The sequence below is a fragment of the Roseateles sp. 22389 genome, from assembly GCF_052044995.1.
Taxonomy (GTDB): domain Bacteria; phylum Pseudomonadota; class Gammaproteobacteria; order Burkholderiales; family Burkholderiaceae_C; genus Roseateles.
The window spans coordinates 1-55243 of record NZ_JBQEOF010000010.1; the positions used below are offsets into that span (position 1 = coordinate 1).

50 protein-coding genes and 1 tRNA gene (1 of these 51 cut by a window edge) are annotated in these 55243 nt (G+C 69.7%); 20 read left to right on the top strand and 31 right to left on the bottom strand.

Going from position 1 to position 55243, the window contains the following annotated elements; genetic code table 11:
* A partial coding sequence (locus tag ACTJKJ_RS14805; protein WP_440820939.1) for a hypothetical protein occupies positions 1-847 on the bottom strand: 847 nt, incomplete at its 3' end.
* Between the two features lie 285 nt (positions 848-1132).
* Entirely contained in the window at positions 1133-3292 is a 2160-nt protein-coding gene (locus ACTJKJ_RS14810) for a S46 family peptidase (protein ID WP_440820940.1), read from the bottom strand.
* Positions 3293-3572: 280 nt separating this feature from the next.
* Between ACTJKJ_RS14810 and ACTJKJ_RS14815 the strand changes: the two genes are divergently transcribed.
* Genes ACTJKJ_RS14815 through ACTJKJ_RS14825 form a run of 3 tightly spaced genes read left to right on the top strand, consistent with a single transcriptional unit; the run spans position 3573 to position 5405 of the window.
* Positions 3573-3836 carry a hypothetical protein gene (locus ACTJKJ_RS14815; protein WP_091732438.1) on the top strand — a complete coding sequence of 88 codons (264 nt, stop codon included), beginning with the start codon at positions 3573-3575 and terminating at the stop codon, positions 3834-3836.
* 49 nt (positions 3837-3885) lie between these two features.
* Complete coding sequence (locus tag ACTJKJ_RS14820) at positions 3886-4578, top strand: DNA adenine methylase (protein WP_440820941.1); 693 nt, start codon at positions 3886-3888, stop codon at positions 4576-4578.
* A complete protein-coding gene (locus tag ACTJKJ_RS14825; RefSeq protein ID WP_440820942.1) occupies positions 4575-5405 on the top strand; it encodes an 8-oxoguanine DNA glycosylase in 831 nt (276 codons plus the stop codon). The genes ACTJKJ_RS14820 and ACTJKJ_RS14825 overlap by 4 nt, the downstream gene beginning before the upstream one ends.
* Before the next feature lie 87 nt (positions 5406-5492).
* Here the strand turns inward: ACTJKJ_RS14825 and ACTJKJ_RS14830 are convergent, their stop codons facing one another.
* The gene (locus tag ACTJKJ_RS14830) at positions 5493-8144 is read right to left on the bottom strand and encodes a DNA internalization-related competence protein ComEC/Rec2 (protein ID WP_440820943.1); all 2652 of its coding nucleotides are present in this window, start codon (positions 8142-8144) and stop codon (positions 5493-5495) included.
* 66 nt (positions 8145-8210) lie between these two features.
* Here ACTJKJ_RS14830 and ACTJKJ_RS14835 point away from each other — a divergent pair, with 66 nt between their 5' ends.
* From ACTJKJ_RS14835 to ACTJKJ_RS14845, 3 genes are read left to right on the top strand one after another with little or no spacing between them, the layout of a single operon-like run.
* Positions 8211-8678 carry a RidA family protein gene (locus ACTJKJ_RS14835; protein WP_091732422.1) on the top strand — a complete coding sequence of 156 codons (468 nt, stop codon included), beginning with the start codon at positions 8211-8213 and terminating at the stop codon, positions 8676-8678.
* The gene (locus ACTJKJ_RS14840; RefSeq protein ID WP_440820944.1) at positions 8678-9175 is read left to right on the top strand and encodes a disulfide bond formation protein B; all 498 of its coding nucleotides are present in this window, start codon (positions 8678-8680) and stop codon (positions 9173-9175) included. Before ACTJKJ_RS14835 ends, ACTJKJ_RS14840 begins: the two co-directional genes overlap by 1 nt.
* Positions 9176-9224: 49 nt before the next feature.
* Positions 9225-9611 (top strand): VOC family protein, encoded by a 387-nt coding sequence (locus ACTJKJ_RS14845; protein ID WP_440820945.1) that lies wholly within the window; start codon positions 9225-9227, stop codon positions 9609-9611.
* Positions 9612-9637: 26 nt separating this feature from the next.
* Here the strand turns inward: ACTJKJ_RS14845 and ACTJKJ_RS14850 are convergent, their stop codons facing one another.
* The gene (locus ACTJKJ_RS14850; RefSeq protein ID WP_091732413.1) at positions 9638-9967 is read right to left on the bottom strand and encodes a helix-turn-helix domain-containing protein; all 330 of its coding nucleotides are present in this window, start codon (positions 9965-9967) and stop codon (positions 9638-9640) included.
* A 282-nt stretch (positions 9968-10249) separates the two neighbouring features.
* Between ACTJKJ_RS14850 and ACTJKJ_RS14855 the strand changes: the two genes are divergently transcribed.
* The gene (locus ACTJKJ_RS14855; RefSeq protein WP_440820946.1) at positions 10250-11851 is read left to right on the top strand and encodes an alkaline phosphatase D family protein; all 1602 of its coding nucleotides are present in this window, start codon (positions 10250-10252) and stop codon (positions 11849-11851) included.
* Here ACTJKJ_RS14855 and ACTJKJ_RS14860 read toward each other — a convergent pair whose 3' ends face one another.
* The 5 genes from ACTJKJ_RS14860 to ACTJKJ_RS14880 all read right to left on the bottom strand — a co-directional run bounded on the left by ACTJKJ_RS14860 (position 11852) and on the right by ACTJKJ_RS14880 (position 19441).
* On the bottom strand, positions 11852-12475 hold the full coding sequence (locus tag ACTJKJ_RS14860) for a helix-turn-helix transcriptional regulator (protein WP_297385711.1): 624 nt from the start codon (positions 12473-12475) through the stop codon (positions 11852-11854).
* A gap of 283 nt (positions 12476-12758) precedes the next feature.
* A complete protein-coding gene (locus ACTJKJ_RS14865; RefSeq protein ID WP_297385709.1) occupies positions 12759-14147 on the bottom strand; it encodes a DUF1501 domain-containing protein in 1389 nt (462 codons plus the stop codon).
* A 41-nt stretch (positions 14148-14188) separates the two neighbouring features.
* Positions 14189-15985, bottom strand: coding sequence for a DUF1800 domain-containing protein (locus ACTJKJ_RS14870; RefSeq protein ID WP_440820947.1), 1797 nt, complete (start codon positions 15983-15985; stop codon positions 14189-14191).
* 340 nt (positions 15986-16325) lie between these two features.
* On the bottom strand, positions 16326-17714 hold the full coding sequence (locus ACTJKJ_RS14875) for a DUF1501 domain-containing protein (protein WP_440820948.1): 1389 nt from the start codon (positions 17712-17714) through the stop codon (positions 16326-16328).
* Positions 17715-17728: 14 nt separating this feature from the next.
* On the bottom strand, positions 17729-19441 hold the full coding sequence (locus ACTJKJ_RS14880; RefSeq protein ID WP_440820949.1) for a DUF1800 domain-containing protein: 1713 nt from the start codon (positions 19439-19441) through the stop codon (positions 17729-17731).
* Positions 19442-19693: 252 nt separating this feature from the next.
* On the opposite strand from ACTJKJ_RS14880, the gene ACTJKJ_RS14885 reads away from it, so the two are divergent.
* Positions 19694-22999: a hypothetical protein gene (locus ACTJKJ_RS14885; RefSeq protein WP_440820950.1), complete on the top strand. Its 3306-nt coding sequence runs from the start codon at positions 19694-19696 to the stop codon at positions 22997-22999.
* Positions 23000-23256: 257 nt separating this feature from the next.
* On the opposite strand, the gene ACTJKJ_RS14890 is transcribed toward ACTJKJ_RS14885, so the two are convergent.
* Entirely contained in the window at positions 23257-23895 is a 639-nt protein-coding gene (locus ACTJKJ_RS14890; RefSeq protein ID WP_147240842.1) for a 3-oxoacid CoA-transferase subunit B, read from the bottom strand.
* A gap of 10 nt (positions 23896-23905) precedes the next feature.
* Positions 23906-24607 carry a CoA transferase subunit A gene (locus ACTJKJ_RS14895; protein ID WP_297385697.1) on the bottom strand — a complete coding sequence of 234 codons (702 nt, stop codon included), beginning with the start codon at positions 24605-24607 and terminating at the stop codon, positions 23906-23908.
* Positions 24608-24740: 133 nt separating this feature from the next.
* On the opposite strand from ACTJKJ_RS14895, the gene ACTJKJ_RS14900 reads away from it, so the two are divergent.
* The 4 genes from ACTJKJ_RS14900 to ACTJKJ_RS14915 all read left to right on the top strand — a co-directional run bounded on the left by ACTJKJ_RS14900 (position 24741) and on the right by ACTJKJ_RS14915 (position 28279).
* The gene (locus ACTJKJ_RS14900; RefSeq protein WP_255488690.1) at positions 24741-25148 is read left to right on the top strand and encodes a PaaI family thioesterase; all 408 of its coding nucleotides are present in this window, start codon (positions 24741-24743) and stop codon (positions 25146-25148) included.
* A gap of 20 nt (positions 25149-25168) precedes the next feature.
* On the top strand, positions 25169-25723 hold the full coding sequence (locus ACTJKJ_RS14905) for a LuxR C-terminal-related transcriptional regulator (RefSeq protein ID WP_091732371.1): 555 nt from the start codon (positions 25169-25171) through the stop codon (positions 25721-25723).
* 194 nt (positions 25724-25917) lie between these two features.
* Positions 25918-26259 (top strand): HU family DNA-binding protein, encoded by a 342-nt coding sequence (locus ACTJKJ_RS14910; protein WP_091732368.1) that lies wholly within the window; start codon positions 25918-25920, stop codon positions 26257-26259.
* A gap of 97 nt (positions 26260-26356) precedes the next feature.
* Positions 26357-28279, top strand: coding sequence for a B12-binding domain-containing radical SAM protein (locus ACTJKJ_RS14915; protein WP_297385693.1), 1923 nt, complete (start codon positions 26357-26359; stop codon positions 28277-28279).
* A gap of 30 nt (positions 28280-28309) precedes the next feature.
* Here ACTJKJ_RS14915 and ACTJKJ_RS14920 read toward each other — a convergent pair whose 3' ends face one another.
* The 5 genes from ACTJKJ_RS14920 to ACTJKJ_RS14940 all read right to left on the bottom strand — a co-directional run bounded on the left by ACTJKJ_RS14920 (position 28310) and on the right by ACTJKJ_RS14940 (position 33142).
* On the bottom strand, positions 28310-29617 hold the full coding sequence (locus ACTJKJ_RS14920; RefSeq protein WP_440820951.1) for a cyanophycinase: 1308 nt from the start codon (positions 29615-29617) through the stop codon (positions 28310-28312).
* A 125-nt stretch (positions 29618-29742) separates the two neighbouring features.
* Complete coding sequence (locus ACTJKJ_RS14925; protein WP_091732360.1) at positions 29743-29982, bottom strand: hypothetical protein; 240 nt, start codon at positions 29980-29982, stop codon at positions 29743-29745.
* Between the two features lie 13 nt (positions 29983-29995).
* Positions 29996-31027, bottom strand: a complete 1032-nt coding sequence (locus tag ACTJKJ_RS14930) for a hypothetical protein (protein ID WP_440820952.1) — start codon at positions 31025-31027, stop codon at positions 29996-29998.
* 151 nt (positions 31028-31178) lie between these two features.
* Complete coding sequence (locus ACTJKJ_RS14935) at positions 31179-31541, bottom strand: response regulator (protein WP_440820953.1); 363 nt, start codon at positions 31539-31541, stop codon at positions 31179-31181.
* Positions 31505-33142: an ATP-binding protein gene (locus tag ACTJKJ_RS14940; RefSeq protein ID WP_440820954.1), complete on the bottom strand. Its 1638-nt coding sequence runs from the start codon at positions 33140-33142 to the stop codon at positions 31505-31507. Before ACTJKJ_RS14940 ends, ACTJKJ_RS14935 begins: the two co-directional genes overlap by 37 nt.
* Positions 33143-33392: 250 nt before the next feature.
* Between ACTJKJ_RS14940 and ACTJKJ_RS14945 the strand changes: the two genes are divergently transcribed.
* A complete protein-coding gene (locus ACTJKJ_RS14945; protein WP_440820955.1) occupies positions 33393-34400 on the top strand; it encodes a hypothetical protein in 1008 nt (335 codons plus the stop codon).
* A 36-nt stretch (positions 34401-34436) separates the two neighbouring features.
* Here ACTJKJ_RS14945 and ACTJKJ_RS14950 read toward each other — a convergent pair whose 3' ends face one another.
* From ACTJKJ_RS14950 to ACTJKJ_RS14960, 3 genes are all read right to left on the bottom strand, one after another.
* Positions 34437-35087 (bottom strand): YceH family protein, encoded by a 651-nt coding sequence (locus tag ACTJKJ_RS14950; protein ID WP_440820956.1) that lies wholly within the window; start codon positions 35085-35087, stop codon positions 34437-34439.
* Positions 35088-35129: 42 nt separating this feature from the next.
* Positions 35130-35912 (bottom strand): SDR family oxidoreductase, encoded by a 783-nt coding sequence (locus ACTJKJ_RS14955; protein ID WP_091732344.1) that lies wholly within the window; start codon positions 35910-35912, stop codon positions 35130-35132.
* Between the two features lie 80 nt (positions 35913-35992).
* Positions 35993-36394 (bottom strand): OsmC family protein, encoded by a 402-nt coding sequence (locus tag ACTJKJ_RS14960; protein WP_091732340.1) that lies wholly within the window; start codon positions 36392-36394, stop codon positions 35993-35995.
* 253 nt (positions 36395-36647) lie between these two features.
* On the opposite strand from ACTJKJ_RS14960, the gene ACTJKJ_RS14965 reads away from it, so the two are divergent.
* Positions 36648-38330: an electron transfer flavoprotein-ubiquinone oxidoreductase gene (locus tag ACTJKJ_RS14965; RefSeq protein WP_440820957.1), complete on the top strand. Its 1683-nt coding sequence runs from the start codon at positions 36648-36650 to the stop codon at positions 38328-38330.
* Between the two features lie 89 nt (positions 38331-38419).
* Here ACTJKJ_RS14965 and ACTJKJ_RS14970 read toward each other — a convergent pair whose 3' ends face one another.
* The 7 genes from ACTJKJ_RS14970 to cysS form a co-directional block, all read right to left on the bottom strand.
* Positions 38420-39061, bottom strand: coding sequence for an FMN-binding negative transcriptional regulator (locus tag ACTJKJ_RS14970; RefSeq protein WP_297385678.1), 642 nt, complete (start codon positions 39059-39061; stop codon positions 38420-38422).
* 90 nt (positions 39062-39151) lie between these two features.
* Positions 39152-39244, bottom strand: a tRNA-Ser gene (locus tag ACTJKJ_RS14975).
* Between the two features lie 79 nt (positions 39245-39323).
* Positions 39324-40595, bottom strand: a complete 1272-nt coding sequence (locus tag ACTJKJ_RS14980) for an aspartate kinase (protein WP_183480728.1) — start codon at positions 40593-40595, stop codon at positions 39324-39326.
* 87 nt (positions 40596-40682) lie between these two features.
* Positions 40683-42101: a tRNA lysidine(34) synthetase TilS gene (gene tilS, locus ACTJKJ_RS14985; RefSeq protein ID WP_297385676.1), complete on the bottom strand. Its 1419-nt coding sequence runs from the start codon at positions 42099-42101 to the stop codon at positions 40683-40685.
* Positions 42102-42144: 43 nt separating this feature from the next.
* Positions 42145-43116: an acetyl-CoA carboxylase carboxyltransferase subunit alpha gene (locus ACTJKJ_RS14990; protein WP_091732330.1), complete on the bottom strand. Its 972-nt coding sequence runs from the start codon at positions 43114-43116 to the stop codon at positions 42145-42147.
* Positions 43117-43118: 2 nt separating this feature from the next.
* Positions 43119-43772: a DNA-3-methyladenine glycosylase family protein gene (locus ACTJKJ_RS14995; protein WP_091732327.1), complete on the bottom strand. Its 654-nt coding sequence runs from the start codon at positions 43770-43772 to the stop codon at positions 43119-43121.
* A complete protein-coding gene (gene cysS, locus ACTJKJ_RS15000; RefSeq protein ID WP_440820958.1) occupies positions 43772-45169 on the bottom strand; it encodes a cysteine--tRNA ligase in 1398 nt (465 codons plus the stop codon). Before cysS ends, ACTJKJ_RS14995 begins: the two co-directional genes overlap by 1 nt.
* 193 nt (positions 45170-45362) lie before the next feature.
* Between cysS and ACTJKJ_RS15005 the strand changes: the two genes are divergently transcribed.
* The 5 genes from ACTJKJ_RS15005 to ACTJKJ_RS15025 all read left to right on the top strand — a co-directional run bounded on the left by ACTJKJ_RS15005 (position 45363) and on the right by ACTJKJ_RS15025 (position 48675).
* Complete coding sequence (locus ACTJKJ_RS15005) at positions 45363-45848, top strand: tetratricopeptide repeat protein (protein ID WP_175538452.1); 486 nt, start codon at positions 45363-45365, stop codon at positions 45846-45848.
* A 102-nt stretch (positions 45849-45950) separates the two neighbouring features.
* Positions 45951-46523 carry a peptidylprolyl isomerase gene (locus tag ACTJKJ_RS15010; RefSeq protein WP_440820959.1) on the top strand — a complete coding sequence of 191 codons (573 nt, stop codon included), beginning with the start codon at positions 45951-45953 and terminating at the stop codon, positions 46521-46523.
* Positions 46524-46535: 12 nt separating this feature from the next.
* Positions 46536-47039, top strand: coding sequence for a peptidylprolyl isomerase (locus tag ACTJKJ_RS15015; protein ID WP_091732316.1), 504 nt, complete (start codon positions 46536-46538; stop codon positions 47037-47039).
* A 23-nt stretch (positions 47040-47062) separates the two neighbouring features.
* The gene (locus ACTJKJ_RS15020; RefSeq protein ID WP_440820960.1) at positions 47063-47887 is read left to right on the top strand and encodes a UDP-2,3-diacylglucosamine diphosphatase; all 825 of its coding nucleotides are present in this window, start codon (positions 47063-47065) and stop codon (positions 47885-47887) included.
* Positions 47884-48675 carry a zinc-dependent peptidase gene (locus ACTJKJ_RS15025; protein WP_440820961.1) on the top strand — a complete coding sequence of 264 codons (792 nt, stop codon included), beginning with the start codon at positions 47884-47886 and terminating at the stop codon, positions 48673-48675. The genes ACTJKJ_RS15020 and ACTJKJ_RS15025 overlap by 4 nt, the downstream gene beginning before the upstream one ends.
* Before the next feature lie 175 nt (positions 48676-48850).
* Here the strand turns inward: ACTJKJ_RS15025 and clpA are convergent, their stop codons facing one another.
* A complete protein-coding gene (gene clpA, locus ACTJKJ_RS15030; RefSeq protein WP_297385663.1) occupies positions 48851-51175 on the bottom strand; it encodes an ATP-dependent Clp protease ATP-binding subunit ClpA in 2325 nt (774 codons plus the stop codon).
* Positions 51172-51540: an ATP-dependent Clp protease adapter ClpS gene (gene clpS / locus ACTJKJ_RS15035; protein WP_091732307.1), complete on the bottom strand. Its 369-nt coding sequence runs from the start codon at positions 51538-51540 to the stop codon at positions 51172-51174. Before clpS ends, clpA begins: the two co-directional genes overlap by 4 nt.
* A 178-nt stretch (positions 51541-51718) precedes the next feature.
* Between clpS and ACTJKJ_RS15040 the strand changes: the two genes are divergently transcribed.
* Complete coding sequence (locus ACTJKJ_RS15040; protein ID WP_091732303.1) at positions 51719-52003, top strand: cold-shock protein; 285 nt, start codon at positions 51719-51721, stop codon at positions 52001-52003.
* A gap of 172 nt (positions 52004-52175) precedes the next feature.
* Here the strand turns inward: ACTJKJ_RS15040 and icd are convergent, their stop codons facing one another.
* The 3 genes from icd to hemN all read right to left on the bottom strand — a co-directional run.
* Entirely contained in the window at positions 52176-53429 is a 1254-nt protein-coding gene (gene icd / locus ACTJKJ_RS15045; RefSeq protein WP_091732300.1) for an NADP-dependent isocitrate dehydrogenase, read from the bottom strand.
* Positions 53430-53535: 106 nt separating this feature from the next.
* Positions 53536-54255, bottom strand: a complete 720-nt coding sequence (locus ACTJKJ_RS15050; RefSeq protein WP_297388336.1) for a sulfite exporter TauE/SafE family protein — start codon at positions 54253-54255, stop codon at positions 53536-53538.
* A gap of 19 nt (positions 54256-54274) precedes the next feature.
* On the bottom strand, positions 54275-55243 hold the 3' portion of the coding sequence (gene hemN / locus ACTJKJ_RS15055) for an oxygen-independent coproporphyrinogen III oxidase (protein ID WP_297388339.1). Its footprint extends 495 nt past the window's final position; only the last 969 of its 1464 coding nucleotides appear in the window; the start codon falls outside the window, past its right edge; it ends in the stop codon at positions 54275-54277.

The window sequence follows — 55243 nt, forward strand, 5'->3', positions numbered from 1 at the left end:
CGTCGACGGAGAACTCCCACTTGCCGTTGTTCTCGATGCCCCCGACGCTGATCGAGCCGGTGTCGTTGATCGCACCCGTGCCAGTGCTGGTCCCTAGCACCGGCTTCTCGATGATCGAGTCCTTGATCACGACGACAACCACCGCATCGCTGCGATTCCCGTCCTTGTCGGTCTGCACGATCGTGATCGTGTTGGGGCCCTCGACCAGATCGCTCGCGGACACGCCGTTGCCGTCGCCCTTGTGCCAGGTATCGCCATCGTCCAGGCTGAATTCCCATTCAGCGCCGTCCACCACGCCCGAAACCGTCACCACCCCCTGGCCATTGATCGGCTTTGTGCCCACGCCGGGCACCTGCACCGGCGGCGGCTTGCTATCGCTCCCCGATGGCTGCGACGGCACCTGAGGCTTGCCATCTTCCTCCGACGGCTGCGAGGGCGACTGCGGCGCGCCCTTCGAATCACCGCCGCCGCCCGCCACCGCAGCGGCCAGGCCAACAAGCGCCAGGGCGCCAAGTCCAAGTTTCGACAGGTTCGAGTTCGTCGGCGACGCGGCCGCCGTTTCCACGGCCAGCGCCGACGACTCTTGTGTGGACGGCGCTTCGCCCGTCGCGGAGGCCGCGTCCACCGGTGCCGTCGCCTCGTCGTCCCTCTGCGCTTCAGCGGTCAGCGCCGCGTCGACCGGCACGGTGGCCTCCTGATCGTGCGACGTGAACTCCTCATCGGGCAGGCGCTTGCCAGTACGCGACGTGACAGGCGAGACCGTGCTCTTGACTGCATCGGGAGGAGAGACAGCCCGCTCGGTGGACGAGGGGCCTTGCGGCGCGCTGGACAGTTTGGACTGGCTCATGGATTTGCTCTCAGGAAAGGAGGGGCGCAGTTTCCAGATCCAACTCGATGCGCTCCATGGCTTCCAGAAGGCTCATCCACCCCGCCCTTCACCACATCCAAGCCACTCCCCCACCCATCGATGCCAAAGCGAGCTGGGACGCGCCCAGTTCACGGCCCCGTTCATGCGCAGTTCGAGCCAGGCCGCACCGGGGCCAGAAAACAAAACGCCCCGCATCAAGCGGGGCGTTCTCGCGTCTGCACGCGCGCGGCGGCGTCGTCAGGACGCCTCAACCAGGTCGCGCGATCACAGCGCGTTCATTTCCTTCAGCAGGCGATCCGCCTTGTCGACGACCTTCATCTGCCACAGCATGTAGCGCGCATCCAGGCAGATGCTGCGGTTCATGTGGTCGTTGTAGTCCCAGTCCGAGATCACCGCATCCAGCGTGCCGTCGAACAGCAGGCCCACCAGCTCGCCATGGCCGTTGAGCACCGGCGAACCCGAGTTGCCGCCCGTCGTGTCCAGCGTGGCCAGGAAGTTCACCGGCACCGAGTCCAGCGCCTTCACGCCGTACTTGTCGAAGCGCTTGGCCTTGATCGCGGCCAGTTGCTCGGCCGGCGCGTTGAACTCGCCATTGCCGGTGTGCTTGGCGACGATGCCGCGCAGCGTCGTGAACGCCGTCCAGGTCGTGCCGTCCACGCCCGGCGCGCGGCCCTTCACCTGGCCGAAAGCCACCCGCAGCGTGCTGTTGGCATCCGGATAGACCGGCTGGCCGCGACTGGCCTTGAAGTCGATCTCCGCCTGCATCGTCGCGGCATAGGCCTGCTGCAGCTTGCCGGCGAGTTCCTTGTCGCGGTTCTCGCGCGCCAGCTCTTCGGCATGCAGTGCCACCGCAGCCTTGACCAGGGTGTCGTCACTCGCCTCGAAGGCCGACGCGTCGCGCGACAGCCAGGCGCCGCGCTCGGCCTTGTCGGTGAGCTTCGTGCCGGCATACAGCGCGTCCACCCGCGCGGTCACCGCCGCGGCGTCCATGCCGGCGCGCACGCCCAGCGCGTTCAGCAGCGCGCTGTTGAGCTGGTCCGCCGGCAGCGCCAGGTACTGCGTCAGGAAGTGGCTGACGACCTTCTTCTCGGTGATCTCGTCGAAGCGGCGGTCCACCGTCTCCAGCGCCTGCCGGCGACGCAGCTGGTCGCGGTCCTGGTAACCGGCCTTGCGCTCGGCATCCGGCTTGCGGCGCTGCAGCGCCTGCTCGTACAGGTCGCCCGCGCTCTTGACCAGCGTCGGCGTCGCATAGCCCAGCAGGAACTCGCGACGGGTGATCTCCTGGCGCTCGGCGATCAGGCGTTCCACCTCGACCAGCGACGCGCCGTAGGTCGCGCGACGCTTGGCGTCGGCATTCACCCAGGCCTTCATCTCGTCGAAGGCGGCCTGCTTGCGCGCGAGGATGTCGCTGCCCGCGTAGCTGGCCATCTGGCCCTGGTAGTTCTTGTAGTAGTTGTTGACCCCGGCCACGGTGTTGGCCAGCTTGATCTCGGCGTCACGGCGGCCGGCGGTCGCCTCCTTGATCAGGTCGAGCTGCTCGCCCATCGCCTTGACGCGATGCGGGAAGTCCCAGGCGAAGGCGAAGTCCACCTCCTTGGGCAGGCGGTGGCGGTTGGTGCGGCCCGGATAACCGGCCACGGCGACGAAGTCGCCCTCGTTCAGCGGCGCGCTCGCCAGCTTCAGGAACTGCGACGGCTGGAAGGGCTTGTTGTCCTTGCTGAAGTCGGCCGGCTTGCCGTCCGGACCGACGTAGGCGCGATAGAAGCTGTAATCGCCGGTGTGGCGCGGCCACATCCAGTTGTCGGTGTCGCCGCCGAAGACGCCCACGCCCTCGGCCGGCGCGTGGACCAGGCGCACATCGCGGATCTCGAGCTGCTTGGTCAGCTGATACATCAGGCCGCCGTAGAACGCGCCCACCGAGCAGCGATGGCCGGCGTCCTTCTCGCAGGCGGCGACCAGCGCCTTCTCGTTGGCCTCGATCGCATCGATGCGGGCCTTGCCCTGCAGCGCGGCGGTCGCCTTGTCGATCACCTTGTCGGTGACGTCGGTCAGCGCGACCGTCACCAGGATGCGGCTGCCCGGCGCGGCCGGCAGTTCCTCGCCCAGCGAGGCGGCCAGGAAGCCGTTCTTCAGCAGGTCCTTCTGCGGCGTGGAGTTGTACTGGATGCTGCCGAAGGCGCAGTGGTGGTTGGTCACCACCAGGCCCTGCGGCGACACGAAGGACGCGGTGCAGCCGCCCAGGCTGACGACCGCCCCCATCGGATAACCCAGCGGCTGCGACAGGCGCGCCGGATCGAATTTCAGGCCCAGGGCCTTCATGTCCTTGGCCACCAGCGGCAGCTGCTGCGGCATCCACATGCCTTCATGCGCCTGGGCGCTGGCCGCGGCGCCCAACGCCAGCGCGGCCCACATCAGTCGTTTCATTCGCGGGACTCCTGTCCACCTTCTTGAGAAGGGGCGAACCATACACGAGCCCGCCGCGCGCCCACCGTGCCGGTTGGCACCCGTGCCCATGCCGCATCGCGGAATCCCCCGCGGCGCCACTCGGGCTCCTTGTTCTTGGGATGGGGGAATCCCTGACTCCAAACTTACAATTTAGCCCGTCCCCGCCCATTGCCTGCCCATTCCCGCCCATTCGATCGCCGCCGTCCGATGGCCCTCCGGACGCCGCCGCGCCCTCTCTCCGGCCGTCCAGGAGCCCGCCATGACCCTCAAGCAGCTCAGCCAGGTGAAGCGCTGGATGGTGATGCACAGCGCGCGTCACCCGGTCGAACTGGCGGTGTGGAACGTCGTGCTGACGATCTGGATGCTGGGCTTCATGGGCGTTCCGGGCGCGTTATTGATCCAGGCATGGATCGCACTGCCGTTGTGCCTGGTGGCCTGGATGCTGCCGATGGCCTACACCGGCGGCCGGCGCCGGCTGCACCGCTCGGGCCGCCTGCGCTGCGACTGGCTGACGGCGCTCTGAGCCCGCCGGCGCCTTGACATCATCGTCACTTCTGACGATGATTCGCCGCATGAAGTATCCAGGCGGCAAGGGCAAGACGTACCAGCACGTCATCAACCTGATGCCTCCGCACCGGGTGTACATCGAGACGCATGTCGGCGGCGGCGCGGTCCTGCGCCACAAGCTGCCGGCGGCGCGCTCGATCGCCATCGACGCCGACGACCGGGTCATCGCGCACTGGCGCGCCATGGCCCTGCCCGGCGTCGAACTCGTCCACGGCCGCGCGGAGGACTTCCTCGGGCGGCACGTGTTCGAGGGCGATGAGCTCGTCTACGTGGACCCGCCCTATCACCCCGAGACGCGGCGCCAGTCACGCATCTACCGGCACGAATACGGCGCCGCCGACCACGAGGCGCTGCTGGCGCTGCTGGCGACGCTGCCGTGCCGGGTGATCGTGTCGGGCTACGCCCATCCGGTGTACGACGCCCTCCTGCGGGGGTGGCGCACGACCGAATTCCGGGCGAAGACCCACACCGACGTGCGCACCGAAACGCTGTGGTTCAACTTCGAGCCGCCCGAGATCCTTCACGACAGCCGGCACCGCGGGACGAACTTCCGCGAGCGCCAGACCAACAAGCGGCGTCTCGAACGCCTCCAAGAGCGTGTCCATGCCATGGATCCGGTCGAGCGCGCCGCGTTCCGCCAATGGCTGGACACCACCTATCCAGCCGCCCAGAGAGGCGGCGTCCTTGCAGTCCCATGACCCAGATCGTCGCCATCGTTTCCCGCCACGGCTCCCTTCACCGAGAACTTCCCGATCCCGATCACCTCCTCCTCACCGGCGTGCGCTGGGGCGCCGTCGAGGAGTTCCCGACCCCCGCCTACTGGACGCAGCAGGCGCTGCGGCATCGCCTCGACAGCCCGGCGCCCCGGGCCTCGGGCCGCTCGCTGGCCGAGGAGGTCGGCGCCGCCTTGCTGGGCGGCCCCGGCATCCCGGCGGCCGTGGGCCAGGCGGCCTTCGCGCGGGTGCGCGAGCGCGGCGCCTTCGTGCAGCCCGGCGTCTGCGAGGCGACCTTGACCGCCTGGCTCAGCGAGCCCCTGGACGTGCAGGGCCGCGCGCTCGGCTTCCGCTTCGCGGCCCAGAAGGCCAGGCACCTGGCGGCGGTAATGCCGGCGCTACTCTCGGCGCCCGACTTCGAGGCGGGCCAGGAGGTGCGCAACTGGCTGATGGCCCTGCCCGGCGTCGGGCCGAAGACGGCGTCGGCCATCGTGCGCGGCTGGTCGGCGTCGGAGGAGGTCGCGCTGCTGGAAGCCCACCTGCTGCGCGTGGGCCAGGTGATCGGCCTGTTCCCGCGCAAGCTCGGCATCGAGCGGCATTACCTCGAGCTCGAGGCGCGCCTGCTCAAGCTGTGCGCGGCGATGGACGTGAGGCCGTCCGAGCTGGAGGCGGTGGTGGCGGCGGAGATGAGCCGCTCGCCGGAAACGGCGCGCTTCCTCGTCGACCACCTGAAGGCGACCGAACCGGCGCCGGCCCGCAAAGCCAGCGCGGCCCGCATCCCGGAGCAGATCGCGCTGGTCTTCACGGCCTGAGCACCGCAGGCGCCCGCGCCAGCCGCCAGCGCGGCGTCACGACGTCGCGCACGCACCCTCGTGCGCGATGAACGACGGCGGCTGAAGTCAAGGCGAGCTTGCTTCGATGGCCGGCTCGGAACCCTCCCCTTCGCCGACTTCCGCGGACGCTGATGACGCGGATGACGCGGCCATCGCGGCGGCGGGTGCGGCAGATGCGGCAGGTGCCGCGAGCACCGCTGGCGCCGTCAACCAGTAGCGGCGGCGCCGGGTCCGCTCGCAATCGGCCAACGGCAGCGTCCAACGGTCGCTGCGCCATTGCCAGGCGCCGCAGTCGACGGTGTTCAGCACCGTCGCGCCGATGGTCAGGTAGCGCGCCACCACCTCGGGCCGAGGATGACCGAAGCGGTTCAGATGGCCGGACTGCAGGGCCGCCACGCGCGGCGCCGTCGCCTGCACGAAGGCGGTCGACGACGAGGTCCGGCTGCCATGGTGCGGCACGACGAGCACCTCCACGCGCAAGTCGTTCGCCTTCGCCTTCGTCTCCGTCTCCGTCTCCGGCTCCGTCTCGGTCCCAGTCTCCGTCACTGCCCTGGCCTCGCCGGCCAAGCGCAGCAGCTGCGCCTCCTGCGGCGATTCGATGTCGCCGGTCAGCAGCAGGCGACGCCCCGCCGCGTCGACGCGCAGCACGCACGAAGTCCCGTTGCGCTTCGCGCCCGCCGCGTTCTCCCGCGGCGCCGGCGCCTCGAGCGGCCACAACACCTCGAAGCGCACGCCGTCCCACGCCCAGCGCTGTCCCCGGCGGCACCCCGCGGCTCCCGGCACCGCCCCGAGCCGCCGCTCCACCGGCAGGCCCCGCAGCAGGCTGCCGGTGCCACCGGCGTGGTCCTGGTCCGCGTGACTGACCATCAGCAAGTCCAGATGCCGCTCGCCCAGGCCGCGCAGCAGCGGCAGCAGCACGCGTTGCGCCGCGTCGCTGTCGGGGCCCCAGCGCGGTCCGGAGTCGAAGACCATCGTGTGGCCGTGGGTGCGCAGGATCGCGGCGCCGCCCTGCCCGACGTCGGGCAACCACAGTTCGACCGCTCCTGGCGGCGGTCGGTCGACGACCGGCCACAGCAGCGGCACGCACAGCGCGAGCCCGCCCAGCCGCAGCCGCCACGACCAGGGCATCGCCAGCAGGACGCCGCCGACCAGCCCCAGCGCCTGCGCCCATGCCGGCGCCCAGGGCAGGTGCCAGACGGCGAGCGGCCAGGCGCGCAGGGCCTCGAGCAGCAGGTTCAACGCGGCGACCAGCCAGGTGCCGAGCGTCCACAGCGGCGGACAGGCCGCGCCGAGCAGCGCCAGCGGCGTGATGACGTAGGACACCAGCGGGATCGCGACCGCGTTCGCGACCAGGCCGACGAGCGACAGCTGCTGGAACAGCAGCAGCGTCAACGGTGCGAGGCCGAGCGTCACCACCCATTGCGTCCGCCAGGCCGCACGCAGCGCGCCGCGCCAGCCGGGCGCCGCGCGCGAGTCGGCCGCCATCAGCAGCGCGACCGCGCAGAACGACAGCCAGAAGCCGGGCTGCGTCAGCGCCCAGGGATCCGCGACGCAGACGACCGCAGCGGCGGCGCCCAGGCTCATCGGCCAGGGCCAGCGCACGCCGACTTGCCGCAGCAGCGCGAGGATCGCCAGCAGGCCGAAGGTGCGCTGGGCCGGCACGCCCCAGCCGGCGAACAGCGCGTAGCCGCCCGCCGCGGCGACGCCCAGCCACATCGCCGCGCGCGGCGCGGGCAGCCACAGACACAGGCGAGCGCTGCGCCGCCACGCCCAGCCGCCCGCGGCGCCGGCGAGCCACGCGAACAGGGTCACGTGCAGGCCGCTGACGCTGAGCAGGTGCGCGACGCCGGTATCGCGATAAAGCGCCCAGTCGGCCGCGTTGACGGCGCCCTGGTCACCCAGGCTCAGGGCTGCCAGCACGCCGGCGCCGCGCCGGTCGCGCGCCTGGCCGAGCTCGCGGTCGATCGCGTCGCGCAGCGCCTGCCGCAGCGCATCCACGCCCGGCGCCGCGGAAGACAGGCGATGCTGCCCCTGGCCACGACAGCTCGCGGCGGCGGGCAGGTCCTGTTCGAGCATCCACAGCGCCTGGTCGAAACCCTGCGGATTCAGCAGCCCGTGCGGGCGGCGCAGCTTGAGCGCCAGTTGCCAGCGCTCGCCGGCGCGCGGCGTTTCGGGCATCTGGTAGCAGGACAGCAGCAGCCGCGGCGGCGCCCCGGTGGCGATCGAGGCGGCATCGGCGGCGAGCACGAATCGCCAGCCCTCGGTGCCGCCCAGGCCGGTGGTGCGCTGCGGCAGGCTGGCGATGCGGCCGGTGATCGTCATGACCTGGCCCTCGCGCGCCACCGGCAGCACCTCGGCCAGGCGCAACGCGGCGCGGTGGGCGGTCAGGCCCGCACCCGCCAGCGCCGCGAGCACCGCCCACGCGAGCCAATGGCTCGACCATCGCGACCATTGCGGTCGTGGTCGTGGTCGTGGTCGTGACGCCCCTCCTTGCCATGCAGGCCCCCGCATCCATGGCGCCCATCGTGCCCATCGCGGCCAGGGCCGGTCCACGTCGCCATCGGCCGCCGCCGATCGCCCCCGCACCAGGGCGACCGGCAGCACCATCGTCAACACCAGCGCGACGACGCACGCGAGCCAGGCGCCCCACGCCTGCGGTCCGGGCAGGACCGGCAGGCGATGGACCAGCCCCATGCCGACCAGGGCTGCTGCGGGCACCAGCGTCCAGCGCCATGCCGGGGTGTAGGATTCGCGGCGCTTTTTTTCACTTCCGCGCACATCCTCATGAGCACTTCCGTCTATGACCGCCTGACCCAACTCGGCATCGAGCTGCCGCCGGTGGCGGTGCCCGCCGCGGCCTACGTGCCCTTCGTCCGGACCGGCAACCTGGTGTTCCTGTCGGGTCATATCGCGAAGAAGGACGGCAAGCCCTGGGTGGGCCAGCTCGGCAAGGACACCGACACGGCCACCGGCCGGCAGGCGGCACGCGCGATCGCGATCGACCTGCTCGGCACGCTGCACGCGGCGGTCGGCGACCTGAACAAGGTCAAGCGGGTCGTCAAGCTGATGAGCCTGGTCAACAGCACCGGCGACTTCACCGAGCAGCACCTGGTGACCAACGGCGCCTCCGAGCTGATCGGCGAGGTCTTCGGTCCCGAGAAGGGCGCGCATGCGCGCAGCGCCTTCGGCGTGGCGCAGATCCCGCTCGGCGCCTGCGTCGAGATCGAGCTGATCGCCGAGATCGCGGACTGATGCGCGCGCTGACCGCCTCGCGCGTGCTGGCCTTCAGCGCGCTGGTGTCGCTCGCCGGCGTGGCGGCGGCACTGGTGGCGCAGTACCAGTTCGGCGTCAAGCCCTGTCCCTGGTGCGTGATGCAGCGCGGCATCTTCCTGCTGATCGCCGTGGTGAGCGCGCTGGGCTGGCTGCTGCAGCGCGTGGGCGCCGCGCGCGTGGTGGCGCTGCTGCTGACCGCGGCGCTCGGCGTGGCGGGTCTGTTCGCCGCGGGCTACCAGCATGAAGTGGCCTCCAAGCTGGCCACCTGCGACATGACCTTCGCCGATCGCGTGCTGACGGCGCTGGACCTGGAAACCAGGCTTCCGAGTGTCTTCATGGTCACGGCCAACTGCAGCGAGGCCTCCGCGTACACGCTGCTCGGTCTGCCTTATGAACTCTGGAGCGGCGCGCTGTTCACCCTGATCGCGCTGCTGTGTCTGCTGACGCTCAAGCGCGGCGCGGTGCATCGTCGGTGAGCCGACACGCCGATGTCCTTGCGATCGGTCAACCGACGGGAGTCTCCCCATGAAGCGTGTGACAGGCATCGGCGGCATCTTCTTCAACGCCAAGGACCCGGCGGCCTTGCGCGACTGGTACCGGACGCACCTCGGCGTGGACGTGCTGCCCTGGGGCGGCGCGGCGTTCACGTGGACGGACGAGGCAGGCCAGCCCACCGGGGGCACGACGATCTGGTCGATCGGCGCGGCGGACACGGCCGGCTTCGGTCCGCAGGGCAAGTCCTTCATGATCAATTACCGCGTCGCCGACCTGGCCGCCCTGCTGCAGGCGCTGCGCGCCGAGGGCTGCGAGGTGCTCGACAAGACCGACGACTCCGAATACGGCAAGTTCGGCTGGGTCATCGACCCCGAAGGCAACCAGGTCGAGCTCTGGGAGCCGCCGGCGGGGCAGTGAGCACCGCCCGCGCCGCGGGCGCGGGATCAGAAGTTCAACTGGCCGGGCCGGATGCCCAGGGCCTTCGCGATGCGCTCGCGCGACGAGCGCCGCGGCCGAGGGCTCGCCTCGAGTTGCGCGTAGGCGCCCTGCGTGATCCCGAGCCGATCCGCCACCACCTGCTGCGTCAGCCCGAGGTGCGTGCGCCAGGCCTTGGCACCGGTCATCTGCTCGTTGAACACCAACTGCGCCACGGCGTCGGGGATCAAATCGCCCACGGCCTCGAAATGCCGCACGAATTCGTCGTACGGAAGCACGACGAATGCGGGCAGGCCGTCCGCGCCCACGATGGTCTGGAAATCAATAGGTTTGTTCATCGCGCTTCTTCACTTCCTCGAGCCGCATCGCCTTCTCGGTCGAGTTGATGCGATTCATGCATGCCATACGGTTTGATTAGCTTTATCGACGCTAATCTGATGCGCATAGGGGCACTTTGACATCACGCAACATTGGATTTCGCCTCGCCCTCAAGAGGGAGCAGATGGGGGATGGGCAGCGTTGCGAATGAGCGCGCCGTCAGCTTCGTTCAAGCCTGTTCACCGCCGCGTCATACCCCACCGGCAGCATCGCGGGCTTTGCCACTTCGCCGGGAGACCCGCATGGACCGCCGCCGCTTCCTCCACGCCAGCACCTTGCTCGGAGGCGGCACGCTGCTGGCGCCCCACGGCCTGCGCGCGCAGGGCACGCCGCAGGCGCCGGCCCTCATCACCCGCGATGCGATGCGGCCGCAGATGCCCCATGGCATCCAGTCCGGCGATCCGATCGCCGATGGCGCCATCATCTGGACCCGCGCCGACCGCCCCGCCCGGCTCTGGCTCGAGTGGTCCACCACCGCCAGCTTCGCCAACCCGCAGCGGGTGCGCGGTCCGCATCTGCTCGAGGACTCCGACTTCACCGGCCGCGTCGACCTGCGCGGCCTGCCCGCCGGCCAGGAGATCTTCTATCGCGTCATCCTGCAGGACCTGCGCAACGAGCGCGTCCTGTCCGAGCCGATGCCCGGCCACCTGCGCCTGCCCGACGCCTTCGGCAGCCGGTCGGTGCGCGACCTGCGCTTCGCCTGGAGCGGCGACACCTGCGGTCAAGGCTGGGGCATCAACGAGGCCTGGGGCGGGATGAAGATCTACGAGCAGATCCGCCGCATCAATCCCGACTTCTTCCTGCACAGCGGCGACACCATCTACGCCGACAGCCCCATCCCCGCCGAGATCACGCTGCCCGACGGCTCGCTCTGGCGCAACCTCGTCACCGAGCAGACCAGCAAGGTCGCCGAGACGCTGGACGAGTACCGCGGCCGCTACCGCTACAACCTGATGGACGCCAATGTCCGCCGCCTGTCGGCGCAGGTCCCGCAGATCTGGCAGTGGGACGACCACGAGGTCACCAACAACTACTCCGACAGCAAGGACCTCTCCGGCGACGCCCGCTACACCGAAAAGAATGTCCCGCTGCTGGTGGCCCGCGGCACGAAGGCCTTCCAGGAATACGCGCCGATGCGCCGCTTCGGCGACGCCGAGAGCGAGCGCATCTACCGCCACCTGCCGCAGGGGCCGCTGCTGGACGTCTTCGTCGTCGACATGCGCAGCTATCGCGGCCCCAACAGCGCCAACCTGCAGACCGAGGAGAACGCCGCCAGCGCCTTCCTGGGCCGCCCGCAGATCGGCTGGCTGCTGGACGGACTCAAGCGCTCGAAGGCGGTGTGGAAGGTGATCGCGGCCGACATGCCGATCGGCCTGCACGTGAACGACGGCAAGGACACCGAGGGCCGCGACAAGTGGGAGGCCATCGCCAATGGCGACGACGGCGCGCCGCGCGGCCGCGAACTGGAGATCGCGCGCCTGCTCAGCGAAATCAAGCGCCACGGCCTGCACAACATCGTCTGGCTCACGGCCGACGTGCATTACACGGCCGCGCATTTCTTCGACCCGGCCCAGGCGAAGCACACCGACTTCCTGCCGTTCTGGGAATTCGTCTCCGGTCCGCTGCATGCCGGCGGCTTCGGCCCCAACAAGGCCGATGGCACCTTCGGCATGCAGGTGGTCTACCAGAAGGGCCCGGGCGTGGCCAACGCCGCGCCGGCGGTCGACACCCAGTTCTTCGGACAGGTCGACATCGACGCGAAGACCCGCGCGATGACGGTCACGCTGAAGGACCTGGCCGGCACCGCCCTCTTCAGCAAGACGCTGGCGCCGCGGCGCGGCTGATCAGCGCAGCTCGACCACGCGCAGCACGCCCTGCATCGGCGGCAGCTGCGCCACCATCGCGACCAGGTCGCGGATGCTCTCGGTGGCCGTCTTCGCGCGCACGCTCGCGATCTGCGTGCGCACCGTCGAGATCGCCACGCCGTGGCGCAGCGCGATCTCCTGCGGCTGCAGGCCGGCGCACAGCGCCTGCAGCACCTGCTGCTCGGCCGCGGTCAGCTGATGCTCGCGCGCGAAGGCCAGCATCGGCAGCTCGCCGCACAGGTTGCGCTTGCCCAGCACCAGCAGCGCCTGCGCGGTGCGCCCCAGGCCGTCCTGCAGCGGCAGCACCGACAGCGACAGCCGCCCGGCGCCCCGCCCCAGGCAGATCAGGTGGCGCAGGCCGCGCTGCACGTCGGCCAGCGCGCCCTCGAGCCGGAGCTGGTCGTTGCGTTGTGGCGCCACCAGTTGGCCGTCGATGAGCTGCAGCGGCGAGGTCTCGTCGAGCTGCCGCCTGGCGGTGCTGTTGGCATACAGCAGCTGGCCGTCCCCGCCGACGAGGCAGACCCCCAGGTCGATCTCCTCCAGCGCGTGACGCCACCACCGGTCCGGCGATCCCCGCCGGCGCTCCGGACCGCGATAGGACATGAGCCGGCCCGTCTCGGGGCCCCTCCCCAACACCATGCCATCCATCTCAGCCTCCCTGTTCAGGCGCGTGTGGAACGCGGCCCCCGAACCTGCACGGTCTTCGCCGCGATGAAATGGGGAGCCTTCGGGGATGTTAGGAGAACCGCCCGACATTGCGTAGCGGAACTTCGCGCGCGCGGCCCCCTAGGGCTGGGGGGCCGGCGATGTCGGGTCCGGCGCCGATATACCGGGAGGCCTGCCGGCCGCGCGGCCCGTCGTCATCGGTGATCCACGCTGGTGCACGTCAGCCCAGGAAGCCCAGGTCGGCGGCCGCAAAGTTGCCGATGTTGGGCAGCACCGTCCGCAACTCGCTGGCCGGCACGCCCATCCACAGCGCCAGCGTCGCGGCGAGCTGGTCCACCGAGGTCGTCGGCAGCAGCCGCCCCTGGCCGACGTCGTCGGGGCCGTTGACGCTCACCGACGGCGCCGTGCCGTAGAAGCGCCCGCCCCGCACCGCGCCGCCCATCACGAAGTGGTGCGCGCCCCAGCCGTGGTCGGTGCCGTCGCCGTTGCTGCTCAGCGTGCGGCCGAAATCGGAGGCGGTGAAGGTGGTGACCTGGTCCGCCATGCCGAGCTCCCGCAGCGCCGCGTCGAAGCTGCCCAGCGCGCCGCCGAGCTGCTGCATCAGCAAGGGGTGCCGCGTGGTGAGGCCGTCATGCACGTCGAAGCCGCCCATCGAGACGAAATACACCTGCCGCGTCATCCCCAGCGACGCACGCGCCGCGATCAGGTTGGCCACGGTCTTGAGCTGGCGCGCGAGCGGATCGTTGCCGAAGGCCGTCGTGATCGTGGCGCCGCCCGCCAGCGCGGTGCTGAGCGTCGACTGCAGGTCGATCGAACGCGCCGTCACGCGGTTGAGCTCGACCTCCATCGGATGGCTCCGCTCCTCGGTGATCAGCGCCCGCAGCAGCTTCGCGCAAGAGCTGGAGCCGAACATCTGGCTGCCGATGCCGGTGATCGGCTTCTTGCCGCCCGGCCCGGTCAGGTACTGGAAGGCCTGCTCGCCGGCCTGGAACACCGCGTTGCCCGAGACATTGATGCAGGTCAGCCCGGCGCGGCCATTGGCCGAGAGCATCAGGTCGGCCATGCGCCCGCCCCAGCCGGTGCGCGCGCCCTCGACGCCGGACGACTGCCAGAGGCTGGCCTGGTCGTTGTGGGAGAACAGCTTGGGCGGCGCCGGCACCGCGCCCGAGCGGTACTGCGCCAGCGTCATCGGCGCCATCAGCGTGCCGATGTTCAGCATCACCGCGAGCCGGCCGCCGTCGAAGACCGGCTTGATCGCCGACAGCCCCGGCGCCAGCGCCATCTGGCGACCGTCCGGCAGCGCCACGGTGGGCGCCAGCGCGGTCGCGGCCAGCGCGTCGCGGCCGATCGCCAGCGTCGGCCGGATCGCCGCGTAGGCCTGGTGGTTGACGGTGTCGTAGGGGATCACCGTGTTGCCGTGGTCGTTGCCGCCGTGCAGGAACACGCACACCAGCGCCTTGTAGTCGCCGCCGGCGGTGGCGGCCGCCGCGTCGCCGATCGCGGCGAGCTGCAGCGCCCAGGGCGCGGCCGCACCGGCCACGGACACGACCGAGGCGCGCTTGAGGAACTCGCGCCGATGCAGCGCGGACAGCTTGGACACATGGGCCACGGGAGGTCTCCGGTGTAGGTCGCGCGGACAGCGCGACGCGGTCATTTCTGGATCTGGTATTCGGGGCAGGCGAGCAGCAGCATCCAGCCGGCGCGGGCCCGGTTGATCCTGCCGTCATCGGTGCTGGCGCCGATCGTGGCCGCCGCCGCCGCGATGCGCTGCTGCGTCGCGTCGGAGATGGCGCCGCCGCCCAGCAGCAGCGCCTGGCGCGCCACCATCGCGCGGGTGTCGCTCGAGAGCGCCATGTCGGTCGAGAGGTCCGGCTTGGCATCGCCCTGCCCGGTCGTCAGCAGCGTCTGCATGAAGTTCAGGTAGCCGGTGACCGTCACCTCGTTGAGCAGCTGGAACTCCGGCGCGGTGGTGCCGGCGGCCGTCATCGGGGAATTCGGCGGCACGTAGCCCGGCCGGTAGAAGTTGAAGACCGACGGGCTGAAGAAGGGGCTCTGGCCGAGCCGCGTCTCCGGATCGCTGGTCTCCGGGATGGTCCACAGGCCGGCCGAGGTGAGCCGCACCGCGCGCGCCACCTGCACGAAGCGCAGCACCGGCTCGCGCAGCTTGCCGGAGTTGCTGGCGCCGGGCTCGATCAGGCGCGCCTCCGGGTCGAGCAGCACCGCGCGCAGCACCGCCTTCAGGTCGCCGCGCTCGCCGCGACCGTTGTCGTTGAAGGCCTGGGCGACGCGCTGCACGTAGGCGGCGCTGGGGTTCGAGCAGACGAAGCGCTGGATCAGCTGCCGGCCGAAGAACGGACCGACGTTGGGATGGCTGGCGAGGATGTCCAGCGCCTGGCGCAGCGCCGCGGGGCCGTCGGCGCCGGCGGAGATGGTGGTGCCGAGCACCGTCTTCGCGCCGCCGGCGAAGTCGGCCGCGTTGTGCCGCATCGGCCGGCGCATGAAGGACGGATCGGCACCGTTGGGCGCGGCCGTGTCGAAGTCCCAGCCCGTCAGCGCGCGCGCGAGCTGCGTCACCGTCGTCAGGTCGTAGCTCTCGACCGGACGGCCGCCGGCCATCTGCACCGAGCCATCCAGGTTCAGCTGCACCAGGCCGATGGTGAAGAGCTGCATCACCTCGCGGGCGAAATTCTCGTCGGGCTGACGGCCCTTGCCGTCCTCCTTCTTGCTGCCGCGCATGGCCAGGAACGCGCCCATCGCCGGCGACAGCGTCACCGCCTCCAGCAGCCCGCGGAAGGTGCCGAAGGCCTGTTCCTCCAGCACGTCCGCGTAGGCGCCCATCATCATCGTGCGCCACGGCAGCGTGTTGCCCACGGCGGAGACGACGAAGATCTCCGACAGCGCCAGCACCATGCGCTGGCGCAGCTGGTCCGGCGAGGTGATGAACTTGCACCAGACGCTGTTGGAGAAGCCATCGAAGTTGGCGGCCTTCTTCGCCTCGGTGGCGAAGCCGTTGCGGGTCAGCCAGTCCCAGTGCGACTCGGTGCGCGGCGCCAGGAACTGCAGGTCCAGCCAGGACGCGTAGCCGATCGACTTGAGCGTGGCGATGTCCGCCTCGCTCGCGCCGAAACCGGCCTGCGCCAGGAAACGCGAGGCCTGCGCGTCGCTGGGCAGCGGCAGCAGGACGGCAGCCGCGGGCGCGGGCGCCAGCGGCGGCTCGGGGGCGGGAGCGGGAGCGGGTGCGGGTGCGGGACTCGGCGCCGGGCTGTCGACCGGTGCGGGCGCGGGGGCTGGCGTGGGCGCGGGCGCCGGGGCGGGCGAGCCCTCGGGCGCGGGAGCGGCGCCGCTGGGCACGGCCGGCGTGTCGCCGCCGCCGCCCCCGCCACCACAGGCGCTCAAGGCTGCGGCGGCAGCCGTGGCGGCTGCGGAAGACCAGGGGAATCGGAACATGGCGGTGGGGCGTCGGTACTGCTGACGCCCGGCACTCTAGAGAGTCCGCCCTCTCAAATCAGCCGCCAAACCGCAACAGCGGAAAGGCTCGGCAACGTCTCGGGTTACCGTGGTTTTCGACCTCGACGGCCGGTCGCGATCCCCGTCACCATCGGCCCTGCCGGCGATCGGTGGGCGATCGCGGGGTCGATCAGGGGGCCGCTTCGTGCGGCTTCTCACGGCCCGCCTCCTGGCGGCGCCGACGCGGTCCCCGCGCGAGGCCTTCAGGTCTTCGCGGGTCGCGGCCCGGCGCTGTAATTGGCCGCGACAAACCCGCCAGTTCCGGCGATCGACGCCAACATCAGGCCGCGAAGAGACCGAGGTCTTTCTGGCTGAAGTTCACGATCCCCGGAAGGATGCCCGGCAGGTCGGTCGCGGGCACGCCCATCCACATCGCCAGCGTCGCGGCCAGTTGGTCCACCGAGGTCGTCGGCAGCAGGCGTCCCTGGCCGACGTCGTCCGGCCCGTTCACGCTCACCGAGGGCAGTTGGCCGTAGAAGCGGCCGCCCTTGACCGCGCCGCCCATCACGAGGTGGTGGCTGCCCCAGCCGTGATCGGAGCCGTCGCCGTTGGAGCTCAGCGTGCGGCCGAAGTCCGAGGCGGTGAAGGTCGTGACGTTCTGCGCGACGCCCAGCTCGCCCAGCGCCGCGTCGAAGCTGGCCATCGCGTTGGCGACGCTGCCCAGCAGGCCGGGATGCTGGGCCATCAGGTTGTCGTGCAGGTCGAAGCCGCCGATCGACACGAAGTAGACCTGCCGCTGCGCGCCCAGCGCCGAGCGGGCACCGATCAGCCGGGCCACCGTCTGCAGCTGGGCCGCCAGGCCGCCGGTGTCGAAGGGCGTCTGCAGCGTCGAATTGGCCAGCGCCGTCGAGATCGTGCCCTGCGCGCTGATCGAGCGCGCGGTGACGCGGTTGAGCTCCTGCTCCATCCAGTGCTGGCGTTCGGCGGTGACCAGGGCGCGCAGCGCTTCCGAGCAGGCCGCGGAGCCGAACAGCGACCGCGTCGCGCCATTGATGGCGACGGCGCCGCCGCTGCTCATCTGGTACTGCACCGCCTGCCCGCCCGACATGAACACCGCGTTGCCGGAGACGTTGATGCAGGTGAAGGTCGCGTTGCCGTTGCTGCCCAGGAACTGGTCGGCCACCCGGCCGCCCCAGCCGGAGGTCGCGCCCTCGGGCCGGGACGATTGCCAGAGGCTGGACTGGTCGTTGTGAGAGAACAGCTTGGGCGGCAGCGGCACGTTGCCGGCCTTGTACTGGGCCAGCGTGGTCGGCTGCATCAGCGGACCGATGTTGAGCATCACCGCCAGGCGCCCGGCGTCGAACACCGGCTTGAGCCGGGTCATCGTCGGCGCCAGCGCCATCTGCCGGCCGTCCGGCAGCGCCGTGGCCGGCGTCAGCGCGGTGGCGGCGAGCTGGTCGCGCGGCGTCGTCAGCGCCTGGCGGATGGTGGCGTAGGCCTGATGGCTCGCGGCGTCGTAGGGCACCAGGGTGTTGCCGTGGTCGTTGCCGCCATACATGAACAGGCAGACGATGGCCTTGTAGTCGCCAGGCGCGACGGCGGCGGCCGCCTCGTTGATCGCAGCCAGCTGCAGCGCCCAGGGCGCGGCGGTGCCGGCGACGGACAGCGCCGAGGCGCGCTGGAGGAATTCGCGGCGACGCAGCGACGCCAGTTTCGAGATGTGGGGCATGGCTGTCGCTCCGCTCACTTCTGCACTTGGTATTCGGGCGCCGCCAGCACCATCAGCCAGGAGGCCTTGACGCGGTTGAGCTTGCCGGCGTCGGTGTCGGCCTTGATCGTGGCGACGGCGGTGGCGATGGTGGTGATGGTCGTGGCCGACAGGTCGCCGCCCGCCATCACCAGGGCCTGGCGCTGCACCATCGCCGCCGGGTCGGCGGCCAGCGCGAGGTCCGCCGTGTAGTCGGGCTTCATGTCGCCGATGCCGTTGCCGATCAGGCTTTGCATGAAGTTCAGGTAGCCCGCCACGGTGCTCTCGTTGCAGAGCTGGAACTCCGGCGCGGTGACGTTGTTGGTGCCCAGCTGGGAATTCGGCGGCACGTAGCCCGGCCGGAAGAAGTTGAAGACCGAGCCGCTGCGCAGCGGGCTCTGCCCCAGGCGCGTGGCCGGGTTGCTGGTGTCGCCGATGGCCCAGAGGTCGCCGGGCGAGGCCAGGTTGACGCTGCGCGCCCACTGGACCAGGCGCAGGATGGGCTCGCGCAGCTTGCCGCCGCCGGGCGCGGTCGAGGGCTGGCGGGCCTCGCTGTCGAGCAGGATCGCGCGGATCACCGCGCGCAGGTCGCCGCGCTCGCCCTTGCCGTTGTTGTCGAAGACCGCGGCGATGCGCTGCACGTAGGCGGGGCTGGGGTTGGACGCCACCAGGCGCTGGATCAGCTGCCGGCCGATGAACGGCCCGACGTTGGGATGCGCGACCAGCGTGTCCAGCGCCTGCTTCATCGCGGCGGGTCCGTCGGCGGTCTCCGGGATGGTGACGTCCAGCACCTTCTTGGCGCCGGTGGAGAAGCGGCTGGCCGTGTGCTTCATCGGCCGGGTCATGTAGCTCGGATCGGCGCCGCCGGCATCGGTGGTGTCGAAGTCCCAGCCCGTGAACACCCGCGCCAGATCAGTGATCTGCTGCAGCGTGTAGGTGTCGATGGTCTTGCCGTTGCTGGTCTTGGGCGTGCCGTCGGGATTGAGCTGGTTCAGGCCGATGGTGAACAGCTGCATCACCTCGCGGGCGTAGTTCTCGTCGGGCTGGCGGCCGGTGCGGGGATCTTCCTTGCGGTTGCCGCGCATCGCCAGGAACACACCCATCGCGGGGGACAGGGTCACGCCCTCGATCAGCGCGCGGAAGCTGCCGAAGCAGCGCTGCTCCAGCATGTCGACGTAGCCGGCGGTGGCCATGTTGGCCCAGCTCACCGGCAGGCCGGTCATCGACACGACGAAGATTTCCGACAGCGCTAGCACCACCCGCTGGCGCAGTTGGTCGGGCGAGCCGATCAGCTTGCGCCACAGCGTGGCGTCGACGCCGGAGAGGCTGTTGCGGAAGGACTCGGTGTTGTAGCCCTTGGCGACCAGCCAGTCGTAATGTCCCTGCGTGCGGGGCGCGGCGAACTGCTGGTCCAGCCAGCGGGCGTAGCCGGAGGACTTGACCGCCGCGATGTCGGTGGCGCTGGCGGCGAAGCCGGCCTGGGCGAGGAAACGCGCGGCCTGCGCATCGGTGGGCGGCACGCTGTTCTGCGGGTCGCTGTCGGGGCCGCCGGCGCCGTCGGCGGTCTCGCCGCCACCGCCGCCGCAGGCGGCCAGCAGGGCCGCCGCGGCCGCCGCCGCGAGCGCGGCCGAGGTCCCGGAGGTCGACGTCTCATCGACGACGCGGTCGTCGTCGGTCGGAGCGAAGAGGGTATGAGCGGCGGCAGTCATCTCGGCATCAGCCCGAAGCAGCGGATGCGGGATGGTGGCGAGGCGGCGCGCTCAATACACCGTCATTCGTACAACAGGTGAAAGGCGCGGCAACAGGTTGTTGCCGCGTGATTTCTGCACGCGCGGAGTTTGTCGGTCTCGGATACAGCGCGGAAACAAGTTGGTGAGGAATGGCGGACGCTTCGCCGGCGCTGCTCCCGCTTCGCGTTCGCGCGCGGGGCTGGGCGGGGTCGCGCTCAGGCTGGCGACGCCATGACAATTTCCCGTACTGCCGGGGGACCGCTCGCGCCGACCGTCGGCGCCGACCACGCGCCCTCGCCCGCCGCGCCGGTCACGACGTCCTCCCCCTCCCCCACGCATCCCTCGGAAGGCGGCCTCCTGGACCAGCTCAAGCGCAAGCTCCGACCCGGTCCGTCGAGCGTCGCCGCGGGGCCCTTCTATCTCCGCACCTCGATCGCGCCGCTGCGGATGCCGGCGACACCCGGCCCCGCGGTCGAGCTCTCCACCGGCACCGAGTTCCGCCCGGCGACCTCGCAATGGATCCAGGAGCGCTCGGCCGCGCTCGTGGACCGGCTGCATCCCGCGGCCCAGGCCAGCACGGGCGCTGCCGGAGCAACGGGCGCTGGGTCAACGCCGGACGCGACGCAGGCGGCCGTGCCGGTGGTCGCCAGCGCCGCGGACTTCGCGTCGGCCACGGCCGCGCTGTTCACGCGTGGCTCCGGGGAAACGGCGGATTCGCCAGCGCTCCAACGACTGATCGACGCGCTGCTGCCCGGCGCCCAGACGCCCGCGAAGCTCACCGCCGCCGGGCCATTCGGTCCATCGCTCCAGGTCGCACGCGCCCTGTCCACCGCCACGCGCGGTGATGCGGACGCGGCCCTCGCGGCGCTCGAGCACCTGCGCCGGATGCCGATAGTGCCGTCGCTCGTTCGCGGGCTCGGTCCAGCGCACGTCCAAGGGGCCGAGGCGGCCACCGCAGGCGCGGCTGGCGTGGATGGCGTGGAAGGCCAGGCTGGCGCGGTAGGCGCGGAAGGCGCACCCGGCGGCGTCCATCACCACGCCTGGCGCGCGGCGCTGCTGCTGGGCGCCACCCGCAGCGGACTCGAGGGACTGATCCGCCTGAGCGCGGACGCGAGCCTGCGCGCCCCCGGCGAAGCCGGCGAAATGAAGCGCGAGAGCCTGCGGACCTTCCTGCAGGCCGCCGCGCACATCGAGTCGGCCGGCACCGCTGCCGCCGAGGACCCGACGCGGCGGACCCACGCCACCGACGCATTGCTGTGCGCGGCCAAGCTATACGCCGATCCGATGGCCACGGCGGCCCAGATCAACGACCCCGCCCAGGTGTCGGCCTACGTCGCCTGGCGCAGCGGCTACCGCGACCGCGGTCCCGGCACGCCGCTGGCCCGCACGCAAGCGCGCATGGCCAAGTTCACCACCTGGATCCGCCGCGCCGAGCGCCGGGCGACGCAGCCGCGCGCGGCCTTCGATCCCCGCCGCCTGGTGGGCATGAAGAAGTCGCCGCTGAACGCCACCGCCTTCGCCGCGGGCGGGACCAACCTGGGACTGGCGTCCACCGAAGCCCAGCGGCTTCAACAGACGCTCGGCGAGGCGCTCGGTGCCGCTTCGGCCCGTCTCGGCGCCTTGTCGAGCTGGCGCGTGCTGCCGAGCGCGCGGCGCGGGGAACTGCTGCTGCGCCAGCAGTGCCTGGCGCGCTGGCGCCATGTCGCCGGGCAAGCGGGAGCCGCGGTCGAATGGAAGCCCTCGAGCCAGGACCGCGCCACGATCGCGACCGCCGCGGCCGTGCTCGCCCCGGGGCTGGGCCTCGATCCCGCCAGCGTGAAGCACCATCCGGCCCTGGCCGAGCTGAAGCAGCTGGACCTGAAGACGCTCGCCCGCTGGCTCCAGGAGGCGCCGCCGGTCGGGGCTCCCGGAACCGGCGACGCGCCCGGCGCCAGCGCCGAAGCGCTCCTGGCCCGGGTGCGGGACCTCGACGCCGGCCGTCCCATCCGCCCGGCGGGGCCCGCTCGCGGCGACATCCAGGCGGCGCTGGCCGAAGTCATCGACACCACGCCGCTGGGCAACAACGTCCGCTACTTCGATGGCGCGACCTACGGCCTGAACGCCAACCAGTCGCTGAACATGCAGGACTTCAAGGCCATGATCGGCCTCTCGGTGGGACCGGGCTTCAAGGCGCTGCGCGGCCGGCACGCGTTCCTCGAGATCGGCTCCTCGTCCTACGGCGGCGAGGTCTTCATGGGCATCGACCGGCGTTCCTCGAAGGGCCTGAGCCTGGGCGTGTTCGGCGGCATCGCGCTGGGCGCTGGCGAATCGACCTTCCACGCCTCGCTGGGCGGCGGTGTCGGCTACGGGTACTCGCACGACACGAGCGGGCCGAGCGGCGTGATCATCCGCACCCGCGTCGAGCGCGACGAGGCCAACAAGCCGACCGACTCGTGGCGCGGCAAGGCCAACGAGGTGCTGGGCTTCCTCTTCGCGCAGAGCGAGCGCGCCGAGGGTGCGCGCGGCGCCGCGCCGGAGCAGCTCTGGCAGGACTTCAGCGAGCGCTTCTTCCGCGAGCGGGACATCTCGGTGAACTGGCGCGACCAGCGGCGCAGCAGCCACACGGTGTCCAAGGTCGCGAACGCGATGGCGCGCCTGTCCCTGGCGGGATGGAACTTCGGCCCGTCGCTGAGCGCCAGCCGCGATCACCTGCTGGCCGGCAAGAACGAACGCATCGACGCCAACGGATGGCTCCGCGGCGTGGAGCGCTCGCGGGCGCAGTCGTCGGCGCTCAATGTCAATGCGGCGCTGGTGTCGGCCTCGGCCAGCCCGGGCCACTTCGCCCGGCATCCGGGTCAGCCGGAATCGGTCAGTCTGCCCAGCGTGCCGCTGGTCGGCGTCTCGGCCGCGCTCGTCCCGAAGGGCGCGAGCGTGACGCTGCGCATGGTCGATGAACACGGCGACCTGCATCCGGGCTACATCCGGCGGCTGGTCGAGTTCGTGGATCCCGCCTCCTTCAACGAGTACCTCGGCGCGCGCGCCAACGAGATCGCGAAGACGCCGCAGAGCAGGCAGCGGCTGCAGGACTTCGTCGCGGAAGTGAACCAGGCCGCGGTGCGCGGCAATCAGTCGTTCGGGGAAAGCCTCAAGCTGCGGCCCGAGGTGGTGGAGACGATCAACCTCCATCGCGATGAGATCGAAATGATCCAGCGATGCGCGGCGGTGTCGCGCGGCGGGCAAGGCCTGGCCCTGGAGGATGGTACCGATGCGGGGGGACATGCGGGCGGCGACGCGCCCGTCGACGCGCAGGCCGCGCGGCTGGAAGCGGAGATCGCGCGGCTGCTCAATGAGCCGGCCAGCTGGAAGGTCTCCGGCTACTACACCTACGAGATCAACACCACCGGCTACACCGCCGGGCCGGCCTTCATCGCGCAGGCCACCGCGAGCACCGCCACCAATGGCGAACGCGTGCTGGCCGAGCTGGCGGTGAGCGAACTGGAAGCGCTGGATCAGCAAACCTTGGATCAGCCGCCGCGAGAACAGCAGCCGCGGGGCTGATGAGCACCGCCCGCTTCACTCCCTCTCCCGCTTGCGGGAGAGGGCGGGGGTGAGGGCTGGCGGTCGTTGCAGGAGTCAAGCCCTGCGGGAGGCTGCTCACCCTCACCCCTGCCCTCTCCCGCAAGCGGGAGAGGGAGTTCAAGAGAGGGAGCTCAAGAGAGGGAGCTCAAGAGAGGGGGCTCAAGAGGGAGCTCAAGGGAAGGAGCTCAGGAGAAAGAGCGAAGGGAGCGCGCGAGCCGCCGCGCGCGGACGGCGACTTACAACAGCGTCACGCCGGTCTTGCTCTGCACGAAGTCCCGCGTGACCTCGGGTGCCAGCTCCACCAGCTTCAGGCCCTGGGGCGTGACGTCCATGACCGCCAGGTCCGTGATGATGCGGTTCACCACGCCCACGCCGGTCAGCGGCAGGGTGCACTTCGGGATGATCTTCAGGTCCTCGGTGCCATCCTTCTTGCGGGCCACGTGCTCCATCAGCACGATCACGCGCGGCACGCCCGCCACCAGGTCCATCGCGCCGCCCATCCCCTTGACCATCTTGCCGGGGATCATCCAGTTGGCCAGGTCGCCGTGCTCGCTGACCTGCATCGCGCCCAGGATGCTCAGGTTGATCTTGCCGCCGCGGATCATCGCGAAGCTGTCGTGGCTGCCGAAGATCGACGAGCCGGGAATCGTCGTCACCGTCTGCTTGCCGGCGTTGATCAGGTCGGCGTCGACCTCGTCATCGGTCGGGAACGGGCCGATGCCGAGCATGCCGTTCTCGCTCTGCAGCCACACCTCCTTGTCGGCCGGCACGAAATTCGCGACCAGCGTCGGAATGCCGATGCCGAGATTCACATAGAAGCCGTCTTCCAGCTCCTGCGCGGCGCGTGCCGCCATCTGGTCTTGGGTCCAGGGCATGTCTTTCTCCTCAGGCGGCGGGTCGGGTGGTGCGCTTCTCGATGCGCTTCTCGGGATTCGGGTTGTGCACGATGCGGTGCACATAGATCCCGGGCAGGTGGATGCTGTCGGGATCGAGCTCGCCGACCTCGACAATCTGCTCCACCTCCACCACCGTGACCTTGCCCGCCATCGCGCAGGCCGGGTTGAAGTTGCGCGCGGTGCGGCGGAACACCAGGTTGCCGCTCTTGTCGGCGATGTGCGCCTTGACCAGCGCCACATCCGGATTGAGCGCCCGCTCCATCACGTACTGATGGCCGTCGAATTCGCGGATCTCCTTGCCTTCGGCCACCATCGTGCCCACGCCGGTGCGGGTGAAGAAGGCCGGGATGCCGGCGCCGCCGGCGCGCAGCTTCTCGGCCAGCGTGCCTTGCGGCGTGAATTCGAGCTCGAGCTCCTTGGCCAGGTACTGGCGCTCGAACTCCTTGTTCTCGCCGACGTAGCTGGAGATCATCTTGCTGATCTGCCGCGTCTGCAGCAGCTGGCCCAGGCCGAAGCCGTCCACGCCCGCGTTGTTGCTGATGACGGTCAAGCCCTTGACGCCGCTGTCGCGCAGCGCGGCGATCAGCGCCTCGGGAATGCCGCACAGGCCGAAGCCGCCGACCGCCAGCAACTGGCCGTCCTTGACGATGCCGTCCAATGCCGCATCGGCACTGGGGAAAAGCTTGTTCATCCGATGTCTCCTGCTTGCCGTGCGATCCACGGGGTTCAGAACCAGCCGACGATTCTGCTACGTAAGACATTAGGTATCGCTACGTAGAATTGATTAAGCATCATCCCCGCCACCGCCCCTCGAAGGAAGCCCGATGACCCTGCCCCTGGACGAACTGCGTGCGCAGATCCCCAAGATCTTCGCCCCCTGGATCGTCGCGCTCGGCCTGGAGCCGGTCCATGCGGAGGACGGCCTGCTGCGCCTGACGATGCCGGTGGCGCCCGATCTGGTGCATGTGGGCGGCGTGATGTGCGGCCAGGCCTCGATGGCCGCGGCCGACACGGCCATGGTGCTGCTGATGATGCGCGAGCTCGGCGAGTTCCGCCCGATGACCACGGTGCAGCTGCAATCGACCTTCATCCGCCCGGTCTCCGGCGCGCGCTGCACCATCGAGGCCCGCCTGCTGCGCCGCGGCAGGAACCTGGCGTTCGGGCAGATCGACCTGCTCGACGAGCAGGGCCGGCTCGCGGTGCAGTCCACCACGACCTACGCGCTGCTGTGACGCGCGGACCGACCGCCCCCATGAGCCTCGACTACCGCACCGCCTTCGACCAGGCCCCGATCGGGCTGGTCCTGTCCGAGAACCGCCTGATCAAGGACTGCAACCGCCTGGTGCTGGAGATCTTCGGCGCGCAGCGCGAGCAGTTGATCGAGCACAGCTTCGCGCTGCTGTATCCGAGCCCGGTCGAGTTCGAGCGCACCGGCGAGCGCATCGTCGCCAGCCTCGATGCCTCCGGCTACTACGCCGACGAGCGCGTGATGAAGCGCGTCGGCGGCCCGCGCGCGGGCGAGCTGTTCTGGTGCCATGTGTCGGGCCGCGCGCTCGACCCGGCGCGGCCGCATGCCAGCGGCATCTGGAGCTTCGAGGACCTGTCGGCCACGCGCCAGCTCAAGGCCGACCTGACCGCGCGCGAGCGCGAGATCGCCGCGCTGCTGATCGAGGGCCTGACCAGCAAGCTGATCGGCAAGCGGCTGGGCGTGAGCCCGCGCACCGTCGACGTCTACCGCGCGCGGCTGATGAAGAAGTACGGCGCGGCCAGCACGCCCGACCTGGTGCACCGGCTGCTCGTGTCCTGAAGCGTGCTGTGACAAATTCCCGGGCCAGCCCTGGCGCCGGGAATGCCGATGGACAGGACCATCGCGCAAGACGTGACCCCGGATGTGCGATTTCATCGGTGATTTGCGGGGCAACCCGGGGATGCGGGCCGGATTTCTCGCGCACAATACGCGCCGTCCGGCTCGTGCCGGGCCTTAACTTGCAGAGTCAACGAATGAACAAGACCGAACTGATCGAACACCTGGCTTCCAAGCACGAACTGACCAAGGCCGAAGCCGGCCGCATCCTGGAAACGCTGCTGGACGCCGTGGTCACCACGGTGAAGAAGGGCGGCGCCGTCTCCATCCCCGGCTTCGGCTCCTTCAAGCAGCACGCCCGCGCCGCGCGCACCGGCGTGAACCCCAGCACCGGCGACAAGATCAAGATCGCCGCCGCCAAGCTGCCGAAGTTCACCCCGGGCGCCGGCTTCAAGGCCGCCGTGGACCCGAAGGCCGCCGCTCGCAAGGCTGCCGCCAAGCCGGCCGCCAAGCCCGCCAAGAAGGCCGCCAAGAAGTAATCCACTTCTGGCATGCGCCGATCGCCGGAGCCCTCCGGCGATCCCGAACAAACCCGGCCCATGCCGGGTTTGTTTTTTTGCTTCTACAGTGCTGTCCATGTCCGCCGCCGCGCCCGCCCTCCGCGTGCTGTCGCTCATCCCGCCGATGACGCAGCTCAACACGCCCTACCCGTCCACCGCGTACCTGACGGGCTTCCTGCGTTCGCGCGGCATTCCCGCGGCGCAGCGCGACCTGGCGCTGGCGCTGGTGCTCAAGCTCTTCTCCCGCGACGGCCTGCGGCGCGTGCGCGCCGCGGTGCAGGCGATCCCACTGCCCGACCGCGGCATCGCCTCGCGCCACTTCGACGAGGACTTCGACCGCTACCTGGCCACGATCACGCCGGTGATCGCCTTCCTGCAGGGCCGCGATCCGACGCTGGCGCACCGCATCAACACGCGCACCTTCCTGCCCGAGGGCAGCCGCTTCCAGACCCTGGACGTCTACGTGTCCGAGGAGGGCGAGGATCCGCTCGCCTGGGCCTTCGGCGCGCTGGGCCTGCAGGACCGCGCGCGGCACCTGGCCACGCTCTACCTGAACGACCTGGCCGACGTGCTGCGCGAATCGGTCGATCCGCGCTTCGAGTTCGTCCGCTACGCCGAGCAGCTGGCGACCAGCCAGCCGACCTTCGACCCGCTGCGCGAGGCGCTGGACGCGCCGCCCAACCTCGTCGACGAGCTGCTGCGCGAGCTGACGCTGGCCGCCATCGATGCCGAGCGGCCCGACGTGGTGCTGCTCTCGGTGCCCTTCCCCGGCGCGGTCTACGCGGCGCTGCGCATCGGCCAGACGATCCGGCGCGAGCGGCCGGGCATCAAGATCCTGCTCGGCGGCGGCTTCGTCAACACCGAGCTGCGCGAGCTCGCCGAGCCGCGGCTCTTCGACTACGTCGACTTCGTGACGCTGGACGCCGGCGAGCGCCCGCTGCTGGCGCTGCTCGAGCACATCGCCGGCCGGCGCGGCCAGCAGCGCCTGGTGCGCTGCTTCGTCCGCGAGGACGGCGGCGAGCGGGCGGGCCAGGTCCGCTACATCAACTTCGTCGAGCCCGACGTGCCCTTCGAGGACGTGGGCACCCCGACCTGGGACGGCCTGCCGCTGCACGACTACCTGTCGCTGCTGGACATGCTCAACCCGATGAACCGGCTGTGGAGCGACGGCCGGTGGAACAAGCTGACCATCGCGCATGGCTGCTACTGGAAGAAGTGCAGCTTCTGCGACATCACGCTGGACTACATCTCCCGCTACGAGGCGGCCTCGGCCAAGACGCTGGTGGACCGCATCGAGGCGATCGTGGCGGAGACCGGCCAGACCGGCTTCCACTTCGTCGACGAGGCCGCGCCGCCCAAGGTGCTCAAGGCGCTGGCGCAGGAGCTCATCGCGCGCCAGGTGTCCATCAGCTGGTGGGGCAACGTGCGCTTCGAGAAGACCTTCACGCCCGAGCTCTGCCAATTGCTGGCCGACAGCGGCTGCATCGCGATCAGCGGCGGGCTGGAGGTGGCCTCGGACCGGCTGCTGCAGCTGATGCAGAAGGGCGTGTCGGTCGAGCAGGTGGCGCGGGTGACGCGCGCCTTCACCGAGTCCGGCATCCTCGTGCACGCCTACCTGATGTACGGCTTCCCGACGCAGACGATGCAGGACACCGTCGACGCGCTCGAGTACGTGCGCCAGCTCTTCGAGAACGGCTGCATCCAGAGCGGCTTCTTCCACCGCTTCGCCTGCACCGTGCATTCGCCGGTGGGCCAGGACCCGGCCGCATTCGGCGTGCGGCTGCTGCCGCTGCCGCCCTCCCCGTTCGCGAAGAACGACGTCGGCTTCGTCGATCCCACCGGCACCGACCACGACGCGATGGGCGACGCGCTGAAGAAGGCGCTCTACAACTTCATGCACGGCCTCGGGCTGGAGCAGGACGTGCGGCGCTGGTTCAGCGTGCGCGTGCCCAAGCCCAAGGTGCCCAAGCACTTCATCGCGCAGGCGCTGGGCGCCTGAGCGGCCGCCTCGATCGCGGTCGCCGCCGTGCTAGCGCAGGCCCGCGGGCGCGACCAGCGTCGCGCCGGGCAGCGTCGAGGCCGGCGCCGCCGCGTTGGGATCGGGCAGGCGCACCGGGCGGATGTCCAGGCGGACGTCGAGCAGCGTGACGTCGTGCGCGTTGCCGTCGGCATCGATCCAGCCCTGCGTGTCCGCGCCGCGATAGAGCCGGAAGACGAAGCCGGTGCGGTCGCGCGGCTCGGTGGCGCCGGGTCGGATGCGCGCGGCCATCGCGCGCACCTCGTTGGCCGGCGACTGCAGCAGCTCGCTCATCGCCTGCACGATGCGGTTGTCGCCGAGGATGTCCGGCTGGAAGGTATCGACCGGACCGCGCGACGGCATCGGCTGCCCCAGCACCGAAGCGCGGATCGGCACCGGTGCGCCGGCGACGGTCTTGCGGGCCGCCGGGCTGGTGATGCCGCTGCGCAGGTCGTGGCGGTCGCCGTTGTCGAGGTAGCTGAGCCGCGCGCCCCGGAGGTTGAACATGCCCAGCGTCGGATCGCTGCGCGCATCGCGCAGGTCCACCAGCAGCGCGCCGCGTCCCCCGATGACATCGATGCGGTCGCCGCGCACGACGGCGGCGCTGTTCTCCTCCACGCCCAGGCCGAAGCGGTAGCCCTTGGCCATCATCAGCGGCAGCATGCGGCCGATGCGACCGCGCTTGAGGAAGTGCTGGTCGACGAAAAGCTCGTCGCCGACGAAGCCCAGGCCGCGGTCGATCTCCTGGCCCTCGCGCAGCGTGCCGCGCATCACCTCCATGACGTTGAGCGCGTCGCGGAACATCACGCGGCTCATGATCGCCGCGCCGGCGCTGGTGCCGGCCACGACGCCGCCACGGCGGTAGACCTCCCAGATCGCGTCGAGCATCTCGGTGCGGCGGCCGCCGGGCTGCAGCGTGTCGACGATGAAGCCCTGCGCACCGCCGGAGAAGAACACGGCATTGGAGGCGCGGATCTTGCCGATCAAGACAGGGTCGTGGAGGTTGCGCTGCAGGTCGACGCCCTCGAGCCGCGGCGCGACGGGGATGTGCTCGGCCTGCGCGCCGTGGCGCTTGAGCGCGTCGATGATCAGGCGGGCCGAGAGTTCCGGATTGGCCGCGGCGGTGGCGAGCACGGCGAAGCGCGCCTGGCCGGGGCCGCCGGCCTCGTCGACGATGCGCTGCCAGACGGCGTCGTTGTCCATGCGCAGCGCGCCGCCGATGACGATGGCGGTCTGGGCCGGGACGGCACCGGCGCCGAGCAGCGCCGCCAGGGCGACCAGCGCGCGCAGCCGGATCGAGATCAGGCGGAAGGCATCCATGCCGCCCATCTTCCATATCGCTCGCCGGATGGGAAGCAGGCTGGACCTTCAACCTGGGGGGACGCGGGGATGTTTCACGGACGCGTCAGGTGGCGGCCGCCGCGATTCGCGCGGGACGCCGCGCGTCAGCGGGCGGCGTCGCGCCGGGCCGCGCGTGACCGGCGCGCCTTGCGCAGGCGGTAGATCAGCAGCGGCACGAACACCGCCAGGCCGATGACGAGCAGCGGCATGGCGCCGCCGCCCTGGCCGGGCTGCCGGAGCTCCCGCAGCAGGCCCATCAACTGGCCGAAGCCGCGCGTGATCAGCCAGAGGAAGAAGAGCGTGACCAGCGCCGAGAGCACGAGGCCGAAGAGGGTGCGTTTCATGGAACCCGCGATGCTACGCGCTCCCGGCGGCGTCGGCGGTGGGCGGCGTCGCGTCCGTCGGAGCACCAAGCTGCACGTCGCGCAGGATCAGCGCGCCGAGCGAGAGCTCGATGGCCAGGCCGTCGTCGCGCACCTGGACGCGCAGCCGCAGCCGTGCACTGCCGCGGCCGGCGCGCAGTTCGCGCTCCCCGATCCGGAGCCGCAGGTCCGCCAGAGCGACATCGTCGAGCGACAGGCTCAGGCCGAGGCCCACGGCGGCGCTGTCCAGCAGCGCGGTGTTGCGGCCTTCGGCCCGGCCGACCAGGCGGAGCTGCAACGGCCCCAGGTCGATCACGCCGTCGCCCGGACGCAGCTCGCCGCGCATCGCGGTGCGGGCGAACAGGGTGCGCGCCTGGGCGGTGAAGCCACCGGCGGCGCGCGGACCGCTGCGCGCCATCTGCGCCAGCATCGCCTCCAGGAAGGGCCGCAGCGAGAGCTGCCCGCGGTCGGTGGTCCAGTGGCCCAGCAGCGCACTGCGCTGCTCGTAGCGGACGCCGGCCTGGGGCGGCGTCGCGAATTGCAGCAGATACGTCCGCCCGCCGGGCGCATCGACGTACAGGCCCATCCGGCTGATGCCCATGCGGGAGTCCGGACCGATGTGCTCGACGCTGGCCTGGTTGAAGTCGACCTCGCCGGCGGAGACCGGCACCGTGACGCGGGCGTCGAACAGCAAGGCGGCATCGGTGATCACCGCATGCACCGCGCCGTCCAGGTGCTCGAGGGGTTCCAGCCGCCAGCGCTCGGCGCGCCCGGCCGACGCCACCGCCTGCTGCACCTCGGCCGGCGCCTCGGGAAGCGGCAGGTGGGCCTGGAGGCTCAGCGTCGACAGCTCGAGCTCCGCGGCGGTGCCGCTGGGCAGGCTGCCGTCGCCGGGCCACGCCAGGGCAGCATCGCGGAGCCGGAGCCGCGCGATGTCGACGCTCCCGCCGGGCCACTCCAGCCGGGCGGGACCGAATTCGGCGGACGGGAGCCGCCAGGGCATTGGCGTGGAGGGGCGGTCCTGCATGGGGTCGATGCGTGGCGTCGATGGGTCGGCGCGCGCTCGCGCACATCGACCCACGGAGCAAGGCCGGTGCCCGGGCCTTCATGGACCTCCCCGGGTCTCCGTGGGCGTCAATGGGCGTCACCCCACCTCACCGCACCCCGCCGGCAGCGGCCTACGACAAGGCCTCCATCAGCGAAGCGAGGTCATACGGCTTGCGCAGCACGGTGAAGCCTTCCTCGCGCGCCCGCTCGGCGATGTCGCTGTAGCCCGTCACCAGCACGGTGCGGATCGCGGGAAAGCGGACCTTCACGATCCGCACCAGTTCGACGCCGTCCATGGCGCCCGGCATCACGATGTCGGAGACGAGGCAGTCCGCGGCGAAACCGCCGTCCAGCAGCGCCAGCGCCTGAGGCGCGTCCTCCACCACCCGCACCGCCAGCCCTTCGGCCGAGAGCAGCTGGCTGGAGGCGTCCCGCACGTCGGCGTTGTCCTCCACGATCAGCACGACCTTGCCCTCCAGCGGCGGCCGCTCCACGGCGGCGGTGTCCAGCCGACCGCTCGCCGTGGCCGTCGTCGCCGGGAAGACCATGGTCGCCCGACTTCGCTGTCCACCTGCACCGTCCCGCCGCTGCCGGTCACGAACGCATGCACCTGCGCCAGCCCCAGGCCCGTGCCGTGGCCGCGGACCTTGGTCGTGAAGAAGGGCTCGAAGACCTTGCCGAGGATCTCCGGCTTGATGCCCTCGCCTTCGTCGGTGACCTCGATCGCGATCGCCTGCAGATGGTCCGGCGTGGACGCATGCCGGGCGTGGATGCGCAGCCGGCCGCCCAGGTTCATGGCATCGCAGGCATTCGTCGCCAGGTTGGTCACCGCGATCTCGAGCTCGAGCGGATCCAGCGCGACCCGCGGCAGGCCCTCCTCCGCGCTGAGATGGAGCTGGCAGTGCGCGCCGACCAGCGAGCGCAGCGCATCCTCCATCTCGGCCAGCACCGGGGCGACCTCCAGCGGGCGCGGCTGGTTGCGTCGCCGGCCCGACAGCAGCGTCAGCTGCCGGGTCAGCGCCTCGGCCTTCTTGACGCTGCGGCGCATCACCTGGACGTCACCCTCGACCGATTCGCCGGCGCGTCGCCGGATGATGGCCAGGCGGCCGGTGAGCACCTGCAGGATGTTGTTGAGGTCATGCGCCAGGCTGGCGCCCAGGCGCCCCACCGCGTCCAGCTTCTGCGCGCGGGCGAGCTGGGCCTCCGCCGTCTCGCGCTTCTGGACCTGCGCCTGCAGCTGCTCGGTGCGATGCTGCAGCGTCAGGTAGGCGTCGGTCAGGCGCTTCTGTACCGCGCGGAAATGCACCGCGACCACGCCCAGCATCACCGAGTTCGCCAGCAGGCCTTCGGCGCGGGCCATGTACCAGGCGATCGTGTAGCGCTGCCCGCTGTGGGTGCTCAGCCAGACGCCGGCGCCTTCCGCGACCAGCACGAAGGCCAGCCACGCGTAGATGGCCCGGCCGAACAGCCCGCGGCGCCAGATCAGCAGCACCGCGACCGCGGCCGCGCCGACGCTGAGGTAGGCGCCGACGCGGCTCACCGGACTGAGGAGCAGGCGCTGGCCGTCCGACCGCAAGGCGCCGAAGTCGGTGAGCTGCGAACTGACCGCCAACGCGCCGGCGGCCAGCAAGGCGACCAGCAGCGGCCAGGCACTCGGCCGGCGCCCGATGGGGCCGACGGCGTCCGTCTCCGCCAGGATCGCCCAGACCACGAACAGGCCGAAGCCCGCGCGCCAGCCGACGAACAGCCAACTGACCGCATGGGGGGAGCCGAACACCGCGCGATCCGCAAAAAGCGCGCCGGGGAAGGTCAGCACATGAAGGACCGCCATCAAGCTCGCGAACAGGTAGGCCGAGGCCACGATGACATGGGAGCGGTGCGGCCGCGGCGTCGAGATCAGCAGCCAGAAGGTGGCCAGGTCGATCATCGCGGTGGCGGCGCCATAGATGCCGCTGATGTGGGCCAGCGGCGGCCAGGGCCGCGCCGCCCAGGGCGCCACCGCCGCCACCGAGATCAGCACCAGCGCGCAAAGCAGGGCCACGGCCCAGCGCTGCGCCGGACTGGCCTGCTCCTGCACGAACCCACGGTATGGCATCGCCTCTCCCTCGCGTCGACCTGCACCCGTTCATCCGCCAAGCCGGCTCGCCGACACGCCGCGCACCGCGGGGAGTGCCTTCCGAGGGAGCTCGCAGCCGTGCAGGAGCAGGCGGGGTGCCCGCCTCCGCGGGCCGGCGATTCCCAGCCCAGGGAAGCGCAACGGCGCCGACATCGCCGGCGCGACCTCCACGAGCTACACGACGCCGCCGGCCACCTACGCCAACCACGGCGACCGCTACACGGTGGTGGTGTCCAACAAGGGCGGCAGCGTCACCAGCAACGCCGCGCAGCTGACGCTCAAGCTCAGCGCCAACCAGCAGGCCTTCGAAAGCACCATCCTCAGCCCGCAGCCGGGCAACTTCAACCTGCTGTGGTCGCTGCGGCTCAGCGGCCCGCAGGTGAAGGGCTCGAACTTCCTGATCTCCGATTTCGGCCAGCTCGCGCTGTCGCCGCTGACGAACGGCCCGCAGACCTATCGCCAGAGCGATCCGACCTCGCTCGCCGCCAACCTCACGCTGCTCACGCCGGCGGACACGCGGGTGCTCAAGGACGGCGCCGTGCGGGTGGTGCCGTCCACCGGCGGCGCCCAGCGCGCGAGTTATGTCGGCAGCGACGTGCGCATGGACATCCTGGCCAGCGACAACACGACGGTGGCGTACTCGACGATCCGCAGCGAATACCAGGCCGTGGCGCTGACCGGCGCACTGGGCAGCGCGCCGGACGAGTTCAAGCACTTCTACAACGCGGTGTTCGCCAACTCCGGCGTGCTCGACAGCACCGCCACCTTCGCCGCCGGCGCCGGCTACCTGAAGTACACGCAGAAGGCCGCTGGCGACCGCTACGACGTCTTCGACTGCCGCGGCATCACGGCCGGCCCGGCCGTGTCCTCCTGCGTCGACGGCAGCACGCTGGCGGACGTCTTGAGCGCGGGCTTCACCTCCAACAGCGATGGCCGCACCTACCACCTGGCCGACGGTGAGATCCGGACCGTCGGCGGCGTGCCGATCTGGGTCGCTTCGTCGCCGCGTCCGCAGTCGAGCACGCTGAGCGCGACGGTCCAGTACCGCATCTACTTCGAACTGGGTGGCAACGTCTACACCGGCTCGATGATCAAGGACGGCACGCTGCTGGGCGCCGGCTCGTGGGTGTCGAACCCCGCGGGCGCCACGCTCGTCGACCAGCTGACCTTCCTGACGTACCAGGTCCGCCTGAACCAGGCCGCGCGCGACAGCCTGAAGGCCGCGGTGAAGATCTGACGAAGGATCCGGCGCGCGGGCCGGACTAGGCCGGCCTCAGCCGAGGCCGAGCTCGGTCTGGATGCGCGCCACCGCCGCCTTGAGCTGCTCGACCTCGGCGCGCAGCGCGGCGAGTTCCTCGTCGCGCGCGCTGCCTGACGACCACGATGACGACGACGCGCCCGACGACGCACCGCCGCCCACCGGGATCTCCGGCGTGCCGCTGAGCAGGTGGGCCCAGCGCGCCTCGCGCGCGCCGGGGGCCTTGGGCAGCTTCAGCGCCAGCGCCGGCTCGCGCGTCGCCAACTCCTCCAGGAAGCCCTCCACCGACGAGACATCGGCGAAGCGGTGCAGCCGCTCGCAGTTGATCCGCAGCTCCGCCGAGGTCTGCGGCCCGCGCAGCATCAGCACCGCCAGCAGCGCCTCGGCCTGGCCGGGGATGCCGTACACCCGCTTCATGTTGTGCTCGAAGCGCGCCACGCGGCTGCCGCTCACGCTGTTCACCAGGCTCATCGCCTTGAGCTCGTCCAGGGCCGCGGCCACATCGGACTCGCCCGCGTTCATCACCGGATCGCGCGCGGTCTTCTGGTTCACGCCCAGCGTCAGGCTGTTCAGCGACATCGGATAGCTGTCCGGCACCGTGGACGCCTTCTCCACCAGCACCGCCAGCACGCGCGCCTCGAGCGCGCTCAGTTCTCTCACCGCCATCGGCTCGCTTCTCTCAGTCTTTCAGGGGTTGCCCGCCGGGGCTCAGACGCCGAAGCCGTCGTCGGCCTGGATGATCGCGCCATTGATGAAGCGACTCTCCTTGGCGCACAGCATCAGCAGCGTCGTGTCCAGGTCCTGCGGCGTGCCCACGCGCTTGCGGGGCAGCAGCTCCACCAGCTTGCGGCCCTGCTCGGTCTGCCAGTGGTGGTGGTTGATCTCGGTGTCGATGTAGCCGGGGCAGATCGCGTTGACGTTGATGTCGAACTTGCCCCACTCCAGCGCCATCGCGCGCGTCATGTGCACCACCGCCGCCTTGCTCATCGCATACACGCCGATCTGCGACAGCACCCGCAGGCCCGCCATCGACGCGATGTTGACGATGCGGCCGCCGGTGTAGGTGCCCGGCGCGGCGCCGCGCGCGCGGGCCAGCATCCGCTTGCCGACCTCCTGCGCGACGAAGAACGCGCCGCGCACGTTGGTGTCCATCACGAAGTCGTAGTCCTCCGGCGTCACGTCCACCAGCTTCTGGGTCGTGCTCACGCCGGAGTTGTTGATCAGGATGTCGAGCGTGCCGACCTCGGTCTCCGCGCGGGCGACCGCGGCCTTGATGCTGTCGATGTCGGTGACGTCCAGCTGCACCACGTGCGCGTCGCCGCCGCCGGCCTCGATCTCGGCGCGCAGCGCCTTGAGCCGCTCCACGCGCCGCGCCGCCAGCACCACGCAGGCGCCCGACTTGGCCAAGGTTCTCGCGAACTGCGCGCCCAAGCCGCTGGACGCGCCCGTGACGAGGGCCACGCGGCCCTCCAGATCGATGCTGTAGCTCATGGCAAGGTCTCTCGCAAAACTTCTCGTGTGACCGGACAAGGTGCCGGGCACGATAGCACGCGGGCCGCGCCGCGCCGACCTCAGCCCGCCATCACGGTCTGGATCTCGGTCGTCACCTGCGTCATCAACTTGTGGACCGGGCACTTCTCGGCGACGGCGAGCAGCTGCTGGCGCTGCTCGTCCGTCAGGTCGCCGACGAAGGTGAGCGTGGCCTTGAGCTTGTACAGCCCCTGCCGCTCCTGGGAGCCGTCGCGCTCGACCTCCACCAGCACGTCCTCCAGCGGCAGGCCCTTGCGCTGCGCATACCAGAGCACCGTCAGCGCCTTGCAGGTGCCCAGCGCCGAGTCGTAGAGCTCATGCGGATCCGGGCCGGCGTCCTCGCCGCCGCCGGACACCGGCTGGTCGGCGGTGAACTGGTGGTCGCGGATGCGCACCGTCTGCCGCATCGGGCCGGTCCTGTCGCGTTGGATGTGGATGGTCATGAGGTCCTCTGCTCACATGGAGGCAGGCATGGTACGGCGCCCGCCTCGCGCGCAGCACCCCCATTCGGGTCGGCGCGACCGGACATCGCGCTGTCGACGTCCCTCTCTAGTTCGCAAAAAGCACGACCGTTCTTTTTTTTGATCGCGCGGCTAGAATGCGCCGCAACCCGCCCCAGCCAGACCGCGAGCCGGCCCCCGCCCGCCGACCGCGCGGTCGCGGCCAGGCCTCTTACTAGAACGAGCAAGGATGACCATGACCTCCGAAGAACTTGTTGCCCAGTACGGTCCGCGCGACAGCATGGAATATGACGTCGTGGTCGTCGGCGGCGGTCCCGCGGGCCTGGCCACCGCGATCCGGCTCAAGCAGATCGCGGCCGAGAAGGGCCAGGAGATCTCGGTCGTCGTGCTGGAGAAGGGCTCGGAGGCCGGCGCCCACATCCTGTCGGGCGCGGTCATGGACCCCAAGGCCATCACCGAGCTGTTCCCGAACTGGAAGGAACTCGGCGCCCCGCTGAACCAGCCCGTCACGGGCGACCAGGTGCTGTTCCTGAGCGAGACCGGCCACACCGACACGCCGCAGTTCCTGATCCCGGGCTGCTTCCACAACGAGGGCAACTACGTCATCTCGCTGGGCAACGTCACCAAGTGGCTGGCGCAGCAGGCCGAGGCGCTGGGCGTGGAGATCTTCGCCGGCTTCGCCGCCGCCGAGGTCGTCTACGACGAGCAGGGTCGCGTCAAGGGCGTGGCCACCGGCAACGTCGGCCTGGGCAAGGACGGCCAGCCGCATGAGGGCTTCCAGCTCGGCATGGAGCTGCACGGCAAGTACACGATCTTCGCGGAAGGCGCGCGCGGTCACCTGGGCAAGCAGCTGATCGCGAAGTTCCAGCTCGACGCGGGCAAGGATCCGCAGACCTACGGCATCGGCATCAAGGAACTGTGGGAAGTGCCCGCCGAGCAGGCCAAGCCCGGCCTGGTGGTGCACACCGCCGGCTGGCCGATGGACAGCGAGACCTACGGCGGCGGCTTCCTGTACCACCTCGAGGGCAACAAGGTGACGCTGGGCTTCGTGGTCGGACTGGACTACAAGAATCCGTGGCTGTCGCCCTTCGAGGAGATGCAGCGCTGGAAGACGCACCCCGCGATCCGCAAGCACATCGAAGGCGGCAAGCGCCTGGGCTACGGCGCCCGCGCGATCACTGCGGGCGGCCTGCTGAGCCTGCCCAAGCAGGTCTTCCCCGGCGGCGCGCTGGTGGGCGACGACGCCGGCTATCTGAACGCCGCGCGCATCAAGGGCAGCCACGCCGCGATCAAGTCCGGGATGATGTGCGCCGACGCCATCGCGGAGGCACTCGCCGCGGGCCGTCAGCTCGACGAACTCAGCGCCTACCCCGCCGCCTTCGAGCGCAGCTGGCTGCGCGACGAACTCGATCAATCGCGCAACTTCAAGACCTGGTTCAAGAAGGGCAACACCGTCGGCACGCTGATGACCGGCATCGAGCAATGGCTGCTGCCCAAGATCGGCATCAAGAGCCCGCCGTGGACGCTGCACCGCGACAAGCCTGATCATGCCTACCTGCGCCCGGCGTCCGAGATGCCGAAGATCGACTATCCCAAGCCCGACGGCAAGCTGACCTTCGACCGGCTGTCGTCGGTGTTCGTGTCCAACACGAACCATGAGGAGAACCAGCCCGCGCACCTGACGCTGAAGAACGACAGCGTGCCGGTGGACGTCAACCTGGCCAAGTACGCCGGCCCGGAAAGCCGCTACTGCCCGGCCGGCGTGTACGAGTTCGTCGGCGACGCCGGCGCGCAGCGCCTGCAGATCAACGCGCAGAACTGCGTGCACTGCAAGACCTGCGACATCAAGGACCCGACGCAGAACATCGTCTGGGTCACGCCGGAAGGTGGCGGCGGTCCGAACTACGTGAGCATGTGAGCGCAGGCGGCCCGCGGCCACACCGTGCATTCGCCAACGACAAGGCCCGCTTCGTGCGGGCCTTGTGCTTTCCAGCGTCGCGGCGGCGATCAGCGCGGCGCGAGCTCGCGCACCCAGCGCGCCAGCATCTGCTCCTCGAGCGAGCCATGGTGCTCCTGGTGCGCGAGGATCCGCGCCCGTTCGTCGGCGGTGCGGTTCTGGCTGAGCTTGGCCTTCATCGTCCAGCGCTCGACCGGGATGCGGAAACCCACGATCGCGCCCAGCAGCTTGCGCTGGAAGTCCGCCGGCAGACCGCGCCATTGCGCGGCGTAATCGGGCTCCTGCGTCGCGATCAGGCGCTTGAGCAGTGCATCCTTGCCGGCCTCGTCATCGATGACCTGCACGCCGCCATGGACCTGCAGGGTCAGGTAGTTCCAGGTCGGCACCGACAGCGGCGTGTCGTAGTGGCTGGGCGAGATGTACGCGCCGGGCCCGTTGAACTGCACCAGCACCTCGCCGATCTCGCCGGACATCAGCGCCGCCACATGCGGGTTCGCGCGCGCGAGGTGGCCCTCGAGCCACCAGCCCTCGCTGCTCGACGCCTCGCTCGGCGCGCCCCAGATCATCGGCACCGGTGTCGCCGACAAGCCGTGCGTGGGATCGATCAGCATCAGCGTGGCCAGCGGATGCTCCTGGATCATCAACCGCGCGTGCGAGAGATCCGGCAGGTCGAAATGCTTGGGCGTGTACATGCGGCCCACTGTAGGCCACATCGGGCCAAGCATGCCGGCCCTGAATGCGAAAACCCCCGCAACTTGCGCTGCGGGGGTTTCACATCTGGTTGGCGGAGACGGAGGGATTCGAACCCTCGATGCAGGTTTTGCCCGCATACTCCCTTAGCAGGGGAGCACCTTCGGCCACTCGGTCACGTCTCCAACCGGAGAAGCAGCGACTATAGCATGGCTTTCCAGGCCCTCAACCGAAACTCCGGTTGAATCGCCGTGCGACCGGCGCTCAGGCTTCGATTTCCTGGTCCAGATCGAACGCGCGATGCAGCGCGCGCACGGCCAGTTCCATGTACTTCTCGTCGATGACGACGGAGGTCTTGATCTCGCTGGTCGTGATCATCTGGATGTTGATGCCCTCTTCCGACAGCGAGCGGAACATCTTCGACGCCACGCCCACATGCGAGCGCATGCCGATGCCGACGATGGACACCTTGCAGATGCGCTGGTCGCCGATCACCTTGGCAGCCTGCACCGCCGGGCCGACGGTCTTCTCCAGCAGCTCCATCGCGCGCTGGTAGTCGTTGCGGTGCACGGTGAAGGAGAAGTCGGTCTTCCCGTCCTGCGACACGTTCTGGATGATGACGTCGACATCGATGTTGGCGTCGGCCACCGGGCCCAGGATCTGGAACGCGATGCCGGGCTTGTCCGGCACGCCCAGCAGCGTCACCTTGGCCTCGTCGCGGTTGAATGCAATGCCGGAGACGACGGCTTGTTCCATTTGTTCGTCCTCTTCAAAAGTGATCAGGGTGCCGGACTTGGCTTCCTCGTTGATGTCGATGTCCCACGGCGTGAAGCTGCTCAGCACGCGCATCGGCACCCGGTACTTGCCGGCGAATTCCACCGAGCGGATCTGCAGCACCTTGGAGCCGAGCGACGCCATCTCCAGCATCTCCTCGAAGCTGATGGTGCTCATGCGCCGGGCTTCCGGCACGACGCGCGGATCGGTGGTGTAGACGCCGTCGACGTCGGTGTAGATCAGGCATTCGTCGGCCTTGATCGCCGCCGCGATCGCCACCGCCGACGTGTCCGAGCCGCCGCGGCCCAGCGTCGTGATGTTGCGGTCCTCGTCCACGCCCTGGAAGCCGGTGATCACGACGACCTTGCCGGCATCCAGGTCGGCCTTGACCTTGGCGTCGTCGATGCTTTCGATGCGGGCCTTGGTGTACGAGTTGTCGGTCGACACGCCGACCTGCCAGCCGGTGTAGCTGACCGCGTCCATGCCCTCGGCCTGCAGCGCGATGGCCAGCAGGCCCACCGAGACCTGCTCGCCGGTGGAGGCGATCATGTCGAGCTCGCGCATCAGCGACGGCGAGGAGCTGCCGGGCGACAGTTCCTTGGCCAGGCCGAGCAGGCGGTTGGTCTCGCCGCTCATCGCCGAGGGGACCACCACCATCTGGTGGCCGGCCCGCGCCCATTTGGCGACGCGCTTGGCGACATTGCGGATACGGTCGGTCGACCCCATCGAGGTGCCGCCGTACTTGTGAACGATCAATGCCATGGGAGTGTCAGAGACTGCTGGTGGGACGCCCTGGCGGCGTCCGCGTTAGCGCGGGAAGGAGGTGCACCGCGACCACAGCGGGCGATTCTAAGACGCGCCCTTGCCCGCAACGTCGCTGCCCATGCGTGATCCGCATGCATCCGACACCCATCGCAGCGTCATTTGTGCTTCGCCGGCGTCCGAACGCCAGCGCGCATCCAGGCCCAGGCCGGGCACGAAGAGCAGGCGTCCGTCGACGTAGACCAGGGGCCCTTCCCTCTGGACAGCGGGGATTCCCGCGCTCTGCCAGCATTTCTTCAGCGCCCGCGCGAGGCCCTTGGGATGCGACTGGAACTGCTCGCCGCCTTCGCGCCGGCGCAACTCGACATTGCTGAGCGCAGAAAGCGCGACGCCGCCCGTGGTCACGGGTTCGACATCGAATGCGCCTCCCCACGACGGGATCGGGTGGCGGCCGGCGCGCGCGAGGTCGAGGCGCTCGCGCGGCACGGCGGAGCTCATGGCGATGCCCAGTCCGATGAGCGACGCCGGCAACGCCTCCGCGGGCGCGGGAGGCGGCGTCTTCGAGCGGGCCTGCACGAAGAAGCGGCCGCGATAGAGATGGAGTTCAGCACCGCCAATAGCGCCCATGGCGCCCGTGCCCCCCAGAGCGCCCAGCGGCCATCGCGCCACCGTGGCAACGGGCGCTTCGTCGAGGAGCCGTCGGATCAGCGTGGCCGGTGCCGCCCGTCCGGTGACGCGATGCAGCCAAGCCCGCAGCGCATTGGCCGCGCGCGCCGGGCTGAGGGACGTCAGCATCGCCTGCGCGAGGCCGCTCGCATCGGCCCATTGCGCGAGATCATCCTCGGCCACCTCGCGCTGGAGTTCAGCCGCTTCCTGCGCCCATCCGGCCGCGCGCGCCAATGCGGTTTCCGCACCAGCGCCCTGCGCCATCAGCGCCGGCCAGAGGGTCTGGCGCAGCCGGTTGCGCGCGAAGCGTGGATCGCCATTGCTGTTGTCGTCGACGAAGCTCAGCTTGTGCTCGTGGACATAAGCCTCGATCGCTTCCCGCGGATGGTCCAGCCAGGGGCGAGCCCAGCAGACACCGTCGCGCCACTGCGCGCGCGGCATCGAGGACAGGCCCGCGACACCGGCGCCGCGCAGGGCCTGCAACAGGAAGGTTTCGGCTTGATCGCGGCGGTGGTGCGCCAGCAGCAGCAAGTCGGCGCCGGCGGCCAGGGCCAGGCGTTGCAGCGCCTCATAGCGGCCGGCACGGGCCCATGCCTCGGTGCTGTCGCCAGGCGCTGGCGCATCCGTCAGGCGCTCATGGACGAACTCCACCGGCAGCCCTTGCGCGGCCCACTCGGTCACCTGCTCGCGCAGCTGCGCGAGCCACGCGTCCGCGTGGGCGCTCAAGCCGTGATGGATGTGCAGCGCCACCACGCGGGCACCGAATGAACGGGCGGCGCTGGCGGTGGCATGGAGGAGCGCCGTCGAGTCGCGGCCGCCACTGCAGGCGACCGCGATCACGCGGCGTGATGCCGGATCGCCGAGGGTGGCGGATTCGGCGGGATCAGCGGCTCTTGGTGTCGCTGAATCGACCATAGGCCTGCAGGCGCTCGTAGCGGCGCTCCAGCAGATCCTTGGTCTTCAGGTCGGAGACCTGGCGCAGCGCATCACCAAGGGCGCGCTTCAGGTTCGAAGCCATCTGCTTCGGATCGCGGTGCGCGCCGCCGACCGGCTCGTTGACGATCTTGTCGATCAGGCCCAGGGCCTTGAGGCGATGCGCGGTGATGCCCAGGGCCTCGGCGGCCTCGGACGCGCGGGCGGCGGTCTTCCAGAGGATGGACGCGCAGCCTTCGGGCGAGATCACCGAGTAGGCGGAGAACTGCAGCATCAGCACCTGGTCGGCCACGCCGATGGCCAGCGCGCCGCCGGAGCCGCCCTCGCCGATCACCGTCGCGACGATGGGCACTTCCAGCTGGGCCATCTCGAAGATGTTGCGACCGATCGCCTCGGACTGGCCGCGTTCCTCGGCACCGATGCCGGGGTATGCGCCCATCGTGTCGATGAAGGTGAAGACCGGCAGGCCGAACTTCTCGGCCAGCTTCATCAGGCGCAGCGCCTTGCGATAGCCCTCCGGGCGCGGCATGCCGAAGTTGCGCAGCGTGCGCTCCTTGGCGTCGGCGCCGCGCTGGTGGCCGATGACCATGCAGGCCTGGCCATTGAAGCGTGCCAGGCCGCCGACGATCGCGGCGTCATCCGCGAAATGGCGGTCGCCGTGCAGCTCCTGGAATTCGGTGAAGACTTCGGCGCAGTAGTCCAGCGTCTGCGGACGTTGCGGATGGCGAGCCACCTGATAGACCTGCCACGGCAGGACATTCGCGTAGATGTCCTTCGTCAGCTGGTGGCTCTTCTTGCCCAGGCGGTCGATCTCCTCGGAGATGTCCACCGCAGACTCGCTCTGCACGTAGCGGAGTTCGTCGATCTTGGTTTCGAGCTCGGCGATGGGCTGCTCGAATTCGAGGAAGTGTTTCTTGCTCATTCTCAGTAATCCACGGGTAGCGGATCGAGGCTCCGCCAAATGTACCATGTGGCCACCGAGCGATACGGGGCCCAACCTTCGCCCAGTTCACGGGCCTCGGCCCGCGACACCGGCTCGTCGCTGAAGTAATGCTGGCTGATGCCCTTCAGCAATCCCAGGTCGTCCAGCGGCAGCACGTTCGGGCGCATCAGATGGAAGATCAGGAACATCTCAGCCGTCCAGCGGCCGATGCCGCGGATCGCGACCAGTTCCTCGATGATGGCTTCGTCCTCCATCTGCGCCCATTGGCGCACATGGACCTGGCCCGACTCGAAATGCTGCGCCAGGTCGCTGAGGTACTCGACCTTGCGCACCGACAGGCCGACCTCGCGCAGCGCCGCCTTCTCCAGGCCCAGCACCTCGGTCGGCTTGATGCGGTTGGACGGCCCCGAGGTCAGCTCGGCGAACTTGTCCCACACGCTCTGCGCAGCCTTCACCGAAATCTGCTGACCGACGATCGAACGCGCCAGCGTGGTGAACGCGTCGCCGCGGCTCTGCAGCCGCGCTTCGCCGAATTGCGGGATCAGCTTCTTCATCACCCGGTCGCGCTTGACCAGGTGTCTGCAGGCCTCGTCCCAGTAGTCCGGGGTCACCCCGGCGGTCGCCACACGCGCCATCAGGCCTGCTCTCCCACCTTCGACGCGCGAACCCAGGTCGTGCCGGTGGCGGAATCCTTCAGCTCGATGCCCTGATCGAGCAGCGCCTTGCGGATGCGGTCGGCCTCGGCGAAGTCACGGCCCGCCTTGGCCGCGGCGCGCGCCGCGATCTGCGCCTCGATCGCGCCTTCATCCAGACCGGCGCCGGCCTGCAGGAAGGCCTTGGGCGACTGCTGCAGCACGCCCAGCACGCCGCCAAGCGCCTTGAGCAGCCCGGCATCCTGCGCGGAGCGATCGCGATTGACCTGGTTGGCCAGCTCGAACAGCACGGCCAGCGCGCCCGGCGTGTTGAAGTCGTCGTCCATCGCGGCCTTGAAGGCGGCGGCCGGGCCCTGCGTCCAGTCGATGGCCACCTCCGCCGGCGTCACCGCGTCCAGCGCGGTGTAGAGCCGGCGCAGCGCGGTGCGCGCGTCGTCCAGGCTGACGTCGCTGAAGTTGAACGGACTGCGGTACTGCGTGCGCAGCATGAAGAAGCGGATCGACTCGCCGTCGAACTTCTCCAGCACTTCCTGGATGGTGAAGAAGTTGCCCAGGCTCTTGGACATCTTCTCGCCGTCGATGTTCAGGAAGCCGTTGTGCATCCAGAGGTTGACGAAGGGATGGCCGAAGGCGCCCTCGCTCTGAGCGATCTCGTTCTCATGGTGCGGGAACTGCAGGTCCATGCCGCCGCCGTGGATGTCGAAGCGCTCGCCCAGCAGCGCGCAGCTCATCGCCGAGCATTCGATGTGCCAGCCGGGACGGCCTTCGCCCCAGGGGCTGGCCCACTTGGCCTCGGCCGGCTCGTCGGGCTTGGCCGACTTCCAGAGCACGAAGTCCAGCGGGTCGCGCTTGCCATCGTCGACCGCGACGCGCTCGCCGGCGCGCAGCTGGTCCGGCGACTTGCCGCTGAGCTTGCCGTAGCCCTCGAACTTGCGCACCGCGTAGTTCACGTCGCCGCCGTCGGCGTGGTAAGCCAAGCCCTTGGCCTCGAGCTTGCCGATGATGTCCAGCATCTGCGGGACGTAGTCGGTGGCGCGCGGCTCGTGCGTCGGCGTGGCGATGCCCAGCGCCGCGAAGTCGCGGTGCATGGCCGCGATCATCTCGTCGGTCAGCTGGCGGATCGTGACGCCGCGCTCCAGCGCGCGGCGGATGATCTTGTCCTCGATGTCGGTGATGTTGCGCACGAAGGTGACGTCGTAGCCGCTGGCGGACAGCCAGCGATAGACGACGTCGAAAGCGAGGTTCATCCGCGCATGCCCCATGTGGCACAGGTCGTAGACGGTGATGCCGCAGACGTACAGGCGGACCTTGCCCGGCTCGATCGGTTGGAAGGGCTGCAGCTGGCGGGTCAGCGTGTTGTAGATGCGCAAGGAAGACATACGTATGTCGCGCCGGGCCAGCGACGGGTCGCTGGGCGTCGGCGCATTCGACGGTGCGGTGCGGGTGGGGCGGAGGGCCGGCCGGGGGACGAGCGGGAGACGAAAGCTCGCTCTAGAATGCCCGGCAGTATAGCGGCCCGACTTTATGCCAAGACTCCCCGCCCTGTTCCGAGCCTGCTGCGTCGCCCTGGCGATGACCGGCGCGACCCTGACGCACGCCGCCGTGCTCGACGAGGCCCAGGCCCAGTGGGCCGCCGGCAAGCGCGAGCAGGCCATCCAGACCGCCGAAGCCGGCCTCAAGACCACGCCCGACGACCCCCGCCTGCGCTTCGCGCTCGGCACCATGCTGCTGGAGACCCAGCAGTTGGAGCGGGCCCGTGTGATCTTCACGCGGCTGACCGAGGACTTCCCCGATCTCGCCGATCCCTACAACAACCTGGCCGTCATCCATGCGGCGCGCGGCGAGTACGAGGCGGCACGCCAGGCATTGACCCGCGCGCTGGACCTGCAGCCGGACCATGCGCAGGCGCAGGAGAACATGGGCGACGTGCTCATGCGCCTGGCCCAGCAATCGTATGAACGCGCGCTCAAGCAGGCGCTGGGCGACGACACCGCGCTGAAGGTCAAGCTGCAGCGCGTCACCGCGTTCAACAACGCCAAGGGCGCCCAGCAGCGATGATCGGCGAGGGCGCGCCGACCGCGCGCCACGGCCTGCACACCGCCGCAAACCGCCGTACATCGCCGCCCGCCCCCTCCCTCCACCCCCACCGACACGAGGACCATGAGGACATCCCCACTCCTGCTCGCCGCCGGCGCCGTGCTGAGCCTGGCGGCATCGCTCGCCCAGGCGCAGGTCGTCAAGCTGAACACCAGCGTCGGCGACATCAAGATCACGCTGGACGCCGAGAAGGCGCCCAAGACCGTCGCCAACTTCCTCGCCTACGTGAAGGCCGGCCATTACAACGGCGTGATCTTCCATCGCGTCATCGGCGACTTCATGATCCAGACCGGCGGCTACACGCCCGACCTGAAGCAGCGCCCGACCAAGGCGCCGATTCCGCTGGAGGCCGGCAACGGCCTGATGAACATCCGCGGCAGCGTCGCGATGGCGCGGACCAACGATCCGAACTCCGCGACCTCGCAGTTCTTCATCAACGTCGTGGACAACCCGGCCCTGGACCCCGGCTTCGCCGCCGACGGCCGCGGCTATGCGGTCTTCGGCTACGTGTCCGAGGGCATGGAGGTCGTCGACAAGATCCGGGCCGTGCCGACCGCGCCGTCGCCCAAGAATCCGGCGTTCCAGAACCTGCCCGGCACGCCCATCCTCATCCACAAGGCCACCGTCGAGAAATAAGGAGTCACCGACATGAGCAAGAAAGTCGAACTGCACACCAACCAGGGTCTGATCACCCTCGAGCTGGATGACGCCAAGGCCCCCAAGACCGTCGAGAACTTCCTGGCCTACGTGGCCAAGGGCCATTACGACGGCACCATCTTCCATCGCGTCATCAAGGGCTTCATGGCCCAGGGCGGCGGCTTCGAGGAAGGCATGAAGCAGAAGCCCACCGACGCCCCGATCCAGAACGAGGCCAACAACGGCCTGAAGAACGACAAGTACACCGTGGCGATGGCGCGCACCAATGCGCCGCACTCGGCCAGCGCGCAGTTCTTCATCAACACCGTCGACAACGACTTCCTGAACTTCAAGAGCGAGAGCCCGTCGGGCTGGGGCTACGCGGTGTTCGGCAAGGTCGTCGGCGGCCAGGACGTCGTGGACAAGATCGAGAAGGTCAAGACCAGCCGTTCGGGCTTCCACGACGACGTGCCGGTCGACGCGGTCATCATCGAGCGCGCCGTCGCGGTCGAGTGAGTCGCGGTTCCGCCGCCCGTCCCGTGTCGCCCGCGCCCCGACTGCCGTCGCCCCTGGCGACGCTGCGGGCCGAGCCCGGCTGGCGGCGGATCGACCTGATCTCCGACCTGCACCTGTCGCCGGACATGCCGGCGACGCTGGCGCGACTGCGCGCCCACCTGTCCGCCACGCCCGCGGATGCGATCTTCCTGCTGGGCGACATCTTCGAGGCCTGGATCGGCGACGACGCGCGCTGGCAGGCCGGTACGTTCGAGCAATTCGCGCTCGAACTGCTGCGCGAGGCCTCCGCGCGCAAACCCCTCTTCTTCATGCACGGCAACCGCGACTTCGCGCTCGGCGAGCCGATGGCCGAGGATGCCGGCATGCGGCTGCTGTCGGACCCGACGCGGCTGGACGCCTTCGGACGCGGCTGGCTGCTGAGCCATGGCGACCAGCTCTGCCTGGGCGATGTCGGCTACCTGCGCGCTCGCGCGGTGGTGCGACGTCCCGGGGTGCTGGCGGCGCTGCGTGCGATGCCGCTCTTCGCGCGACGCGCGCTGGCGCGACATCTGCGCGCGAAGAGCCGCATGCACCAGAGCGATCCCTCGACCTGGGCGGATGTCGACGACGACGCGGCCCGCGCCTGGCTGCGCGATGCCGGCTGCGACACGCTGATCCACGGCCACACGCATCGCCCGGCGCTCCATGACCTCGGCGACGGCCTCGCACGCGCGGTGCTGTCCGATTGGGACTACGACCACGGTCCCGGTCGCGGGGATGTGCTGGTGATGGACGCCCAGGGCCTGCATCGCATCGCGCCGATGCACGCGGCGGCGCCCGACCCGCATGCGGAAGGCGGCTCGCCGTGATCGGCGACCTGCTCCAGCGCTGGCGCGCACGCCGCGAGCGCCAGCTGCTTGACCAGTACGCGATTCCCGACGAGCTCTGGACGCTGACGCTGGCGCAGTACCCCTTCATCGCCCGGCGCTCCGAGGCGGATCGGACCGAGCTGCGCCGGCTCTGCTCGCTGTTCCTGGCGTCCAAGGAGTTCCACGGCGCCGGCGGCTTCGAGGTCACCGACGAGGTGGCCGTCGCCGTCGCCGCGCAGGCCTGCCTGCCGGTGCTGAAGCTGGGACTGTCCTGGTACGACGGCTTCGTCGGCATCGTCATGCACGAGGGCGAAGTGGTCGCCGCTCGCGAGACGATGGACGAGGACGGCGTGGTCCACGCGTACGACGAAACCCTGGCCGGCGAGGCGATGGAAGGCGGCCCGCTGATGCTCGCCTGGAGCGAGATCGCCCCCGAGGCGACCGAGCGCGTGGAAGGCCACGATTCGGTCTACAACGTCGTCATCCACGAGTTCGCGCATGTGCTCGACGTGCGCGACGGGGAGCCCGACGGCGCGCCGCCCATCGACGACCCCGCCCTGCGGCAGCAATGGGGCGCGACGATGGAGGCCGAATGGCACTGGTTCTGCGACCAGGTCGACGCGGGGCATGCGACGCTCATCGATCCCTACGGCGCCGAGGCGCCGGAAGAGTTCTTCGCCGTGGCGGTGGAAGCATTCTTCGTGGCACCTCGTGAGCTGCTCGCCGAGCAGCCGCGGCTCTATCGACTCCTCGTTGGCTTCTTCAGGCAGGACCCGGCACGCGATTGAGCACCATCAAGGGAACCCGGGCCCCGTCTCCTCCGTCTCCCTCCTTTGGCGGCCGCCACGGCCGCCAAATTCCCTCCTTAAGCTGCGGAGACGGGGCCCGGGTTCCCTTGATGCGATACACCGAGCAGGCATGAAAAAGCCCGCGTGAGCGGGCTTTCATGGGAGGGGCGGGGTCTCAGTCCGCCGTCGCAGGCTCGGCCTTGGGCTTGTTGTCCTTCTTGTTGGGCGTGATGTCGAGCTGGACCTCGCCCTTGTCGTCCACGTCCACGCTCAGGCGACCACCGTCGACCAGGCGACCGAACAGCAACTCGTCCGCCAGCGCGCGCCGGATGGTGTCCTGGATCAGGCGCTGCATCGGGCGGGCGCCCATCTGCGGATCGAAACCCTTGGCCGCCAGATGCTTGCGCAGCGCGTCGCTGAAGGTGACTTCGACCTTCTTCTCGGCCAGCTGGCTCTCGAGCTGCAGCAGGAACTTGTCCACCACCCGCAGGATGATGTCCTCGTTCAGCGCGCCGAAGTTGACGATGGCGTCCAGGCGGTTGCGGAACTCCGGCGTGAACAGCCGCTTGATGTCGGCCATCTCGTCGCCCTGCTCACGCTTGGTCGTGAAGCCGATCGTCGACTTGGTCATCGCCTCCGCGCCCGCGTTCGTGGTCATGATGATGATCACGTTGCGGAAGTCGGCCTTGCGCCCGTTGTTGTCGGTCAGCGTGCCGTGGTCCATCACCTGCAGCAGCACGTTGAAGACGTCCGGATGCGCCTTCTCGATTTCGTCGAGCAGCAGCACCGCGTGCGGCTTCTTGGTGATCGCCTCGGTCAGCAGGCCGCCCTGGTCGAAGCCGACATAACCCGGAGGCGCGCCGATCAGGCGACTGACCGCGTGGCGCTCCATGTACTCGGACATGTCGAAGCGGATCAGCTCGATGCCCAGGATGTAGGCGAGCTGCTTGGCGACCTCGGTCTTGCCCACGCCCGTCGGGCCGCTGAACAGGAACGAGCCGATCGGCTTGTCGGGCTTGCCCAGGCCCGAGCGCGCCATCTTGATGGCCGCGGACAGCGCATCGATGGACGGATCCTGGCCGAAGACCACGCTCTTCAGGTCGCGGTCCAGGCTCTTGAGCTTGCCGCGGTCGTCCGACGACACCGAGGCCGGCGGAATGCGCGCGATCTTGGCGACGATGTCCTCGACCTCGGCGCGCGTGATGGTCTTCTTCTGCTTGCTCTTGGGCAGCACGCGCTGCGCGGCGCCGGCCTCGTCGATGACGTCGATCGCCTTGTCGGGCAGGTGACGGTCATTGATGTACTTGGCCGACAGCTCCGCCGCGGCCTGCAGCGCGCCCAGCGCGTACTTGACGCTGTGGTGCTCCTCGAAGCGCGACTTCAGGCCCTTGAGGATCTCGACGGTCTGGTCCACGGTCGGCTCGACGACGTCGATCTTCTGGAAGCGCCGCGACAGCGCCGCGTCCTTCTCGAAGATGCCGCGGTACTCGCTGAAGGTGGTCGCGCCGATGCACTTGAGCTGGCCCGACGAGAGCGCCGGCTTGAGCAGGTTGCTCGCGTCCAGCGTGCCGCCCGAGGCCGCGCCGGCGCCGATCAGCGTGTGGATCTCGTCGATGAACAAGATCGCGCCGGGCTGGTCCTTGAGCTGCTTGATCACCGCCTTGAGGCGCTGCTCGAAGTCGCCGCGGTACTTGGTGCCCGCCAGCAGCGCGCCCATGTCCAGCGAATAGACCACCGCCTCGGCCAGCACGTCGGGCACCTGGCCCTCGGTGATGCGCCAGGCCAGGCCCTCGGCGATCGCGGTCTTGCCCACGCCGGCTTCACCCACCAGCAGCGGGTTGTTCTTGCGGCGGCGGCACAGCACCTGCACCACGCGCTCGACCTCGAGCTCGCGGCCGATCAGCGGATCGATCTTGCCGTCGCGCGCATGCTGGTTGAGGTTCTGGGTGAACTGCTCGAGCGGGCTGCCCTTGCCGCCGCCCTGCCCCTGGCCGCCTTCGCCCTCTTCGCGCTCCGACTCGGCACCGTTGCCTTCCGGGCCCTTGGGGGGCTCGGGCGGCTCGCTCTTCTTGATGCCGTGGGCGATGAAGTTGACGACGTCCAGGCGGGTGACGCCCTGCTGGTGCAGGTAGTAGACCGCGTGGGAGTCCTTCTCGCCGAAGATCGCGACCAGCACGTTGGCGCCGGTCACTTCCTTCTTGCCGTTGCCGGTGGACTGGACATGCATGATCGCGCGCTGGATCACGCGCTGGAATCCCAGCGTGGGCTGCGTGTCGACCTCGTCCGTGCCACCGACGGTGGGGGTGTTTTCCTTGATGAACTGCGCAAGCGACTTGCGCAGGTCCTCGATATTCGCTGCGCAGGCGCGCAGCACCTCGGCCGCGGACGGGTTGTCCAGCAGCGCCATCAGCAGGTGTTCCACGGTGATGAACTCGTGGCGCTGCTGGCGTGCCTCGACAAACGCCATGTGCAGGCTGACTTCAAGCTCTTGCGCAATCATGCGGCCTCCATAATGCACTGCAGGGGGTGACCGGCGCGCCGTGCGGCCGCCGACACCATTTCGACCTTGGTGGCCGCCACGTCCTTGGTGAATACACCGCAGACGCCGCGGCCTTCGTGATGGATCTTCAACATGATCTGGGTGGCCGTATCCAAGTCATGGCGGAAATACTCCTGCAAGACCATCACCACAAACTCCATCGGCGTGAAGTCGTCATTGAGCATCAGCACCTGATACAGGCGCGGAGGCTCCGTCTTCTGAGCGACACGCTCCAGCGTGGTGGAATTCCCACCCTCCTCCGTGCCCGGCGGCGGCGCGCCGCCAGGGGGACCCGCCGGGGGGAACTGTTGAGCAAACAAAGGCATGAGCCGATTCTATAAACAGCGGGAGCACCCTACATGGGGACGGGCCAACGCCTGTCAATGCCCCGAGTTTGTCACCTTCGCGGCGCCACACCCCGGGGAGTTCCTCAATTGACACTGGCTTGACACGGATTTGAGAATCCGCCCCGGTGCGAAAAAGACACCGGGATGGAGAAGAACGATGGCAACAGGCACGGTCAAGTGGTTCAACGATGCCAAGGGGTTTGGCTTTATTGAACCCGAACAAGGCGGAGGGGACGTTTTCGCCCATTTCTCGGCCATTCAGATGGACGGCTTCCGGACGCTGAAGCAGGGCTCCAAGGTGAGCTATGAATTGGTCCAGGGCCCCAAGGGCCAACTGGCCCAGAACATCCGCCCGCTGGACGGCGGCGATGCGATGGAGGCGCCCCTGGGCATCCCGCTCATGGCGGACAACCTGGCCGGGCAACAGCAGGCAGCGGCGTGACCCGCCTGCGCTGATCCACCGTCCACAGCAAGGCCCGCGCGAGCGGGCCTTCTGCATTGGGAGAACCGCCGGGCGGCCGCCGCCGGACCGCCGCTGAGCGAGCCACCAAAAAGAAAACCCCGGCGGGTCAGGCCGGGGTCGCGGGTCGGGACCGGCTTACGCCGGCCTGGACTCACATATTGTCAATCATCACCTGGCCGAAACCGGAGCACGACACTTGCGTCGCGCCGTCCAGCAGGCGGGCGAAGTCGTACGTGACCTTCTTCGACAGGATCGACTTCTCGATCGACGAGATGATCAGGTCGGCCGCTTCGGTCCAGCCCATGTGGCGCAGCATCATTTCAGCCGACAGGATCTCGGAACCGGGGTTCACGTAGTCCTTGCCCGCGTACTTCGGCGCGGTGCCGTGGGTCGCTTCGAACATGGCGACGGAGTCGCTCAGGTTCGCGCCCGGGGCGATGCCGATGCCGCCGACCTGGGCAGCCAGCGCGTCGGAGATGTAGTCGCCGTTCAGGTTCAGCGTCGCGACGACCGAGTACTCGGCCGGGCGCAGCAGGATCTGCTGCAGGAACGCGTCGGCGATGCTGTCCTTGACCACGATGTCCTTGCCAGTCTTCGGGTTCTTGAACTTGCACCACGGGCCGCCGTCGATCAGCTCGGCGCCGAATTCCTTCTGGGCCAGGGCGTAGGCCCAGTCACGGAAGCCACCTTCGGTGAACTTCATGATGTTGCCCTTGTGCACGATCGTGACGCTGGGCTTGTCGTTGTCGATCGCGTACTGGATGGCCTTGCGGACCAGGCGCTCCGTGCCTTCCTTCGACACCGGCTTGACGCCGATGCCCGAGGTTTCCGGGAAGCGGATCTTCTTGACGCCGAATTCCTCCTGCAGGAACTTGATCAGCTTCTTGGCCTTGTCGCTCTGGGCTTCGAACTCGATGCCGGCGTAGATGTCTTCCGAGTTCTCGCGGAAGATGACCATGTCGGTCTTCTCGGGTTCCTTGACCGGCGAGGGCACGCCCTTGAACCAGCGCACCGGGCGCAGGCAGACGTACAGGTCCAGTTCCTGGCGCAGCGCCACGTTCAGCGAGCGGATGCCGCCGCCCACGGGCGTCGTCAGCGGGCCCTTGATCGAGACGACGTAGTCCTTCAGGACCTGCAGCGTCTCTTCGGGCAGCCACACGTCGGGGCCGTAGACCTTCGTCGACTTTTCGCCGGCGTAGATCTCCATCCAGTGGATCTTCTTGGCGCCGCCGTAGGCCTTCGCCACAGCCGCGTCCACCACCTTGATCATCACCGGGGTGATGTCGAAGCCGGTGCCGTCGCCCTCGATGTAAGGAATGATCGGGTTGTTCGGAACGTTGAGCGAGAAGTCGGCATTGACCGTGATCTTCTGGCCGCCCTCGGGCACCTTGATGTGCTGGTACATGGAGTCGTCTCCGCGAATCGCGTGGTGGTTGGGACAAACGGAAGCGCCGATTCTATGACAGCGAAACTTTCAATCGGCTGATGCCCCGGCCGGGGTCCTGGAGGCTTCACCCGCAGTACGCGCGGATCTGCGCCCACAGGCCGTGACCGAGCGCCCACAGGGCGCCGGCGGCCAGCATGACGCCGGAGAGCCGGGTCGCGATTCGCACACCCGATCCGCCGCTGGCGACGCCCCGGTCGGCGCCGCCCAGTCGCGCCAGCAGCCAGGGACCGGCGACCAGACCCGGCGAGGAGCCAAGCGCGAAGGCCGCCATCACCGCCGCGCCCTGCCAGGGGCCGTCGGCGAGGGCTGCCACCGTCAGCGCCGATTGCAGGAGTCCGCAGGGCCAGGCCAGCCACGCCACGCCGGCCAGGCCCGCGCTGGCCGTCCGCGCGGGCGTGAACGCGACGCCGCCCCCGGCCAACGCGCTGGCGGGGACAGTCAAGCGCACTGGCGTTCGTCCTGTCCAGCGCCGTACCGCCCATCCCGGCAGCTCCGCCCGCCAGGCGAGGAGCAGGCCGAACATCAGCGCGGCGAGCTGGACCACGAGCCACAGTGGGCGCAGCGCGCCGGAAGCGATCTCCCAGCGCAGCAGTCCGCCCACGCTGGCCGCGGCGACGGCCCCGCCTGCCGCGTAGCCCAGGAGCCGGCCGCCATGGAAGGCGGCGACACCGGCGCGTCGCCCACCAGAGACCACCGCGCATGGCGCGACGCACATGGCCGCGCAATGGACGCAGCCCACGATTCCCATGAGAAAGGCGGAGCCCGCCAGCGCCAGTGTCAGCATCCCGGCCTCTGGCGGCGCCTCAGAGGATGCGGGAGAAGCGCACCGGCGCCTCGGCCGCGACAACGGATGCTTGCTCGCCAGCCATCGCCATCAGCGGCGTGGCGCGATCCACCGCCTTCAGGTAGCGGTCGAACACCATCGCCACCGCCCGGACGAAGAACCAGCCCATCGGCGTGACCTGCACGCCGCGCGCATCGATCGTCACCAGGCCGTCCGCCGCGAACTGTCGCAGCCGTTCAAGCTCCGGCGAGAAGTAGTCCGCGACGACGATCCCGTGCGAGCGCTCGATCGGATCGAACTCGAGCCGGCCTTGGCACATCAGCGCCATGATCGCGTCGCGCCGCACCAGGTCGTCCTGGTCGAGCGTCAGCCCGCGCTCGACCGGCAGGCGCCCCTCGCGAAGGGCGGCGTAGTACTCGGGCAGCGTCTTGACGTTCTGCGCGAACGAGGCGCCGACCTTGGAGATCGCCGACACGCCCAGCGCCACCAGGTCGCAGTCCGGCTGGGTGCTGTAGCCCTGGAAGTTGCGATGCAGGCGCCCTTCCCGCTTGGCGACGGCGAGCGGATCGTCCGCCAGCGCGAAGTGGTCCATGCCGATGTAGCTGTAGCCACGGGCGATGAACCCGGCGATGGCGCCGGCCAGCATCCGCAGCTTGTCCGGGGCCGGCGGCAGCGCGGCGGTGTCGATGCGGCGCTGCGGCTTGAAGCGGTGCGGCAGGTGGGCGTACCCGTAGAGCGCGATGCGGTCGGGCCGCAAGGCGGCGACCTGGTCGATCGTCCGCGCGAAGGAGGTGGGCGTCTGGCGCGGCAGGCCGTGGATCAGGTCGACGTTGATCGAGCGGAAGCCCAGGTCGCGCGCGGCGCCCATCAGCGCCGTGACGCTCTCCAGGCTCTGCTCGCGATGCACGGCCCGCTGCACGTCGGGATCGAAGTCCTGCACGCCGAAGCTCAGCCGGTTGAACCCCAGCGTGCGCAGGTGGCGCAGCCG

What these genes read in the sequence shown, in the direction of transcription:
- ACTJKJ_RS14810 (WP_440820940.1), bottom strand. Translation starts at nt 3,292, where the DNA reads ATGAAACGACTGATGTGGGCCGCGCTGGCGTTGGGCGCCGCGGCCAGC.
- ACTJKJ_RS14815 (WP_091732438.1), top strand. Translation starts at nt 3,573, where the DNA reads ATGACCCTCAAGCAGCTCAGCCAGGTGAAGCGCTGGATGGTGATGCAC.
- ACTJKJ_RS14820 (WP_440820941.1), top strand. Translation starts at nt 3,886, where the DNA reads ATGAAGTATCCAGGCGGCAAGGGCAAGACGTACCAGCACGTCATCAAC.
- ACTJKJ_RS14825 (WP_440820942.1), top strand. Translation starts at nt 4,575, where the DNA reads ATGACCCAGATCGTCGCCATCGTTTCCCGCCACGGCTCCCTTCACCGA.
- ACTJKJ_RS14835 (WP_091732422.1), top strand. Translation starts at nt 8,211, where the DNA reads ATGAGCACTTCCGTCTATGACCGCCTGACCCAACTCGGCATCGAGCTG.
- ACTJKJ_RS14840 (WP_440820944.1), top strand. Translation starts at nt 8,678, where the DNA reads ATGCGCGCGCTGACCGCCTCGCGCGTGCTGGCCTTCAGCGCGCTGGTG.
- ACTJKJ_RS14845 (WP_440820945.1), top strand. Translation starts at nt 9,225, where the DNA reads ATGAAGCGTGTGACAGGCATCGGCGGCATCTTCTTCAACGCCAAGGAC.
- ACTJKJ_RS14850 (WP_091732413.1), bottom strand. Translation starts at nt 9,967, where the DNA reads ATGAACAAACCTATTGATTTCCAGACCATCGTGGGCGCGGACGGCCTG.
- ACTJKJ_RS14855 (WP_440820946.1), top strand. Translation starts at nt 10,250, where the DNA reads ATGGACCGCCGCCGCTTCCTCCACGCCAGCACCTTGCTCGGAGGCGGC.
- ACTJKJ_RS14860 (WP_297385711.1), bottom strand. Translation starts at nt 12,475, where the DNA reads ATGTCCTATCGCGGTCCGGAGCGCCGGCGGGGATCGCCGGACCGGTGG.
- ACTJKJ_RS14870 (WP_440820947.1), bottom strand. Translation starts at nt 15,985, where the DNA reads ATGTTCCGATTCCCCTGGTCTTCCGCAGCCGCCACGGCTGCCGCCGCA.
- ACTJKJ_RS14875 (WP_440820948.1), bottom strand. Translation starts at nt 17,714, where the DNA reads ATGCCCCACATCTCGAAACTGGCGTCGCTGCGTCGCCGCGAATTCCTC.
- ACTJKJ_RS14880 (WP_440820949.1), bottom strand. Translation starts at nt 19,441, where the DNA reads ATGACTGCCGCCGCTCATACCCTCTTCGCTCCGACCGACGACGACCGC.
- ACTJKJ_RS14885 (WP_440820950.1), top strand. Translation starts at nt 19,694, where the DNA reads ATGACAATTTCCCGTACTGCCGGGGGACCGCTCGCGCCGACCGTCGGC.
- ACTJKJ_RS14890 (WP_147240842.1), bottom strand. Translation starts at nt 23,895, where the DNA reads ATGCCCTGGACCCAAGACCAGATGGCGGCACGCGCCGCGCAGGAGCTG.
- ACTJKJ_RS14895 (WP_297385697.1), bottom strand. Translation starts at nt 24,607, where the DNA reads ATGAACAAGCTTTTCCCCAGTGCCGATGCGGCATTGGACGGCATCGTC.
- ACTJKJ_RS14900 (WP_255488690.1), top strand. Translation starts at nt 24,741, where the DNA reads ATGACCCTGCCCCTGGACGAACTGCGTGCGCAGATCCCCAAGATCTTC.
- ACTJKJ_RS14905 (WP_091732371.1), top strand. Translation starts at nt 25,169, where the DNA reads ATGAGCCTCGACTACCGCACCGCCTTCGACCAGGCCCCGATCGGGCTG.
- ACTJKJ_RS14910 (WP_091732368.1), top strand. Translation starts at nt 25,918, where the DNA reads ATGAACAAGACCGAACTGATCGAACACCTGGCTTCCAAGCACGAACTG.
- ACTJKJ_RS14915 (WP_297385693.1), top strand. Translation starts at nt 26,357, where the DNA reads ATGTCCGCCGCCGCGCCCGCCCTCCGCGTGCTGTCGCTCATCCCGCCG.
- ACTJKJ_RS14920 (WP_440820951.1), bottom strand. Translation starts at nt 29,617, where the DNA reads ATGGATGCCTTCCGCCTGATCTCGATCCGGCTGCGCGCGCTGGTCGCC.
- ACTJKJ_RS14925 (WP_091732360.1), bottom strand. Translation starts at nt 29,982, where the DNA reads ATGAAACGCACCCTCTTCGGCCTCGTGCTCTCGGCGCTGGTCACGCTC.
- ACTJKJ_RS14930 (WP_440820952.1), bottom strand. Translation starts at nt 31,027, where the DNA reads ATGCAGGACCGCCCCTCCACGCCAATGCCCTGGCGGCTCCCGTCCGCC.
- ACTJKJ_RS14940 (WP_440820954.1), bottom strand. Translation starts at nt 33,142, where the DNA reads ATGCCATACCGTGGGTTCGTGCAGGAGCAGGCCAGTCCGGCGCAGCGC.
- ACTJKJ_RS14950 (WP_440820956.1), bottom strand. Translation starts at nt 35,087, where the DNA reads ATGGCGGTGAGAGAACTGAGCGCGCTCGAGGCGCGCGTGCTGGCGGTG.
- ACTJKJ_RS14955 (WP_091732344.1), bottom strand. Translation starts at nt 35,912, where the DNA reads ATGAGCTACAGCATCGATCTGGAGGGCCGCGTGGCCCTCGTCACGGGC.
- ACTJKJ_RS14960 (WP_091732340.1), bottom strand. Translation starts at nt 36,394, where the DNA reads ATGACCATCCACATCCAACGCGACAGGACCGGCCCGATGCGGCAGACG.
- ACTJKJ_RS14965 (WP_440820957.1), top strand. Translation starts at nt 36,648, where the DNA reads ATGACCTCCGAAGAACTTGTTGCCCAGTACGGTCCGCGCGACAGCATG.
- ACTJKJ_RS14970 (WP_297385678.1), bottom strand. Translation starts at nt 39,061, where the DNA reads ATGTACACGCCCAAGCATTTCGACCTGCCGGATCTCTCGCACGCGCGG.
- ACTJKJ_RS14980 (WP_183480728.1), bottom strand. Translation starts at nt 40,595, where the DNA reads ATGGCATTGATCGTTCACAAGTACGGCGGCACCTCGATGGGGTCGACC.
- ACTJKJ_RS14990 (WP_091732330.1), bottom strand. Translation starts at nt 43,116, where the DNA reads ATGAGCAAGAAACACTTCCTCGAATTCGAGCAGCCCATCGCCGAGCTC.
- ACTJKJ_RS14995 (WP_091732327.1), bottom strand. Translation starts at nt 43,772, where the DNA reads ATGGCGCGTGTGGCGACCGCCGGGGTGACCCCGGACTACTGGGACGAG.
- cysS (WP_440820958.1), bottom strand. Translation starts at nt 45,169, where the DNA reads ATGTCTTCCTTGCGCATCTACAACACGCTGACCCGCCAGCTGCAGCCC.
- ACTJKJ_RS15005 (WP_175538452.1), top strand. Translation starts at nt 45,363, where the DNA reads ATGACCGGCGCGACCCTGACGCACGCCGCCGTGCTCGACGAGGCCCAG.
- ACTJKJ_RS15010 (WP_440820959.1), top strand. Translation starts at nt 45,951, where the DNA reads ATGAGGACATCCCCACTCCTGCTCGCCGCCGGCGCCGTGCTGAGCCTG.
- ACTJKJ_RS15015 (WP_091732316.1), top strand. Translation starts at nt 46,536, where the DNA reads ATGAGCAAGAAAGTCGAACTGCACACCAACCAGGGTCTGATCACCCTC.
- clpA (WP_297385663.1), bottom strand. Translation starts at nt 51,175, where the DNA reads ATGATTGCGCAAGAGCTTGAAGTCAGCCTGCACATGGCGTTTGTCGAG.
- clpS (WP_091732307.1), bottom strand. Translation starts at nt 51,540, where the DNA reads ATGCCTTTGTTTGCTCAACAGTTCCCCCCGGCGGGTCCCCCTGGCGGC.
- ACTJKJ_RS15040 (WP_091732303.1), top strand. Translation starts at nt 51,719, where the DNA reads ATGGCAACAGGCACGGTCAAGTGGTTCAACGATGCCAAGGGGTTTGGC.
- icd (WP_091732300.1), bottom strand. Translation starts at nt 53,429, where the DNA reads ATGTACCAGCACATCAAGGTGCCCGAGGGCGGCCAGAAGATCACGGTC.
- ACTJKJ_RS15050 (WP_297388336.1), bottom strand. Translation starts at nt 54,255, where the DNA reads ATGCTGACACTGGCGCTGGCGGGCTCCGCCTTTCTCATGGGAATCGTG.